Origin of the sequence: Roseomonas acroporae, from assembly GCF_023223525.1 — a bacterium.
GTDB classification, from domain to species: Bacteria; Pseudomonadota; Alphaproteobacteria; order Acetobacterales; family Acetobacteraceae; genus Roseomonas_E; species Roseomonas_E acroporae.
The window spans coordinates 1-44,900 of sequence record NZ_JALPRX010000010.1; the positions used below are offsets into that span (position 1 = coordinate 1).

41 protein-coding genes and 1 pseudogene are annotated in these 44,900 nt (G+C 74.1%); 12 read left to right on the forward strand and 30 right to left on the reverse strand.

Features of this window, described 5'->3' with window-relative positions:
- Nucleotides 1-74: 74 nt before the first annotated feature.
- The 5 genes from M0638_RS03570 to M0638_RS03590 all read right to left on the reverse strand — a co-directional run bounded on the left by M0638_RS03570 (nt 75) and on the right by M0638_RS03590 (nt 6,509).
- Nucleotides 75-1,484: an NAD(P)(+) transhydrogenase (Re/Si-specific) subunit beta gene (locus M0638_RS03570; protein WP_248665586.1), complete on the reverse strand. Its 1,410-nt coding sequence runs from the start codon at nt 1,482-1,484 to the stop codon at nt 75-77.
- Between the two features lie 7 nt (nt 1,485-1,491).
- Nucleotides 1,492-1,896 (reverse strand): NAD(P) transhydrogenase subunit alpha, encoded by a 405-nt coding sequence (locus M0638_RS03575; protein WP_248665587.1) that lies wholly within the window; start codon nt 1,894-1,896, stop codon nt 1,492-1,494.
- A gap of 22 nt (nt 1,897-1,918) precedes the next feature.
- Nucleotides 1,919-3,100, reverse strand: coding sequence for a Re/Si-specific NAD(P)(+) transhydrogenase subunit alpha (locus tag M0638_RS03580; protein WP_248665588.1), 1,182 nt, complete (start codon nt 3,098-3,100; stop codon nt 1,919-1,921).
- 167 nt (nt 3,101-3,267) lie between these two features.
- Nucleotides 3,268-4,626, reverse strand: a complete 1,359-nt coding sequence (locus M0638_RS03585; protein WP_248665589.1) for an ABC1 kinase family protein — start codon at nt 4,624-4,626, stop codon at nt 3,268-3,270.
- A 5-nt stretch (nt 4,627-4,631) separates the two neighbouring features.
- Nucleotides 4,632-6,509 carry a M3 family oligoendopeptidase gene (locus M0638_RS03590; protein ID WP_248665590.1) on the reverse strand — a complete coding sequence of 626 codons (1,878 nt, stop codon included), beginning with the start codon at nt 6,507-6,509 and terminating at the stop codon, nt 4,632-4,634.
- Nucleotides 6,510-6,847: 338 nt separating this feature from the next.
- On the opposite strand from M0638_RS03590, the gene M0638_RS03595 reads away from it, so the two are divergent.
- The 4 genes from M0638_RS03595 to M0638_RS03610 all read left to right on the forward strand — a co-directional run bounded on the left by M0638_RS03595 (nt 6,848) and on the right by M0638_RS03610 (nt 11,728).
- On the forward strand, nt 6,848-8,623 hold the full coding sequence (locus M0638_RS03595) for an AMP-dependent synthetase/ligase (protein WP_248665591.1): 1,776 nt from the start codon (nt 6,848-6,850) through the stop codon (nt 8,621-8,623).
- A gap of 241 nt (nt 8,624-8,864) precedes the next feature.
- Nucleotides 8,865-10,349 (forward strand): leucyl aminopeptidase, encoded by a 1,485-nt coding sequence (locus tag M0638_RS03600; protein ID WP_248665592.1) that lies wholly within the window; start codon nt 8,865-8,867, stop codon nt 10,347-10,349.
- Nucleotides 10,350-10,593: 244 nt separating this feature from the next.
- Nucleotides 10,594-11,277, forward strand: a complete 684-nt coding sequence (locus tag M0638_RS03605) for a trypsin-like serine peptidase (RefSeq protein ID WP_248665593.1) — start codon at nt 10,594-10,596, stop codon at nt 11,275-11,277.
- Nucleotides 11,278-11,281: 4 nt separating this feature from the next.
- Nucleotides 11,282-11,728, forward strand: a complete 447-nt coding sequence (locus tag M0638_RS03610) for a DNA polymerase III subunit chi (protein WP_248665594.1) — start codon at nt 11,282-11,284, stop codon at nt 11,726-11,728.
- Between the two features lie 120 nt (nt 11,729-11,848).
- Here M0638_RS03610 and M0638_RS03615 read toward each other — a convergent pair whose 3' ends face one another.
- From M0638_RS03615 to M0638_RS03650, 8 genes are all read right to left on the reverse strand, one after another.
- Nucleotides 11,849-12,718: an amidohydrolase family protein gene (locus M0638_RS03615; RefSeq protein WP_248665595.1), complete on the reverse strand. Its 870-nt coding sequence runs from the start codon at nt 12,716-12,718 to the stop codon at nt 11,849-11,851.
- A 212-nt stretch (nt 12,719-12,930) separates the two neighbouring features.
- Entirely contained in the window at nt 12,931-13,146 is a 216-nt protein-coding gene (locus tag M0638_RS03620; protein ID WP_248665596.1) for a hypothetical protein, read from the reverse strand.
- An 83-nt stretch (nt 13,147-13,229) separates the two neighbouring features.
- Nucleotides 13,230-13,649 carry a hypothetical protein gene (locus tag M0638_RS03625; protein WP_248665597.1) on the reverse strand — a complete coding sequence of 140 codons (420 nt, stop codon included), beginning with the start codon at nt 13,647-13,649 and terminating at the stop codon, nt 13,230-13,232.
- A gap of 213 nt (nt 13,650-13,862) precedes the next feature.
- Nucleotides 13,863-14,756 (reverse strand): CHAP domain-containing protein, encoded by an 894-nt coding sequence (locus M0638_RS03630; RefSeq protein ID WP_248665598.1) that lies wholly within the window; start codon nt 14,754-14,756, stop codon nt 13,863-13,865.
- A gap of 548 nt (nt 14,757-15,304) precedes the next feature.
- Nucleotides 15,305-15,655 carry a RidA family protein gene (locus tag M0638_RS03635; RefSeq protein WP_248665599.1) on the reverse strand — a complete coding sequence of 117 codons (351 nt, stop codon included), beginning with the start codon at nt 15,653-15,655 and terminating at the stop codon, nt 15,305-15,307.
- A gap of 182 nt (nt 15,656-15,837) precedes the next feature.
- The gene (locus tag M0638_RS03640; protein WP_248665600.1) at nt 15,838-17,088 is read right to left on the reverse strand and encodes an MFS transporter; all 1,251 of its coding nucleotides are present in this window, start codon (nt 17,086-17,088) and stop codon (nt 15,838-15,840) included.
- Nucleotides 17,089-17,611: 523 nt separating this feature from the next.
- Entirely contained in the window at nt 17,612-17,998 is a 387-nt protein-coding gene (locus tag M0638_RS03645; protein ID WP_248665601.1) for a hypothetical protein, read from the reverse strand.
- Nucleotides 17,995-18,510: a hypothetical protein gene (locus M0638_RS03650; RefSeq protein WP_248665602.1), complete on the reverse strand. Its 516-nt coding sequence runs from the start codon at nt 18,508-18,510 to the stop codon at nt 17,995-17,997. The genes M0638_RS03645 and M0638_RS03650 overlap by 4 nt, the downstream gene beginning before the upstream one ends.
- Nucleotides 18,511-19,013: 503 nt before the next feature.
- Here M0638_RS03650 and M0638_RS03655 point away from each other — a divergent pair.
- Entirely contained in the window at nt 19,014-19,595 is a 582-nt protein-coding gene (locus M0638_RS03655) for a hypothetical protein (protein ID WP_248665626.1), read from the forward strand.
- A 103-nt stretch (nt 19,596-19,698) separates the two neighbouring features.
- On the opposite strand, the gene M0638_RS03660 is transcribed toward M0638_RS03655, so the two are convergent.
- Nucleotides 19,699-21,543: an ABC transporter ATP-binding protein gene (locus tag M0638_RS03660; RefSeq protein ID WP_248665603.1), complete on the reverse strand. Its 1,845-nt coding sequence runs from the start codon at nt 21,541-21,543 to the stop codon at nt 19,699-19,701.
- Between the two features lie 274 nt (nt 21,544-21,817).
- Here M0638_RS03660 and M0638_RS03665 point away from each other — a divergent pair, with 274 nt between their 5' ends.
- Nucleotides 21,818-22,867, forward strand: coding sequence for a glycosyltransferase family 4 protein (locus M0638_RS03665; RefSeq protein ID WP_248665604.1), 1,050 nt, complete (start codon nt 21,818-21,820; stop codon nt 22,865-22,867).
- 250 nt (nt 22,868-23,117) lie between these two features.
- On the opposite strand, the gene obgE is transcribed toward M0638_RS03665, so the two are convergent.
- From obgE to M0638_RS03690, 5 genes are all read right to left on the reverse strand, one after another.
- Nucleotides 23,118-24,119 carry a GTPase ObgE gene (gene obgE, locus M0638_RS03670; RefSeq protein ID WP_248665605.1) on the reverse strand — a complete coding sequence of 334 codons (1,002 nt, stop codon included), beginning with the start codon at nt 24,117-24,119 and terminating at the stop codon, nt 23,118-23,120.
- Nucleotides 24,120-24,304: 185 nt separating this feature from the next.
- Nucleotides 24,305-24,574 carry a 50S ribosomal protein L27 gene (rpmA, locus tag M0638_RS03675; protein WP_248665606.1) on the reverse strand — a complete coding sequence of 90 codons (270 nt, stop codon included), beginning with the start codon at nt 24,572-24,574 and terminating at the stop codon, nt 24,305-24,307.
- Between the two features lie 30 nt (nt 24,575-24,604).
- A complete protein-coding gene (gene rplU, locus M0638_RS03680; RefSeq protein ID WP_248665607.1) occupies nt 24,605-24,922 on the reverse strand; it encodes a 50S ribosomal protein L21 in 318 nt (105 codons plus the stop codon).
- Nucleotides 24,923-25,215: 293 nt separating this feature from the next.
- A complete protein-coding gene (locus M0638_RS03685) occupies nt 25,216-25,947 on the reverse strand; it encodes a superoxide dismutase (protein ID WP_248665608.1) in 732 nt (243 codons plus the stop codon).
- A 257-nt stretch (nt 25,948-26,204) separates the two neighbouring features.
- Nucleotides 26,205-27,320, reverse strand: coding sequence for an ABC transporter ATP-binding protein (locus M0638_RS03690; protein WP_248665609.1), 1,116 nt, complete (start codon nt 27,318-27,320; stop codon nt 26,205-26,207).
- A 436-nt stretch (nt 27,321-27,756) separates the two neighbouring features.
- On the opposite strand from M0638_RS03690, the gene M0638_RS03695 reads away from it, so the two are divergent.
- From M0638_RS03695 to M0638_RS03705, 3 genes are read left to right on the forward strand one after another with little or no spacing between them, the layout of a single operon-like run.
- The gene (locus tag M0638_RS03695) at nt 27,757-28,116 is read left to right on the forward strand and encodes a DUF883 family protein (RefSeq protein ID WP_248665610.1); all 360 of its coding nucleotides are present in this window, start codon (nt 27,757-27,759) and stop codon (nt 28,114-28,116) included.
- 17 nt (nt 28,117-28,133) lie between these two features.
- Nucleotides 28,134-28,571 carry a hypothetical protein gene (locus M0638_RS03700; RefSeq protein ID WP_248665611.1) on the forward strand — a complete coding sequence of 146 codons (438 nt, stop codon included), beginning with the start codon at nt 28,134-28,136 and terminating at the stop codon, nt 28,569-28,571.
- 40 nt (nt 28,572-28,611) lie between these two features.
- Nucleotides 28,612-29,652 (forward strand): enoyl-CoA hydratase/isomerase family protein, encoded by a 1,041-nt coding sequence (locus tag M0638_RS03705; protein WP_248665612.1) that lies wholly within the window; start codon nt 28,612-28,614, stop codon nt 29,650-29,652.
- A 142-nt stretch (nt 29,653-29,794) separates the two neighbouring features.
- Here the strand turns inward: M0638_RS03705 and M0638_RS03710 are convergent, their stop codons facing one another.
- The 9 genes from M0638_RS03710 to M0638_RS03750 form a co-directional block, all read right to left on the reverse strand.
- Nucleotides 29,795-31,189, reverse strand: coding sequence for an AtzE family amidohydrolase (locus M0638_RS03710; protein WP_248665613.1), 1,395 nt, complete (start codon nt 31,187-31,189; stop codon nt 29,795-29,797).
- Nucleotides 31,186-31,380, reverse strand: coding sequence for a DUF4089 domain-containing protein (locus M0638_RS03715; RefSeq protein ID WP_248665614.1), 195 nt, complete (start codon nt 31,378-31,380; stop codon nt 31,186-31,188). The genes M0638_RS03710 and M0638_RS03715 overlap by 4 nt, the downstream gene beginning before the upstream one ends.
- Nucleotides 31,381-31,648: 268 nt before the next feature.
- Nucleotides 31,649-32,665: an oligopeptide/dipeptide ABC transporter ATP-binding protein gene (locus tag M0638_RS03720; protein WP_248665615.1), complete on the reverse strand. Its 1,017-nt coding sequence runs from the start codon at nt 32,663-32,665 to the stop codon at nt 31,649-31,651.
- Nucleotides 32,662-33,828, reverse strand: a complete 1,167-nt coding sequence (locus M0638_RS03725) for an ABC transporter ATP-binding protein (protein ID WP_248665616.1) — start codon at nt 33,826-33,828, stop codon at nt 32,662-32,664. The genes M0638_RS03720 and M0638_RS03725 overlap by 4 nt, the downstream gene beginning before the upstream one ends.
- A 10-nt stretch (nt 33,829-33,838) precedes the next feature.
- On the reverse strand, nt 33,839-34,729 hold the full coding sequence (locus M0638_RS03730; protein WP_248665617.1) for an ABC transporter permease: 891 nt from the start codon (nt 34,727-34,729) through the stop codon (nt 33,839-33,841).
- Between the two features lie 22 nt (nt 34,730-34,751).
- Nucleotides 34,752-35,765: an ABC transporter permease gene (locus M0638_RS03735; RefSeq protein ID WP_248665618.1), complete on the reverse strand. Its 1,014-nt coding sequence runs from the start codon at nt 35,763-35,765 to the stop codon at nt 34,752-34,754.
- 7 nt (nt 35,766-35,772) lie between these two features.
- Complete coding sequence (locus M0638_RS03740) at nt 35,773-37,398, reverse strand: ABC transporter substrate-binding protein (RefSeq protein WP_248665619.1); 1,626 nt, start codon at nt 37,396-37,398, stop codon at nt 35,773-35,775.
- Between the two features lie 473 nt (nt 37,399-37,871).
- Nucleotides 37,872-38,429, reverse strand: coding sequence for a DUF882 domain-containing protein (locus M0638_RS03745; RefSeq protein ID WP_248665620.1), 558 nt, complete (start codon nt 38,427-38,429; stop codon nt 37,872-37,874).
- A 2-nt stretch (nt 38,430-38,431) separates the two neighbouring features.
- Nucleotides 38,432-40,048, reverse strand: coding sequence for a L,D-transpeptidase family protein (locus M0638_RS03750; RefSeq protein WP_248665621.1), 1,617 nt, complete (start codon nt 40,046-40,048; stop codon nt 38,432-38,434).
- A 174-nt stretch (nt 40,049-40,222) separates the two neighbouring features.
- Here M0638_RS03750 and M0638_RS03755 point away from each other — a divergent pair.
- Nucleotides 40,223-40,438 (forward strand): annotated as a pseudogene (locus M0638_RS03755) (SMP-30/gluconolactonase/LRE family protein); the annotation flags it as partial.
- Nucleotides 40,439-40,460: 22 nt separating this feature from the next.
- On the opposite strand, the gene M0638_RS03760 reads toward M0638_RS03755, so the two are convergent.
- Both M0638_RS03760 and M0638_RS03765 read right to left on the reverse strand, forming a co-directional pair.
- Entirely contained in the window at nt 40,461-40,925 is a 465-nt protein-coding gene (locus tag M0638_RS03760; protein WP_248665622.1) for a septal ring lytic transglycosylase RlpA family protein, read from the reverse strand.
- 205 nt (nt 40,926-41,130) lie between these two features.
- Nucleotides 41,131-42,543 (reverse strand): serine hydrolase domain-containing protein, encoded by a 1,413-nt coding sequence (locus M0638_RS03765; RefSeq protein ID WP_248665623.1) that lies wholly within the window; start codon nt 42,541-42,543, stop codon nt 41,131-41,133.
- A gap of 220 nt (nt 42,544-42,763) precedes the next feature.
- Between M0638_RS03765 and hisD the strand changes: the two genes are divergently transcribed.
- Entirely contained in the window at nt 42,764-44,071 is a 1,308-nt protein-coding gene (hisD, locus tag M0638_RS03770; RefSeq protein ID WP_248665624.1) for a histidinol dehydrogenase, read from the forward strand.
- Nucleotides 44,072-44,081: 10 nt separating this feature from the next.
- Nucleotides 44,082-44,846, forward strand: coding sequence for an SDR family NAD(P)-dependent oxidoreductase (locus M0638_RS03775; RefSeq protein ID WP_248665625.1), 765 nt, complete (start codon nt 44,082-44,084; stop codon nt 44,844-44,846).
- Nucleotides 44,847-44,900 lie beyond the last annotated feature (54 nt).

Consider the following 44,900-nt stretch of genomic DNA (forward strand, 5'->3'; position numbering starts at 1 on the left):
GGCCGCCTCGGTGCGGCAGGGGGCACGGCAGGGGGGCGCGGCCCGGGTCGGGAAGGCCCGGGCCGCGCCGCGTCTCACCGCTGCAGCGCCTGGACGATCTCCTGCGTCACCTTCTTGGCGTCGCCGAAGAGCATCATGGTGTTGTCGCGGAAGAACAGCTCGTTCTCCACGCCGGCATAGCCGCTCGACATGCCGCGCTTGACGAAGAACACGGTCTTGGCCTTGTCCACGTCCAGGATCGGCATGCCGTAGATCGGGCTCGACTTGTCCGTCTTGGCCGCCGGGTTGGTGACGTCGTTGGCGCCGATCACGTAGGCGACGTCGGCCTCGGCGAATTCCGGGTTGATCTCCTCCAGCTCCTTCACGTCGTCGTAGGGCACGTTGGCCTCGGCCAGCAGCACGTTCATGTGGCCGGGCATGCGGCCGGCGACGGGGTGGATGGCGTACTCCACCGTCGCGCCCTCCTTCTTGAGCAGGTCGGCCATCTCGCGCACCACCTGCTGCGCCTGCGCGACCGCCATGCCGTAGCCGGGGACGATGATGATCTTGCCGGCGTTCTTCATGATGTAGGCGGCATCCTCGGGGCTGCCCGCCTTGACCGGCCGCTGCTCCTTGGCCGCCCCGCCCGAAGCCGACGCGCCGCCGGCATCGGTGCCGAAGCCGCCGAGCAGCACGTTCAGGATCGAGCGGTTCATGCCCTTGCACATGATGTAGGACAGGATCGCGCCCGAGGCGCCGACCAGCGCGCCGGTGATGATCAGCAGCAGGTTCTGCAGGGTGAAGCCGATGCCCGCCGCCGCCCAGCCCGAGTAGCTGTTCAGCATCGAGACGACGACCGGCATGTCGGCGCCGCCGATCGGGATGATCAGCAGGAAGCCCAGCGCGAAGGCCAGGATCGCGATCAGCCAGAACAGCCCGGCGCTGCCGGTCGCCACGAAGGCGATCACCAGCACCACCAGCAGGATGCCGAGCGCCGCGTTCAGCAGGTGCTGGCCCTTGAACAGGATCGGCGCGCCGCTCATCAGCGCCTGGAGCTTGGCGAAGGCGATCAGCGAGCCCGAGAAGGTGACGGCGCCGATGGCGAGGCCGAGCGACATCTCGACCAGCGAGCCGCCGTGGATGTGGCCCGGCGTGCCGATGCCGAAGCTCTCCGGGGCGTAGAAGGCCGCCGCCGCGACGCAGACCGCCGAGAGGCCGACCAGCGAGTGGAAGCCGGCGACGAGCTGCGGCAGCGCCGTCATCTGGATGCGCAGCGCCAGCATGGCGCCGATGCTGCCGCCGATGGCGATGGCCAGCAGCACCAGCCCGATGCCGGTGCCCGACATGCCCGGGCGCAGCAGCGTCGCGACCACCGCGATCGCCATGCCGACCATGCCGAACATGTTGCCGCGCCGGCTGGTCTCGGGATGCGAGAGGCCGCGCAGGGCGAAGATGAAGAGGACCGAGGCGACGAGGTAGGCCAGGGTCGAGAGGGTGGCGCTCATCGTCGGCTCAGCCCTTGCGCTTGAACATGGCGAGCATGCGCCGCGTGACGATGAAGCCGCCGAAGATGTTCACCGAGGCGAGGACGGCGGCGACGAAGCCGAAGGCCATGGCGATGCCGCTCTCGGCGATGCCGGTGGCGAGGATCGCGCCCACCACGATCACCGAGGAGATGGCGTTGGTCACGCCCATCAGCGGCGAGTGCAGCGCCGGCGTGACGTTCCAAACCACGTAGTAGCCGACGAAGCAGGCGAGCAGGAAGATCGTCAGCAGGAGCAGGAAGGGCTCGGCGGCGGCGGCGACGGGCGCGATGCCCGCGACATGCGCCTCGGCGGCCATGCGCGCCTGGGCGGCGAGGGCGAGGGCGCGCTCGGCCGTCGCCTGGGCCTGGTTGGCCAGATCGGTCGGGTTCATCGGACGTTTCCCAAGGGTCGGGTCAGGCGGCGGCGGCGGCCGGAGCGAGCTGCGGATGCACCACGGCGCCCCCGCGCGTGAGGGTTACGCCGCGCACGATCTCGTCCTCCGGCGGCAGCTTCGGCGCCCTGGCCTCCTTGTCCCAGAAGGTGGTCAGGAAGGTCAGCAGGTTGCGCGCGTAGAGGCTGCTCGCGGCGGCGGGGATGCGGCCGGGCCAGTTGCGCCAGCCGAGCACCTTCACCCCGTTCGCGGTGGTGATCGCCTCGCCCGGCACCGTCGCGGTGCAGTTGCCGCCGGCATCGGCGGCGATGTCGACGATCACGCTGCCCGGCTTCATCGAGGCGACCATGGCGTCGTTCACCAGGGTCGGCGCCTTGCGGCCCTGCACCAGCGCGGTGCAGACCACCACGTCGGCCTTGGCGATGGCGGCGGCGATCACCTCGGCCTGCCGGCGCTTGTAGTCCTCCGACATCTCCTTGGCGTAGCCGCCGGCGGTCTGGGCCGAGGCCATCTCGGCATCGTCCACGCCGACGAAGCTGGCGCCGAGGGACCTGATCTCCTCCTTGGCCGCCGCGCGCACGTCGGTCGCCGAGACGCGGCCGCCGAGGCGCCGCGCCGTCGCGATCGCCTGCAGGCCGGCGACGCCCGCGCCCATGACGAACACGTTGGCGGCCGGGATGGTGCCGGCCGCCGTCATCAGCATGGGGAAGCCCTTGTCGTAGGCCGTCGCCCCTTCCAGCACCGCGCGGTAGCCGGCGAGGTTGGCCTGGGAGGAGAGCACGTCCATGGACTGGGCGCGGGTGATGCGTGGCAGCAGTTCCATGGAGGCGGCGTCGATGCCGGCGGCGGCATAGGCGGCGGCGCGGCCCCCGGGGGCGTCGCTGGCGGCGAAGGGCTCCAGCGTGCCGATCAGCAGCGCGCCCTTCGGGATCAGCGACAGTTCGTCGAGCTCCCCCTCGCCGGCGGCCAGCGGCGCCCGGACCTTGAGGACGATGTTCGCCCCGGCCAGGGCGGCAGCGGCATCGGGGGCGATCTCGGCCCCGGCCTCCCTGTAGGCGGCATCGGGGATGCCCGATGCCATGCCGGCGCCCGTCTCGACCGCGACGGCGGTGACGCCGAGGGCGAGGAATTTCTTGACGGTCTCCGGCGTCGCCGCGACGCGGGTCTCGCCCGCGCGCCTTTCCTTCAGAACTGCCAGCCGCATGGCCCGATTTCCCCCGAAACAGGGGCGGAACATGCAAGAAGGGTCAGGGGAGGGCAAGCGGGCGCGTGACGGGGTGGCGGCCGGGCCGTACCGGTCCGGGAACGTCGGGGCGACCACCCGTGCCCGCTCCGCCGGCCGTCCCGGCGGGTTGTCGTAGGGGCCGCCGTCTAGGCCGCCCCCGGCACCCCCGCCTCGCGCAGCGCCGCCGCCTGCCGCGCCGCCACCTCGGCCTCGTCGAACTCCTCGATCAGCTCGTGCACCAGCCGGTACCAGTTCACCTCGGCCTTGAGGCGCAGGAACACGCTGCCGAGGCCGACCGCGGCGCGGTCCATCAGCACGAATTCCCGCGGCGGCCGCACCCCGCCGGTGCGCTTCAGCCCGGCATGCACCTGCTCGGCCACCTTGCGGCCATAGGCGGGGTCGTCGCTCTCCTGGATGCGGCGCGGGCGGTCCTGCAGCAGCGGCTCGTAGAGGAAGTGCGCCCAGAGGTTCAGCACCTCCATCTTCTCGCGCGAGAGCCCGGTGAAGCCCCAGGATTCGTAGGCCGCGTGCGCCTTGTCCTTGTCGCCGTCGCGCACCGCCTCGTAGAGCATGATGGTGCCGCGCACGAAGCGCGCCGGGAAGACGCGGATGGCGCCGTAGTCGAGCAGGTTCACGCCGTGCCCGGCATCGTCGGTGCGGATCTGGTAGTTGCCCATGTGCGGGTCGCCATGGATCACGCCGTAGCGGTAGAAGGGCACGTACCAGGCGCGGAACAGGGCGCGGGCGTAGTCGTTCCGCTCCTCCTGCGGCGGGTCCTCGTCGAGGCGGGCCTGCAGGGCGCGCCCGTCCAGCCACTGCATGGTCAGCAGCCGCCTCGTGCAGTAGCCCTCGACCGGCACCGGCACGCTGACGCTCGGCTCGCCCCGCAGCATGATGCCGTAGAGGCGCATCTGCGCGGCCTCGCGCAGGTAGTCCAGCTCCTCGCGCAGCCGCTCCGACAGCTCCTCGTACACGTCGTCGTGCTGGATGGCGCTGTCGATGCGGTGATAGAGGCTCATGGCGAGGCGGAGCTGCCGCAGGTCGGCCTCCACCACGCTCGGCATGTCCGGGTATTGCAGCTTGCAGGCGACGACGCGCCCGTCCGGCAGGGTCGCGCGGTGCACCTGCCCGAGGCTCGCCGCCGCCGCCGCCTCCTGCCCGAATTCGCGGAACTTCGACTGCCAGGCGGGGCCCATCTCGCTCTGCATGCGCCGGCGCACGAAGGCCCAGCCCATGGGCGGGGCGTTGGCCTGGAGCTGCGCCAGCTCGGCTGCGTACTCGGCCGGCAGCGCGTCCGGGATGGTGGTCAGGATCTGCGCCACCTTCATCAGCGGGCCCTTCAGCCCGCCCAGGATGGCCTTCAGGTCCTCGGCATGCGCCGCCTTGTCGGTCTTCAGCCCGAGGAAGCGCTGCCCGGCGACGCGGGCGGCGATGCCGCCGACCGCGCCGGAGGTGCGGGCCATGCGGCGGATCTCGCCGAACAGCGTGCTCTCGCGATCCGCCATGAAGTTCAGCCTTGCCCTTCTTCCAGCTCGTCGATGAAGCCCGCGATCACGTCGAGGCCCTTGTTCCAGAAGGCGGGATCGGAAGCGTCCAGCCCGAACGGGGCCAGCAATTCCCTGTGCCGCATCGTGCCGCCGGCGCGCAGCAGGTCGAGGTACTTCGCCTGGAAGCCGGCGTCGCCGCCCTCGCGGAACACGCCGTAGAGCGCGTTCACCAGGCAGTCCCCGAAGGCGTAGGCGTAGACGTAGAAGGGCGAGTGGACGAAGTGCGGGATGTAGGACCAGAACACGCCGTAGTCCGGCGTGAACTCGAAGGCCGGGCCGAGGCTTTCCGTCTGCACCTGCATCCAGATCTCGGCGAGGCGCTCGTGCGAGAGCTCGCCCTTGGCCCGCTCGCCGTGCAGGATCGTCTCGAAGCGGTAGAAGGCGATCTGGCGCACCACCGTGTTCAGCATGTCCTCGACCTTGGCCGCCAGCATGGCGCGGCGGCGGCGCGGATCGGTCTCGGCGTCGAGCACGGCGCGGAAGGTCAGCATCTCGCCGAACACGCTCGCCGTCTCGGCCAGCGTCAGCGGCGTGCCGGACATCAGGTAGCCCTGCTTCGCCGCCAGGATCTGGTGCACGCCGTGGCCCAGCTCGTGCGCCAGCGTCATCACGTCGCGCGACTTGCCGTGGTAGTTCAGCAGCAGGTAGGGGTGGACCGAGGGCACGGTCGGGTGCGCGAAGGCGCCCGAGGCCTTGCCGGGGCGCAGGCGGGCGTCGATCCAGGGGTTGTCGAAGAAGCGCCGGCCGATCGCGCCCAGCTCCGGCGAGAAGGCCGAATAGGCGGTCAGCACCCGGTCCACCGCCTCGGGCCAGGGGATGACGGCATCGTCCTGGTCCGGCAGCGGCGCGTTGCGGTCCCAGTGCTGGAGCTTCGGCAGGCCGAGCCACTTCGCCTTGAGCCCGTAGTAGCGGTGCGAGAGGCGCGGGTAGCTCGCCACCACCGCCTCGACCAGCGCGTCCACCACCTCGTCCTCGACCATGTTGGCGCGGTTGCGCGAACTGCCGGGGCGCGGGTAGCGGCGCCAGCCGTCGGTGATCTCCTTGTCCTTGGCCAGCGTGTTGGTGATGAGCGAGAACAGCCGCACCCGGCTGCCGAACGCCTCGGCGACGCCCTTCGCCGCCGCCTCGCGCACCGCGCGGTCGCGGTCCGACATGCGGTTCAGCGCGTCGGAGACGGTGAGGTCCTTGCGTCCCTCCGGCCCCGCCACCGGTACGGTCATGCCGGCGATGGTCTCGTCGAACAGGCGGCTCCAGGCGGCGCGGCCGGTCACCGACTTCTCGTGCAGCAGCCGCTCCGCCTCGTCCGAGAGCTGGTGCGGGCGGAAGACGCGCAGGTCGCGCAGCCAGGGGCGCCAGCGCGCCAGCGCGGGCGAGGCGAACTTCGCCTCCAGCTCCGCCTCCTCCAGCCGGTTCAGCTCCAGGGTGAAGAACAGCAGGTAGGAGGAGATGCCGGTGATGCGCTCGCGCACCGTCTGGTAGAAGCGCCCGTTCGCCGGGTCGCCGGCGTCGCCGGAGAAGGTGAGGTCGGCGAAGCTGTTCGCGCGGCCCAGCCGCTCCTCGATGCGCTCGTACTCGGCGATGGCGTGCGCCAGCGCGTCGCCCGAGAGCGCGGCGAGCTTGCCGGAATAGGTCGCGGCGAAGGTCCTGGCGGCCGCCTCGGCGCGGTCGAGATCGGCGGCGAGGTTCGGATCCTCCGTCCCGGCATAGAGGTCGGACAGGTCCCAGGCCGGCAGGGCGTCGGCCGCCCCGGCGGTGTCGGGGGCGCCGGCGTCGAGCGGCGGCGCGTGGTCCGGGCGGGGCAGGAGGGGAAGCGGGGCGTCGGTCGGGGCAATTCTGGACATCGTGCCTGTCCATATAAGTGGTGGCGGGTTGCGGCCAAGCCGCCGATCGCCCGGGACGTCGCGGGCGCGCCCATCCTACGCCGCTTCGGCGCCGGCGCGGAGCCGGGGGCGCCGTCGCGGTGCCGGAGCGCGGGAACGCGCCGCCCGGCAGGGCGCCGGACCGGCATGGCGGCTGCCGCCGCTCCCGTCCGGCCGCCACCTGCCCGCACGACGAACGGGGCTGCCGGCGAGTCTCCGCTCTTGGCCGGGCCGGGGCCGGGCGGGTAGTTGTGCCCCGCCGTCACGCCCGCCCCCGGGGCCGGGCGCGGCGGCGCCTGCCCCGGGAGCGGAACCAGAACATGGCGGATGCAGCGATCGCACGGGCGCCGGCCGGCAGGGTCCGGCCGGGGCAGCCGGTGCCCGTTTCGTACCCCAGCCTGCCGGCGCTGCTGTTCCAGCAGGCACGGCAGCGCGCCGACCGGCCGATGCTGCGCTACTGGCGCGACGGTGCCTGGCAGCGGCTGCGCTGGGCGGCGTTCGCCCATGGCGCGGCCGCGGTCGCCGCCTGGCTGCGCGCGCAGGGGGTCATGCCGGGCGACCGGGTGCTGATCGTCTCGGAGAGCCGGCCGGAATTCCCGATCGCCGACACCGCGATCATGGCGATCGGCGCCGTCACGGTGCCGACCTACACCACCAACACCGTCGCCGACCACGCGCACATCCTGCGTGATTCCGGCGCCCGGGTCGCGGTGGTCTCCACCCCGGCGCTCGCGCGGAAGGTGGCCGAGGCGGCGGCGCAGGCGGAAGGGCTGGACCTGCTGCTCGGCATGGATCCGCCGCCCGGGCTGCCGGGCATCCGCACCCATGGCTGGGCGGAGGCCGTCGCGACGCCCTGCGACGGCGCCGCGCTGGAGCAGGAGACGCACCGCATCGCGCCGGGGCAGCTCGCCTGCCTCGTCTACACCTCCGGCACGGGCGGGGCGCCGCGCGGGGTGATGCTGCCGCACCGGGCCATGCTGGCCAATCGCGAGGGCGTCGCCCGCATCACGGAACAGCTGCACCTGGAAGGCGAGGCGTACCTCTCCTTCCTGCCGCTCTCGCACGCCTACGAGCACACGGTCGGCTTCCTGCTGCCCACCCTCGGCGTCGAGGTGGTCTACAGCCGCGGCGCCGACCGCCTCGCCAGCGAGTTCCGCGAGATCCGACCCGCCATCGTCACCGCCGTGCCCCGCGTCTTCGAGCTGCTGCGCGGCCGGCTGCTGGCCCAGCGCGAGAAGCTTTCCCCCATCCGCCGCACCCTGTTCGACCGCGCCGTGACGCTCGGCCTGCGCCGGATGGACGGGCCGAAGCTCGGGCCGCTGGCCCGGATCGAGGACGCGGTGCTGGACCGGCTGGTCCGCCGCGCGGTGCGCGAGCGCTTCGGCGGCCGGCTCGTCGCCATGGTGTCCGGCGGGGCGCGGCTCGATCCCGACCTCGCCGGCTTCTTCCTCGCCCTCGGCCTGCCGGTGCTGCAGGGCTACGGCCAGACGGAGGCGGGGCCGGTGGTCAGCGTCAACCCGCCCTGGGACATCCGCCGCGAGACGGTCGGCCCGCCGCTGGAGGGCGTGACGGTCCGCATCGCCCCGGACGGCGAGCTGCTGCTGCGCGGCGACCTCGTGATGGACGGCTACTGGGGCCAGCCCGGGGCCACGGCCGCGGCGCTGCGCCCGTCCGAGGACGACCCGGACGGCCCCGTCTGGCTGCATACCGGCGACGTGGGCACGATCGAGGACGGCTACATCCGGATCACCGACCGCAAGCGCGACATCATCAAGACGCTGGGCGGCGACATGGTCTCGCCGGCCCGGCTCGAGGGGCTGCTGATGGCCGAGCCCGAGATCGCCCAGGCCGTGGTGGCGGGCGACGGGCAGGCCGGCATCTCCGCCCTGCTGGTGCCGGCCGAGGACATGGCGGAGAAGGTGGAGGCCACGGTGCAGCGGGTGAACCGCCGGCTTTCCGGCATCGAGCGCATCCGCCACTGGGCCGTCGTGCCGCCCTTCACGCTGGAGGAGGGGCTGCTGACCCCGACCCAGAAGGTCAAGCGACGGGCGGTGCTGGCGCATCACGCGGCGACGCTGGAGGCGCTGCGGCGCTGAGCCGCGCCTCCCGCCGCCGGGGGAGGGGGGAGGGGCGGCCGCCCGTCGCGGCCATGCCGCCGGACTCCCGCCCGCACCGCCCGCCCGCACCGCTCGCCTCCTGCGCCGCTCGCCCCGCCTCCCCGGTCCCGCGCCCCGGCCGCATCGCCGGTCCACGGCCCGTCGGCTGGCCCACGCCCCTGGCGCCCCGCGCCCCGGGTGGTAGTGTGGCCGGCCCCGACCATCACCGCGGATTGCCACCATGCTCGATGTCAGCTTCCTCGATCCCGCCCTGCCGCGCGCCGGCGCGCTGGTGCTGCCGGCGGCCGAGGACGCGGCGCCTTCCGAGTTGCACCGCGCCCTGGACGAGGCGAGCGGCGGCGCGGTGACGCGCGCCCTCCAGGCCGCCGGCTTCAGGGGGCGCAAGGGGCAGAGCGCCACCATCTGGGGCCCGGGCCTGCGCGAGGGCAGCCTGACCAAGGTGGTCGCGATCGGCCTCGGCAAGCCGGAGGCGATCGACGCCGTCGCGGCCGGCGGCATGCTGGTGCCGCACGTGGCGCAGGAGCGCGAGGTGCTGGTCGCCGCCGAGGCGCTCACCCCCGCCCAGGCCGCCGACCTCGCCCTCGGCGCCGCGCTGCGCGCCTACCGCTTCGACCGCTACCGCACGCGCGAGAAGGATGAGGACAAGCCCAAGCTCGTCCGCCTCGGCATCGCCGTCGCCGACCGCGCCGCTGCCGATTCCGCCTGGGGCACGCGCCGCCCCGTCGCCCACGGCGTGCACCTGACCCGCGACCTCGTCTCCGAGCCGCCCAACGTGCTCAACCCGGCCGAGCTGGCCGATCGCTGCCGGGCGCTGGAGAGGCTCGGCGTCGAGGTGGAGGTGCTGGGCCCCGAGGCGATGAAGCGCCTCGGCATGGGCGCGCTGCTCGGCGTGGCGCAGGGCTCGCTGAACGAGCCGCGCCTCGTCGTGATGCAGTGGAAGGGCGCCGGCGGCCAGGGCGGGAAGCCCGTGGCCTTCGTCGGCAAGGGCGTCACCTTCGACACGGGCGGCATCTCGATCAAGCCCGCCGCCGGCATGGAGGACATGAAGTACGACATGGCCGGCGCCGGCACGGTGATCGGCCTGATGGCGGCGCTGGCCGGGCGGCAGGCGAAGGTGGACGCGGTCGGCCTCGTCGGGCTGGTCGAGAACATGCCCTCCGGCAACGCGCAGCGCCCGGGCGACGTGGTGACCACCATGTCCGGCCAGACCGTCGAGGTCATCAACACCGACGCCGAGGGCCGCCTCGTCCTCGCCGACGTGATCTGGTACGGCGAGGAGCGCTTCCAGCCGCGCGCCATCGTCGACCTCGCGACGCTGACCGGCGCCATCATCATCGCGCTCGGCAACGAGCATGCCGGCCTGTTCTCCAACGACGACGCACTGGCCACCGAATTGCAGGCCGCCGGCCGCGCCACCGGCGAGACGCTGTGGCGCATGCCGCTCGGCGACGCCTACGACAAGCAGATCCGCTCCGAGATCGCCGACATGAAGAACGTCGGCGGCCGGCCGGGCGGCAGCATCAGCGCGGCGCAGTTCATCCAGCGCTTCGTCGGCGGCAAGGCCGGCGCGCGCACCCCCTGGGCGCATCTCGACATCGCCGGCACCGCCTGGGCCACCAAGGACCACCCGACCACGCCGAAGGGCGCCACGGCCTTCGGCGTGCGCCTGCTGAACCAGTGGGTGGCCGACCATCTGGAAGGCTGAGCCGCCGGTCCGCCGGTCGGCGCGGGCGCGGCGCCGGCCGGCGCCCCGCCGCGCCGACCGGCCCGCCATCCGGCCGGCGCTGCGCCTCGCCGGGCCCGTCCTGGCTGCCCCCGCCCTGGCTGTCCTCGCCCTGGTCGTCCTCGCCCTGGTCGTGCCCGCCCTGGCCGCTCCGGTCCCCGCCCCGGCCGCGCCGCCCGATGCGGCCGCGCTGCCCGGGCTCGGCGCGACCGAGGCCCGCCGCCCGGTGGATTCCACCGCGGCCCCCTGGCGGTCGCTGGCGCGGGTGCAGACCGGCCTCGGCGGCCGCTGCACCGGCGTGCTGCTGGCGCCGCGCCTGGTGCTGACCGCCGCGCACTGCCTGGTCGGCCGGACGACGCGGCGGCTGGTGCGGCCGGGCTCCGTCAACGTGCTGCTCGGCTATGCGCGCGGCGACTGGACGGCGCATGCCCGCGCGCGCGCCTTCGCCGTCTCGTCGCGCTTCGATCCGGAGGCCGGCGGCCCGCCGGCGGCGGACTGGGCGCTGCTGACGCTCGAATCGCCGCTCGGCGGCGAGGCGCTGGCGCTCCGCCCCGCCGCCTCGCCCGCTCCCGGCACCGCCGCCGCGCTGGGCGGCTACGAGCAGGACCGCAACGAGGTGCTGCTGGCCGATTCCGGCTGCCGCGTGCTCGGCCCGGTGCGCGGCGCGTCGCCGGGCGACACCATGCTGCGCCACGACTGCGCCGCGACGCGGGGCAGCAGCGGCGCGCCGCTGCTGGTGCGCGAGGACGGCGCCTGGCGCGTCGCCGGGTTGCAGGTGCGGGCCATGGCCGGCGGAGCGGGCGGGCTGGCGATCCCGGCAGACGCCATTCCCGGCCTCTCCTTGGGCCTTCCCGGGGGCCTTCCTGGGGGCCTCCCCCCGGCACCGCCGCCGGGCGGGCCGGGGCGCTGACGCCATGGCCGAGATCGGCTTCTACCACCTGACCCGCACGCCGCTGGAGCGGGCCCTGCCGCGCCTGCTCGGTCGGGTGCTCGACACGGGCGGCCGGGCGGTGGTGCTGTGCGGCTCGCCCGAGCGGGTCAAGGCGCTGGATGCCTCGCTGTGGCTCTCCACCGACCCCGACTGGCTGCCGCACGGCAGCCGTGCCATGGGCCACGCCGCGATGCAGCCGATCTGGCTGACCGACACGGACGAGAACCCGAACGGCGCCGGCTTCCTGTTCCTGGTGGACGGGGCGGAGAGCGCGGGGCTCGATGCCTATGGCCGCGTGCTGGACCTGTTCGACGGCGGCGACGAGCAGGCGGTGGCGGCGGCGCGGCGCCGCTGGCAGGCCGGCAAGGCGGCGGGGCACAGCCTGACCTACTGGCAGCAGGGGCCGCGGGGATGGGAGAAGAAGGCGTAGGCGCCTGGAGCCGTTCCGGCCTGACCGCATCAGGCCGGCGCGGCTCCCGCCTTCGATCCGGCGCATTTTCCGGGCCGCCGAGCGAATACGCTCCCGGACCCGCCCCGGACCTTCCCGGGCCTACGCGAAGCCGTAGAGCCGGGCCGGGTTCTCCACCAGGACCTGACGCCGCAGCGCCTCGGTCGGCGCCCATTCGCCGAGCCGGTCGAGCAGCTCGCCGTCATCGGGCATCGGCGTGTCTCCGTACAGGTTGGGGTGCGGCCAGTCCGTGCCCCAGACGCAGCGCTCCGGTGCCGCCGCCAGCAGCGCCCGCGCCATGGGGGCGACGTCGGTGTAGGGGTGGCCCTGCGAGGAGGAGCGGTAGCCGGAGAGCTTCACCCACGCCCTGCCGCTCTCCAGCAGCCCGAGCAGGGCGCGGAATTCCGGGCTCGCCACGCCGCGGCTGCTCTGCACCCCGCCCATGTGGTCCAGCACGACGGGCACCGGCAGCCGCTGCAGCGCCGGCGCCAGCCCGATGAGCTGCTCCCCTCGCGCGTAGATCTGGATGTGCCAGCCGAGCGGTGCCAGCCGGCGCGCCAGGGCGTCGAGCTGCGCGAGCGGCGTGCCGTTGCCGCTGACGGCGTTGAAGCGCACGCCGACCGCGCCGCGCCCGGCCATGTCGCGCAGCGCGGCGTCGTCGATGCCCTCGTCGATCACCACGATGGCGCGGCTGTCGGCGCGGCCGAGCAGGTCGAGCGAGTCGAGCGTGCAGCGGTTGTCGGTGCCGAAGACGCTGGGCTGCACCACGACGTGGCGATCGAGGCCGAGGATCTCCGCCATGCGCCGGTACTGCGGCACCAGCGCCTCGGGCGGGGTGTAGGAGCGGCCGGCGTCGAGCGGATAACGGTCGTAGGGGCCGTTGATGTGGAAATGGCAGTCGGTGCTGCCGGGCGGGGCGCGCCAGCCGGGCGTGGAGGGGAGGTCGCGGGGCGGCAGGCAGGGTCTGGTCATGGCGGCTTCTCCGTCACGGCGGGCCGGCGGCACCGCGACGACGGATCGGTCCGGACGCGCGCGCCGCAGCCTGGGCCCGACCCGTCCGGTTCCGCCGCGTGGGGCTGCACCCCCCCCCAGCGCCGGCGGGGTCGCGCCGCGCGGGGTCCTCGCCCCGCCGGAAACGCCCCGTCATCGTTCGGGGAGGATGGTTTCGCCCCGATGGCAGGCTGTCAATCGCGCGGGGCCTGCCGCGCGCCGGCCGCGAAGGGTGTTTCCGGCGCCAGCCCGTGGCCGGCCGGACGGGACATGTCGGCGTGGCGCCGCGCCGGGGCGCCGCGCCTCGGGCTGTCCGCCGCATCGGCGACGCGCCGGGCGCGCAGATCGCGGCGATGGGCTGCCATCAGCGCGACCAGGGTCGCGGTACCCACCGAGTGAAGCCTCTCCATGCGCTCGCTCCTGCCCTCGCCATCGGCCTGTGGCGGATCGGAGCTTATTAGATATTGCGAATCATTTGCAACTGAAGCGTCGTTCAACGTGGCGGTGGCGGCGACGGGGGCGGGATCGCAAGGCAGTCGTCGCCGCGTCGGCTGAAGCCGACCACGCGGTCGCCGCGCAGCTCGAAGGTCAGGTCGCAGCTGGCGACACGCGGCGGGAAGCCGCCCCAGCCCCAGCCCCAACCCGGCCCGAAGCCACGGCCGTAGAAGCCGACGGTGGAGAAGCCCGGATCGCCGGGGATGAAGCGGCGCCGCTCGTACTGCAGGAAGCGCCGGCCGTCGGCCTCGTGGACTCGGCTCGGCACGCCGTAGGCCGCCACCAGGTCGCCTTCGCGCTGGCCGATCCAGGAAGCGGCCTGGCGATCGAATTCCTGCGAGGTGGCGCAGGCGGCCAGCGCCAGCGGTGCGAGGAGGAGGAGGCACCGCAGCGCGCGGGCCGGCGAGGGAGTTGGCATGCCGATCGAGATGGCATGCGCCTCGTGAGGCCGCAATGGGGGCGGCCGGGAGGGGGTGCGCCGGGGCAAGGCGCTTCCGCGCGGCCGGTCGGCCGCCGCCGCGTCAGGATGGCTTGGTGGGCGGGAACGACCGGTTCCGCAGGGCGGCGCGGCCGGCCGCGTCCCGCGGGTCGGTTCCGGGATGCGTTCCGGGAACTTCCCCCGGGGAATCGCTCAGCGGCGGCTGCCGGCCTGCGACACGACGCTGACGCCGGTGTTGCGGAGCAGCAGCGGCGGGGCCTCGGCGACCTCCTCGAAGCGGGTCGCGTAGCGGCCGCGCGCCATCACCACCGGCGTCGCGGCGTGGGCCGAGGCCAGCGACATCCCGCCCGCGGCGGGGGTGTTGGCCAGCAGCACGCCGTTGTCGGGGCGGTTGTAGATGAAGCCGTTGGTCGGATAGACGCGGCCGAAATCGTCGCGGTTGCCGATCTGGACGCGCACCGCGGTCCAGTCGTTGCGCTCGGAGACGTCCACCACGCTGACGCCGCGCGAGATGGCGCCGCGGCTGGTCCAGTTGGCATGGTCGAGCAGGATCTCGCGCGGCCCGACCACCCGCTCCACCACGCCGACATGGCCGAGGCGCATGCCGCCCGAGGAACGGAAGGAAAGCACCGAGCCCGGCTCCGGTCGCTGGCCGCGCGCGTAGGTGCCGGCCGCGTTGCCCCACCAGGCGTGGGCGTTGCCGCTGATCGCCATGCCGGTGATCTGGCGGGCATAGGGCACGCAGGAGATGCCGCCGAAGCGGCTGTAGCGGCGGCCGGAATAGACGCTGCCGGCATCGTCGGCGGTGGTGGCGGTGCTGGCGAGCGCCGTGCTGCCGAAGGCCACGTAGCGGAAGCCCGGCATGAGCCCGGCCTGACGCGACTGGCCCGCCCCCTGGCCGAGCCCCCAGTTCACCCGGCCGGCGCGCGCGGCGCTGGCCTGCGGCGTGGCGTGCCGGGCGGCGCTGGCCTGCGGCGCGCCGTGGCGCGATGCGGTGCGGTCGCTTCGGGCCTCGGCGGGCAACGACGCCATCGCCATGCAGCCGCAGACCGTCGCCAGCATCGTCGTCCGGAGCGTAACCCGCATGCAATCCCCCGTTGCCCAACCAACACAGTCACGGGCCGGTGAACGACCGCGCTCGCATTTCCGTTAGCCGTGGGGCCGGCGACCGGCAACGCCGTCCGGCGTTTCGGCCCGAAACGAAGCGTGATTTGCCTGGAAGTCCTTCTGAAACACGCCGAAATAGGGAGCTTATTCCTAGAGTTCGGCGAGATCGTTGGCCGGGTCACACTGTTGCGGCGCTGGAGCCACAGGTCGCGGGGGGAGGACGGGACGCGGCACAATGGCGGGATTCGGCCGTTTTCCGCGCGTTGCGGCCACCCGGAACGGCGCCGCGCGGGATCGGGACGCGCCTCGATCGGTTCGCCGGCTCCGCATCGCGGGCGTTTGGATCGCCGTCCGGTCGTGCCCGGGGGCGTGACCGGAGGCGTGCCCGGGTGCGTGCCCGGGGGGGCGGGGCGGGCGCCATGCCGGCCGGCGGCAGGGCAGGGGCCGCGCGTCCGGCGCGAGGGCGTCGCGCCGGCCCCGCAGGCGATGCCTCTGTCCGCGGAAGCCTCGGCTTCCGCGGTGCGGCGTCAGCGGCAGGCGGTGATCATGATCTCCACGAGGTGCCGCGGGTCCGCCATGTTGGCCTGCACGCAGGCGCGGGCCGGGGCGCCGCCCGCCGGCAGCCACGCCGTCCACAGCTTGTTCATGGCGTCGCGGTCGCGGATGTCCTTCAGCCAGATCTGGGCGGAAAGCAGGCGGGTGTTGTCGGTGCCGTTCGCCTCCAGCGCGGCGTCGATCTTGTCGAGCACCTGCTTGGTCTGGCCGGACACGTCCTGCGACAGGTCGTCGGCGGTCATGCCGGCGAGGTAGACGAAATTGTGGTACTCCACCGAGTTGGACAGGATGGCGTTGGTGTTCTGACGGTTGATCTTGCTCATCGCGTCGATGCTCCTCTGCGCGGTGGCGCTTCTAGAGCATTTCCCGGCCGGGCGTACATGACCCAGGCCCCGCATGAACCGGGGCGCACGCCCCGCCGCGCGACGGGCGGGGCGTTCGCCCGGTGCCGATAGGCCTGTCGCGTCCAGCCCTTCGCGTCCGGCCCGTGGGCCGGTGGCGCCGCTCAGGCGGTGCTCGCCGCGCGCGGCGTCTCCAGAGTCGCCGCCACCGCCGGCAGCCGGCGCAGCCGCCAGGCGAAGACCAGCAGCGCCAGCAGCGCGAAGGCGATGGTCGGCACGCGCAGCCCGAAACGCTCGCCCAGCGCCCCGAGCACGATCGCCCCGAGCGCCGGGCAGCCGCGGATGATGATGCCCCAGAGGCTGAGGATGCGGCCGCGCATGGCCGGGTCCGAGGCGCTCTGCACCAGGGTCTGGGTGCAGATGCCGTGGATCGAGCCCATCGCGCCGTAGAGTGCCGCGCAGGCGAGGCCGAGCGGGAACCAGCCCGTGGCGGCGAAGCCCGCCGTCGCCACCGCCTGCACCGCCGCCGCGCCGACCGCGAGCCGGGTCGTGCCGGCGAGGCGCCCGCGCTGCGCCACCCAGAGCCCCGCCGCCAGCGCGCCGAGCCCGATGCAGCCGGTGAGCAGCGCCAGCGACTCGGCGCCGCGGCCGAACAGCCGCTCGACGAAGGGCGGCAGGATCTCCTGCACCCCGCGCAGCAGCGTGGCCATCAGCGCGGCGTAGAGCAGCAGCGGCCCGATGCCGGGATGGCGCGCCGTGTGCCGCAGCCCCTCCGCCACCTCGCCGAGCAGCGAGCCGTGCACCGGATGGCCGCGCCGCGCCGCCGGCTCCACCCGCATCAGCGGCATGCTGGCGGCCGCCAGCAGGTGCGCGGCGGCGTTGCAGGCGATGGCCGGCACCACGCCGTAGAAGGCGATCAGCGGTCCCGCCACGGCCGGGCCGACGAAGCGCGCCACGTTGAAGCAGAGGCTGTTGCAGGCGATCGCCGCCGGCAGGTCGGCGGGCGGCACGAGCCCCGGCAGCAGGCTCTGCCGCGCCGGCTGCGAGAAGCTCTGCGCCACGCCGCCGAGCAGTTGCAGCACGATCAGCCACTCGATCCGCATCAGCCCGGAAAGGGTGAGCCCGGCGACCAGCGTGGCCTGCAGCGCCGTGGCGCCCTGGGTGGACATGGTCAGGCGCACCCGGTCCACCCGGTCCGCGATGGCGCCGGCGAAGGGGCTCGCCACCACGGCGGGAAAGAGGTCGCTGAACGCCACCACGCCGACCCAGAAGGCGGAGCGCGTCAGCTCCCAGGCCAGCCAGGCGACGGCGATGTTGTGCATCCACAGCCCGGTCCAGGCGGTGAGCGAGGCACCGAAGAAGACGCGGGCGTTGCGATGGGAGAGGGCGCGGCCGAGCGCGCCGGGGACGGGCAAGGCCTGGCGCCGGTCAGCGTGCGGTGCCGTGGCGGCGGCATCCGGCCGGGCGCGGCCGCCGGGCGCGGCCGGCCGGGGTGGCGACGGGCGGCGGGACCGGAGCGCCCCGGCGGGTCCGCACGACTTCCCCGCCGCGATGCGGCGTGCCCGGTTGCTTTCTGGTCATGTTTCCCCCGCGCCTTCCCTGCGGCCACCGCCCTGCCCGGCGGCCGGCCCAACCCCCGGTTACCGCGCCCGCCGCCATCGCGGAAGCCGGGCGGAGGCGGGGGCGGGGTGGCGGCGCGTGCCGGCCCGCACGGCGGCGTACCGGACCGTTCGCGGGGAAGGGGGGATTCGCCCCGGAACCATCCTGTGGCGTGGAGGGGGGCCATGGTCCCGGCCGGATCGGCGGGACGCCGCCGCGACCCTCCTGCGGGGCCGCGCGGAGGCGGACCCGCAGGAGCCGCCGGTGCGGCGCGCGACCGCTCCACCAACCCCGCGCGCGATACCGGCCCGCACGGGTCGGGACCCGTGCGGGCCGGCATCAATTGCCGCCGGTGGTGGCGGGTGGCGGGGCGGGACGGGGAAGGGCCGATGCCGTGCCGGCGGCGCCGGCGCCCGGGGCGGCCGTGTTGGCCCGCACGCAGTCCGCCATCAGCTGGTCGCGCTGATGCAGCCGGCCGAGCCGGTCGGTCTCGGCGCGCAGGTTGGCACCCTGGTAGTTGAGCGTGCCGAGGCGGGCACCGGCCTCCTCCTCGCGCAGCAGCTCGCCGCGGTCGCGCCGCACCACGACCCGGGTGGCGGCGTCGCGGCAGGCGTCGGCGATGCTCTGGCGCGGTTCGCGCGACGTGGCGTCGATCGGCGGCGGCGGCGCGCAGGCCTGGATCAGCGGCAGCGCGATCAGGCTCGCCAGCAGCGCGGTGGGTCTCATGCGGAGGCTCCGGAGATCGGGGTGGGCCGCGCGGCAGCGGGCGCGGCCGAAGGCAGGCGGCGGGACAGGAGGTGGCGCAGCGCCGACTCGTCGAACCGGGCGGCCGGGTCGAGCGGCAGCTCGGCGGCGGCGCGCAGCAGGGCGGGGTGCAGCTCGATGCCGCCGCCCGCGGTCAGGTCGAACAGGCCGGCGAGCCAGGCGGCCCGACTCATCACCTCGACCAGCGCCAGCAGGCGCAGGCAGAGGGCGAGCCCGGCCGGGGTGTCCAGGCCGGCAAGGTCGTCCACCGCCTCGGCCCAGCAGCGCGCATCCTCGTCGACGATGGCGATCTCGGCGGCGTCGCCGTCGGGCAGGCGGAACACCAGCCGGCGCGGCGGTCCCCAGCGCTGCGCCGAGGCGGCGGCACGCGCCGCGTCCCAGGCGAGCAGCAGGTCGCGCGCCCGGACCGGCGGCATGGCGTCGGGAGGCAGGGGGATGGCGTAGGTCAGCGCGCCCTCGGCAGAGCGCGCCACGCGGATCGGCTCGCGCGCGGGCGCACCGGGTCGGACTGGCATGCCGGCAATGTGGCGTCGCCGGCCCCGGTACACCAGACGGGGCCAGCCCGGGCGCGCCGACGGGCTGTCCGGCGCAGGGCGCCGGACAGGGGACTGCCGGCCGGGTGGGGCCGATGGGTGGAGCCAGTGGGGGTGGGGCCAATGGATGGAGCGGCGGCTGGTGGTCGGAGACCAGGGGGAGAACGGGACGGCCCATCGGCCCCACCCGGCCCGCGGCGGCAGGGGCGGCGCGGCCGGGGCACGCGCCGCAGCCCCGGGGCGCCCGTCGCGCCGGGTGGCGGGAGGGGAACGGGCGATCAACGTCGCGTCACGTAACCCGGTTCTTTAGGGTGACGAGGTCGATACTTCCGGTCGGGCGGATGCCGCCCCGGCCGGCCCCGATCCGGATAGGGCGGCCGGCACGCGCGTGCAGGATCGCTGCCGGTCCGCGCGGTCGGGTCCGGGGGACAGGCGGAGGGAAGATGGACGCCTCGCTCGAGACCGACGATGCCGCCGCCGACCTGCCCGCCTGGATGCAGGCGGCGCTCGACCGGCTGCTCTGGCTCCTCGACGGAAGGCGGGCTCCCCTTCCCGGGCGGGAGGCGACCGCGCTCGCGGCGCTGCTGCTCGCCGATCTCCGGATGGGCGGGCCGCCCATCGACTGGAGCCTGATCCGGCAACGCTTCCTGATCGGCTGCGTCGCCGCGCTGGCACGGGCGATGGAGCTGCGGGAGGAGTTCCTGCCGGTCCGCGAAGCCCTGCGGCCGGCCTGCGAGGCGGCCGTCAGCGCCCTGGCGGCGGAAGCGGGGGCGGAGGAGGAGATGCGCATGGCGGCGCGCCTCGCCGTGCCGCTCGCCGGTCCGGCGGCCGGCGCGGTGGGACATGCGCCGCTGGTGCCGGGCAGGGCGGTCCAGGCGGACCTGCTGGCGCGCTCCGAGTCGGACGGGGCGGCCGGCGCCATGGTCATGCTCATCGACGACCTGGCCGCCGTCGATCTCGGCCTGCCGGTGATGGCGCTGGCCAACGCGATCAGGGACGAGAGGAGCGCATCCGGGGCGCGCTGAACGACGCCGGACCGCCGCCGACACGCCGGGGCCCGGCGCCGGCCTGACAGCCGGAAGCGGGCCGAACCCGCGCCGCCGCTCGGCCGGGCAGGAGGTCCCGGCCTCAGGCCGCCTCGGCGATCCGCTCCTCGGCCGCCGGCACGGCATGGGCCGGGCCGGACTGCTTCTGCAGCAGCTCGCGGAACGGGCCGGGGCGGGCGGCGAGCGCCGCCGGGGCGCCGTCGTCGATCACGCGGCCCTCGCGCATCACCACGATGCGGTCGAAGTTGCGCAGCGTGGCGAGTCGGTGCGCCACGGCGATCACGGTGCGGCCGCGCATCAGCCGGTCCAGCGCGCCCTGCACCAGCGCCTCGGATTCGCTGTCCAGCGCGCTGGTCGCCTCGTCCAGCAGCAGGATCGGCGCGTCGCGCAGCAGGGCGCGGGCGATGGCGATGCGCTGGCGCTGGCCGCCCGAGAGCTTCACGCCGCGCCCGCCCGCCTGGGTGGCGAAGCCTTCCGGCAGCTTCTCGATGAACTCGCGGCAATTCGCGGCCTCGGCGGCGGCGATCACCTCGGCGTCGGTGGCGTCGGGGCGGCCGTAGCGGATGTTCTCCAGGATCGAGCGCTGCAGCAGCGAGGTGTCCTGCGGCACCACGGCGATCGTCTCGGCCAGGGAACGCTGCGTCACCTCGTTGATGTCCTGCCCGTCCAGCAGCACGTCGCCCGATTGCGGCGCGGCGAAGCGCTGGAGCAGGGCCAGCACGGTGGACTTGCCGGCGCCGGACTGGCCGACCAGCCCGACCCGCTCGCCGGCGCGGATCTCGAGGTCGAGGCCGCGCAGCACCGGCGCGCCCTCGCCGTAGGAGAAGCGGACGCCGCGGAAGGCGACGGCGCCGCCGCCCTGGCGCAGCGGCTGGGCGCCCGGCGCGTCCGGCAGCTCGTGCGGCACCAGCAGGCTCTCCAGCCCCTCGGAGAGGCGGGCGAGGTGCTGGGTGATGTCGACCAGCGCCACGGCGAGGTCGCGCGTGCCGTGCAGGATGGTGAAGCCGAGCGCCACGATCATCACGATGTCGCCGGTGCTGGCGCGGCCGGCCTGCCAGAGCAGCAGCGCCCAGACCAGCAGTCCGGCGGTCAGCGCCGCCGTCACCACGGCGTGCAGCAGGCGCAGCTTCTCGAGGTAGCGAAGCGAGGCGCGGCGGCTGGCGGCCTCGCGCCCGGCCAGCCCGTCGAAGCGGCGCTGCTCGCGGAAGGTGGCGCCGAAGGCGCGGACCAGGCCGATGTTGGAGACCACGTCCACCATCTCGCCGTCCACCGAGGCGGCCTCGCGGGCGTAGTCCTGGTGCAGCGGCTTGCCCTTCGCGGCGAGGCGGGTGAGCAGCAGGGCGAGGCCGCCCGCGATCGCGATCAGGGTCAGCGCCATCCAGGCGTCCACCCCGGCCAGCAGGGCGATGGCGAAGGTCACGGCGACCGTCGGCGGCAGCGCGTTCCAGGTGAAGGTGGAGAGGATGGTCCAGCTGCCGTTCGCGGCGGCGCTGACCCGGCTGGCCAGCACGCCCGGCGAGCGGTCGGCGAAATAGGAGGGCAGGTGGCCCGAGAGGTGGCGGAACAGCACCGAGCGCACGTCCCGCGCCACCCCGGTGAAGGCGCCGGTGGCGACCCAGCCACCGACGCGCCAGAGCAGGTTGTCGGCCGCGATCACGAAGGCCAGCAGGCCCATCGCCCACCAGACGCCGGTGGCCGCCTCCGGCCCCGGGGCGAGCGTGTCGATCAGCGTCTTGACCGCGTACTGCGACCCCACCGAGCAGCCCACCGCCGCCAGCACCGAGAGCAGCACCACCGCGTGCGCCAGCCACCGGCTGCGCACCATGTGCAGCAGGAAGCCGAGCGGCCGGTGGGCGAAGCGCAGCAGATCCTCCGCCGGCTGGCGCGGGGCGATGACGTGAAGGACGCGAGCGCTGTCGAAGGGCATGCAGGACTCCTGCTTTTCCCGTTCAGGCGTTTCGTGTGCCGGCGATGTTCTGGATGCAGGCAGAAACCGATCCCGGCCCGGCGGTTCCCGCCTTTTTCCGGCCGCAATCGCCCGACCGCCGGCGGTGCCGGGCGACGGGCACGAAGGCGCCGCCGGCGACCGCCTGCGTCACGTATTAGCCAGCAGGAAACTGGCAGGACTAAGGCAGCGTCATCTCAACAAAGCCGCACGACCGGGAGAAAACCGCCTTCGCCCAGACAGGAGACGAGGACGCATGCGTATCGCGCAGATCGCGCCGCTGTTCGAGGCGGTCCCGCCACGCCAGTACGGCGGCACGGAGCGGATCGTCTCGTTCCTGACCGAGGCGCTGGTCGCGCTCGGGCACGACGTGACCCTGTTCGCCAGCGGCGACAGCGTCACCGACGCCACGCTGGAGCCGATGTGGCCGCGCTCGCTCCGTACCGACCCCACGGTCTGCGACCGGACCTCGCTGCACGTCGCCATGGTGGAGCGGGTGGCGCGGCGGGCGGGCGAGTTCGACCTGATCCACTGCCACCTCGACTACCTGCCTTTCTCCCTGCTCGGCCGCCAGCGCACCCCCTGGCTGACCACGCTGCACGGGCGGCTGGACCTGCCCGAATTGCAGCCGGTGTTCGACACCTTCTCCACGGCCCCGGTGGTCTCGATCTCGGACAGCCAGCGCGGCCCGCTGCCCCAGGCCAACTGGCTGGGCACGGTGCTGCACGGCATCCCGGAGAACCTGCTGACCCCGCGGCCGGTCGAGCCGGACTGCCTGGCCTTCATCGGCCGCATCGCCCCGGAGAAGCGCCTCGACCGCGCCATCCGCATCGCCCAGCAGGCCGGGATGAAGCTGCGCGTCGCGGCCAAGATCGACGCCGCCGACCGCGCCTACTACGAGGCCGAGATCGCGCCGCTGATGGGCCTGCCGCATGTCGAGTACATCGGCGAGATCTCGGACGCGGAGAAGCCCGACTTCCTCTCCCGCGCCCATGCCCTGCTGATGCCGATCGACTGGCCCGAGCCCTTCGGCCTGGTGATGATCGAGGCGATGGCCTGCGGCACGCCGGTGATCGCCTGGAACCACGGCTCGGTGCCCGAAGTGATCGAGGAGGGCCGCACCGGCTTCATCGTGGAGAGCGAGGCGGCGGCGGTGGCCGCCGTGCGCAAGGTGGGCGCCCTGTCACGCGAATCCGTGCGGCGCCGCTTCGAGGAACGCTTCACCGCCGAGCGCATGGCGCGCGACTACCTCGACCTGTACCGGACGCTCGGGGCGGTGTCGCGGCCGCGACTGCTGGCGGTCTGAGGGCGCCGGCCTTCCCCGGACCCCATCCGCCCCCCGGGGGAGGCCCTGCCTTCCCCGGACCCCATCAGCCAGGAGGGCGAGGCCCTCCTGGACCTCTCTTCGTTTGGTCCCGGGTGTCGAAACACCTCGGACGTCTCCATCGAAACGGGGGATCCAAGGGGGCTTCGCCCCTTGGCGGAGGGTGCAGGGAGGCAGCGCCTCCCTGCCGGGGTCCGGGGCAGCGCCCCGAAAATGCCCCGGCGCCCGGTAACTACGCCTCCCGGTTCGCCGCGATCGTATCGGCCAGCGCCCGCAGCACTTCCGGCACGCCCTCGCCGGTCGCCCCCGACAGCAGCATCACCCGCTTTCCGGAAGCGCGTTCCAGCGCCTTCAGCCGGCTCGCCTTCGCCTGCGGCGTCATCGCGTCCACCTTGTTGAGGCCGACGATCTCGGGCTTCTCCGCCAGCCCGTGGCCGTAGCCCTCCAGCTCGGCCCGCACGGTGCGGTAGGCGGCGGCCGGGTCCGCCTGCGAGCCGTCCACCAGGTGCAGCAGCACGGCGCAGCGCTCGACATGGCCGAGGAAGCGGTCGCCGAGGCCGGCGCCCTCGTGCGCGCCCTCGATCAGGCCGGGGATGTCGGCGATCACGAACTCCTCGCTGTGCGAGAGGCGCACCACGCCGAGCTGCGGGTGCAGCGTGGTGAAGGGGTAGTCCGCGATCTTCGGCCGCGCCGCGCTGACCACCGAGAGGAAGGTGGACTTGCCCGCGTTCGGCAGCCCGACCAGCCCGGCATCGGCGATCAGCTTCAGACGCAGCCAGATCCAGCGCTCCTCGCCCGGCCAGCCCTTGTCGGCGCGGCGCGGGGCGCGGTTGGTGCTGGTCTTGAAGGCGGCGTTGCCCCGGCCGCCGTCGCCGCCGCGGCAGATCACGGCGCGCGCCCCCGGCGTGTCGAGGTCGGCGAGCAGGGTCTCGCGGTCCTCGGCCAGGATCTGGGTGCCGATCGGCACCTTCAGCACCACGTCGTCGCTGGCGGCGCCGGTGCGGTCCGAGCCCGCGCCGTTGCCGCCCTTGCGGGCCTTGAAGTGCTGGGCGTAGCGGTAGTCGATCAGCGTGTTGAGGCCGTCCACCGCCTCCACGATCACGTCGCCGCCCTTGCCGCCGTTGCCGCCGTCGGGGCCGCCGAACTCGATGTACTTCTCGCGTCGGAAGGCGACCACGCCGTCGCCGCCGTCGCCGGCCTTCACCCAGATCTTGGCTTCGTCGAGGAACTTCATGGTGTCGCGGTCCAGGGGAGGGGCCCCGGCGCGGAAATCGGTCCCGGGGGCGGGACGGCCGGCAGCGGCGGCGCCCGAAAACGCGAAGGGGGCGGACCCGGCAGGGCGCCCCCGTTCAGCACGGCACGCCGGGTCGCCCCGGCGGCGTCAACCTGTCGCCCGCCGGTGGCTCGGCGGGGCTTGCGTCACTCGGCGGCGAGCGCCACCGGCTCCACGGAGACGTGCACCCGGCCCTCGGCCTTGCGCTCGAACTTCACGTGGCCGTCCACGGTCGCGTGCAGCGAGTGGTCGCGGCTGACGCTGACGTTGCGGCCCGCCATCATCTTGGTGCCGCGCTGGGTCACCAGGATGTTGCCGGCCCGGACCACCTCGCCACCGTACTTCTTCACGCCGAGGCGCTTGCCGGCGGAATCGCGGCCGTTCCGGGAGGAGCCGCCGGCTTTCTTGTGTGCCATCCTACTTGCTCCTTAGCTCTCGCGCGCCGCTCAGGCCGCCACGATCTCGGCCACGCGCAGCACGGTCAGGTGCTGGCGGTGGCCGTTCTTGCGGCGGCTGTTCTGCCGGCGGCGCTTCTTGAAGATGATGACCTTCTCGCCGCGCTTCTGCTCCAGCACCGTGGCGGTGACGGAGGCGCCGGGGACGGTCGGGGCGCCGACGGTCAGGCCGGCCTCGCCGCCGAGGGCCAGCACGTCGTGGAAGGTCACGGTGGACCCGGCCTCCGCCTCCAGCTTCTCGACCGTGAGCACGCCGTTCGGCGTCACGCGGTACTGCTTTCCGCCGGTGCGGATCACGGCAAAGGTCATGGCACTGCGCCCTGTGTATGCTCTTCTGGCGGGGCGCCGCGCCCCCGGAGGCCGCCTTGGCAGGCCGCCGGGCACCCGACCCCGATCGATTCCGGTGGTTCTCGCGGCCACGAAAGGCCGCCGGCGACACGGGGTGCCGCCAGGGAGGCGGGGTCTATACCGAGTGCGGCAGGCGCGGTCAACATCGAGCCACTAAGTGCCACACCGAGGCACGATGGCCCGCACCGGAGCCCAGGCCGGAGCGCCGGCGCGGGACCGGCAACGGTACCCGCCACACCCGTCGGCCCGGCCTCTCAGACCTTCAGCGTGCCCGCCTTCGCCTGGGCGTACCGCTCGGCCACCTTCTGCCAGTTCACCACGTTCCACCAGGCGGCGAGGTACTCCGGCCGGCGGTTCTGGTACTTCAGGTAGTAGGCGTGCTCCCAGACGTCGTTGCCGAACAGGACGCGGTGGCCCTCCATCAGCGGCGTGTCCTGGTTCGGCCGCGCGGTCAGCGCCAGCTTGCCCTCGCGGTCCACCGTCACGAACACCCAGCCCGAGCCGAACACGCCGGCGCCGGTGCGGTTGAAGTCGGCCTTGAACTTGTCGAGCCCGCCGAGGTCGCGGTCGATCGCCGCCGCCAGCTCGCCCGAGGGCGCGCCGCCGCGGCCGCCCATCACCGGCCAGAACATGCTGTGGTTGGCATGGCCGCCGGCGTTGTTGCGCACCGTGGTGCGGATCGAGTCCGGCACCTCGCGCAGCTTCGCCAGCAGCTCCTCCAGCGGCAGGGCGGCGAGCTGGCCGTGGTCCTTCAGCGCGTTGTTGAGGTTGGCGACATAGGCGGCGTGGTGCTTGCCGTGGTGCAGCTCCATGGTCTGCGCGTCGATATGCGGCTCGTTGGCATTCGCAGCGTAGGGCAGCGGCGGCAGGGTGAAGGGTCCGGCGGTTTGAGCCTGGGCCGCGGCACGGCGCGGCGCGGCGAACAGCGCGCCTGCGGCCAGGCCGGCGCCGCTCAGCAGCAGGGCGCGTCGTTGCAGCTTTTGCATGGCGGATCCTTCCTCGATCGTTCCGGCAATGGTCGGAGGATGTCAGGGCGGCCGCAAGGGAGAAGCGGGCCCGGCACGCCCATAACCCCGCGACGGGCATTGCCGTGCCATCACGGCGCCGCGAGTGACCGGCTGCGTTGCCGATGATCCTTCACCGCGTCAGCCACCGCCGCGGCCAATGCGGCCACCGCCGCGGCCACTGCGGCGGCCGGGTCGGCGTCCCGGATGCGGGCCTGGGCGAACCGCCGCCACGGGTATCAGGCCGCGTCGGGCGGGCGGCAGACGTGGCAGTGCGCCACGGGAAGCGCCACCGCGGCGGGGCCGCCGGGCTGCGGCAGGGCGCCGCCGGTCGCGGGGCGGGTGACCAGCAGCTCGCCCGCGCGTCGCGCGCCGCCCTCGCCCAGCGCGAGGCGAAGGCGGACGTGGTCGCCCAGGAACACCGTCTCCAGCAGCCGGGCGGGCAGGGCGCCCTCGCCCAGCATCTCCGCCTCCACCGGGGCGACCACCACGCGCTCCGGCCGCAGCGCCACGACGCAGCGCGTGCCGGCGCCGGCCACGTCGGCCTGGCGCGCCTCCACGGTCGGGCCGGCATCGAGCAGGACCCGGCACTCGCCGTCCTCGGCCGACAGCACCACGCCGGGCAGCAGGTTCACCTCGCCGAGCGCCCGCGCCGCGCGCGCCGTGGCCGGCCGTTCGTAGACCTGGCGCGGCGTGCCGACCTGCTGCAGCACCCCGCCATCCAGCACCGCGAGCCGGTCGGCCAGCAGCATCGCCTCGTAGGGATCGCGCGTCGCGTGCAGCAGGGTCAGGCCGAGCCGGCGCTGCACCGTGCGCAGCGAGAGGCGCAGGCCAAGGCGGGCAGCGGGGTCGAGCCCTTCGAAGGGTTCGTCGAGCAGCAGGACCGGGGGAACGCCGGCAGGGGCGGCGAGGCCGCGCGCCAGGAAGGCGAGGCCGTCCCGGTCCAGCCGGTCGAGCAGGGCCGTCAGCGTGGCCCCTTGGGCACCCCCCTGGGCACTCCCCTGACCGGGCCCGCCGCGCGGCCCCGGCCCGGTGCGGCGCCAGCGCCAGAGGCCGCCGCCGCGCTCCGGCACGAGGCCCGCCGGGAAGCGGTCCTGGGCGGGCGAGACCAGCACGGTGCCGCGCCGTTCCGGCGGCAGGCCGGCGAGGTCCCGGTCGCGCAGCAGGATGCGGCCGGAGTCGGGCGCGTGCAGCCCGGCCGCCAGGGCCAGTGCCATGGCCTTGCCGGAACCGCCCGGGCCGAGCAGCACCGTCGCCTCGCCTTCCGGCACCGCGAGATCGAGCCCCTGCAGGACCGGCGTACCGTCCGCCCAGGACTTGTCCACCCCCTCGAAGCGCAGCAGCGTCGCCGTCATCGACCCTCCTCGTCCTCCCCGTTCCCTGCCGCCCGTCTCGGATCGGCCGCACCCGGAGGCGCGGCGACCCGCCGGGGCCGGGCCGGCGCGGCGGTCGCCCTTCCGCCGGCGGCCCGACGCTGGTGCGGTTCCGACCCGATGGCGTCGGGCCGGAACCGCTCCGACCCTGTGACCCTGTCCTCACGCATTTTCCAGGGCCGCCGGGTGGGGACGCCCGGCTGGAAGATGCCCCGGCCATCCGCGCGCACCGTGGCGGCCGTGAAGCGGGCCTCCGTGCCGACCTCACGTCTTCGTGTGCTCCGCCCCGGGGCGGCTTCCCATGGGCGATGCCCCTGCCTCGCCAAAAGCCGATGAAACTGCGAAGGTCGCATCGAAACTTCCGACGGCCCGGCGACGTTCTCCCGCCAACGTTTCCGGGCAGCAAGGAGCGCAAGCCATGGCCGTCAACGATATCCAGAACGACGCCGACAACGCGAAGCAGGATCTGCGCAACCTCAAGGAGGACGCGAAGAGCGCCGCCTCGCATGTCCACGAGACCGCCCAGGACGAGCTGGCGCGCCTGCGCGCCCAGGTCGAGCGGCTGATGGACGAGCGGGTCACCCCGGCCCTGGCCGGCGCCGCCGACACCATGGAGGGCTACGGGCGCCGCGCCAAGGAAGCCGTCGAGGAACAGGCGGAAAGCCTTTCCGAGACGGTGCGGGAGCGGCCGCTGCTCGCCGTGGGCATCGCGGCGGCGGCGGGCTACCTGCTCGGCCGGCTGATGGGCGGCAACACCTACGTCTATCCGCGTAGCTGAACGAAGGCGGGCCCGGCATGTTCCGACCATTCCGCCTGGTCAGCCTCGCCGCGCAGGCGGAGACGCTGCGGCTGAAGCGGGTCGGCCGCGGCTATGCCTTCCAGGTTGGCTACGGCATCGGCGCCGTGGTCTTCGCGGTGCTGCTGCTGATCATGCTCCACCTCGCCGCCTTCGCGGCGCTGGCGCCGGGCCAGGGACCGGTGCTGTCGGCGATCATCATCGCCGCCGTGGACCTCGTGCTGGCCGGCCTGCTCGGCTGGCTGGCGAGCCGCGAGCGGCACGATCCGGTGGAGCATGAGGCGCAGCTGGTGCGCGACAACGCGGTGCGGCAGCTCACCGACACGGCCGGTCGCGCGCTGATGGTGGCGCCTCTGCTGCGCAGCCAGAGTGCCAAGAAGGGCCTGCTCGGCGCCGCCCTCACCGCCGCCGTGGTCGGGTTGCTCGCGCGCCGCTGAACCGGCAGGGTGCCCCCTCCGACGAGGGGGGACGAGCCGGATGAGCGAGACCGAGACGACGTTGCAGGCCAGCCGCGAGGGTGCGGCCGGCCTGCTGCTCATGAACCGCCCCCGCGCGCTGAACGCGCTCGACCAGTCGATGATCGACGCCTTCGCGGCGGCGATCGCGGCGTGGCGGGACGATCCCTCGATACGCTTCGTGCTGCTGGAGGGCGCCGGCGGACGCGCCTTCTGCGCCGGCGGCGACGTGCGCCGCATCCGCCAGCTCTCGCTGGACGGCGACACGGCCGGGATCGAGGCCTTCTTCGCCGGCGAGTACGGCGTGAATGCCGGCATCGCGGATTTCGGCAAGCCCTGGATCTCCCTGATCGACGGCGTCTGCATGGGCGGCGGCATCGGCGTCTCCGTGCATGGCAGCCACCGCGTCGTCACCGAGCACGCGCTGCTCGCCATGCCCGAGACGGCGATCGCGCTGTTCCCCGATGTCGGCACCAGCCACGTGCTGCCGCGCCTGCGCGCGACGCCGGAGGGCGCGCCCGGCGCGCTGGGCAACTGGCTGGCGATGACCGGTGCGCGGCTGGCGGGGGCGGAGGCGGTGTCGGCCGGCCTCGCCACCCACTACGTGCCGCGCGGGAAGCTGCCGGCGCTGCGCGAGGCGCTGCTGCGCGAAGGCCCCGATGCGATCGGGGCCTTCGCCGAGTCCCCGCCGCCGCCGAGCTTCGCCGACGCGCTGCCGGCGATCGACCGCTGCTTCGGGGCCCCCACCGTGCCCGCCATCCTCGACGCGCTGGAGCACGAGGACAGCGAGTGGGCGCGGGCGCAGATCGACATCCTGCGCCGCATGTCGCCCACCTCGCTGTTCGTGACCCGGGAGCTGCTGCGCCGGGGCGCCGGGATGGACCTCGCCGGCTGCCTCGCCATGGAGCTCGCGCTGACCCGCACGGTGACGCGCACCCCGGACTTCATCGAGGGCGTGCGGGCGGTGCTGGTGGACAAGGACAACCGGCCGCAATGGACCCCGCCCACGATCGAGGCGATGGACCGGGCCTCGGTGCTGGAGCTGTTCCCGCCCGAGGCGTAGAGGCGGGGCCGGCGGTCGCGCCGGCCCTGGCGTCCCGGCTGGCGCCGTTCCGGCCTGACCGTATCAGGCCGGAACGGCGCCAGCCTTTTGATTTTTCGCATTTTCCGAGGCGCTGGGTGAGTATACCCAGCCTGAAAATGCGCTACAGGGCCGCCACCGGCGCCTTCGCCACCCCCTCGCGCTCCAGCCGGCGCGCCACGCGCAGCGCCAGATCCTCGCGCCAGGGCGGGGCGATCACCTGCACGCCGAGCGGCAGGCCGTCATCCAGCCAGACCGGCACCGCCGCCACCGGCAGGCCGACGAAGGAGATGGGCTGGGTGAAGACGCCGAGATTGGCGCGCACCGGCAGCGTCGCCCCGTCCAGCACGAAGGTCGCCTGCCCCTCGCGCGGGGCGCGGCAGGGGGTGGCCGGGGCGAGGATGACGTCCACCGACTCGAACAGCGCCAGCACCTGCTCCCGGTACCAGCGGCGGAAGCGCTGCGCCCGAGTCACCCAGGCGGCCGGGATCATCGCGCCGGCAAGCAGCCGGTCGCGCGTCGCCGGGTCGAAATCCTGCGGCCGCGCGCGCAGCCGTTCGAGGTGCAGCGAGGCGCCCTCCGTCGCGCTGATGACGTAGGCGGCGGCGCGGGCACGGGCGGCCTCGGGGAACTCCACGCGCCGTTCCGCGCCCAGCGCCCGGGCCACGCGCGCGACCGCCGCGAAACAGTCGGCATCGCCGTGGCGCGCGAAATGGCCGCCGGCGACGGCGATTCGCAGGTCGTCCGTGCCGAGGTCGAGGTCCTGCGCCACCGGTTCCACCGGCCGCGGCGCCTGCACCGGGTCGTCCGGGTCCTCGCCCTGCATCGCGTCGTAGGACAGGGCGAGGTCCGACACGCCGCGCGCCATCGGCCCGAGATGGTCGAGCGAACCCACGAAGGGGAAGGAGCCGGCGCGGGACAGCCGCCCGTAGGTCGGCTTCAGCCCGAACAGCCCGCACAGCGCCGAGGGCACGCGGATCGAGCCGTTGGTGTCCGAGCCCAGCGCGATCGGCACCAGCCCCGCCGCCACCGCCGCGCCGGAACCGCCGGAGGAGCCGCCGGTCATGTGCCCCAGGGCGTGCGGGTTGTGCGAATTGCCGTCGTGGACGTTCTCGCCGGTGAAGTCGTAGGCGTACTCGCCCATGTTGAGCGCGCCGACCAGGATGGCGCCGGCCGCCTCCAGCCGCCGGACCAGCGTGGCGTCCTGCTCCGCCGGCGGATTTTCACGGTTGATGAGCGAGCCCGCCCGCGTCGGCAGGCCGGCGACGTCGATCAGGTTCTTCACCGCGAAGGGCACGCCGGCGAGCGGGCCGGCCGGTTCGCCGCGCGCCAGGGCGGCGTCGAGCCGGTCGGCGTTGCGGCGGGCGCGCTCGGCGGTGACGTCGGTGAAGGCGTTCACGCGCGGGCCGATGGCGGCGATGCGGGCCAGGGCGGCATCCACCGACTCGCGCGCGGTCAGGCGGCCGGCGCAGACGGCGGCGGCGATCTCCGTCGCCGTGGCGGTGGCGGGATCGGTCATGCGCGGAACACCGGGGCGGCGTCCAGCTCGTCGGGGAGCGGGAATTCCAGCATCAGCCGGGCGGCGGCGGCGGTGGCCTGGAGGTTGGCGACGACGCCCTCGCGCCACTCGGGCCGGACTTCCAGGCCGAGCAGGGCGGCGGCGGCATCGACATAGGCGGCGGGGTCGAAAGGAGGCGGGTCGGCGGGCATGGGCGGACTCCTGGGTGGTCGGTTTCCCGCTGCGCGGGAACGGGGCTTCGCCCCGCCTGGGGAGGCGCTGCCTCCCCTGGACCCCTCCGCCAAGGGGCGAAGCCCCCTTGGATCCCCCGTTCGATTCCCGGCCTCGCGCGCTGCAACTGCGGGGCCCAACGCCAGCGGAGGTCCAGGAACCTGAGGTTCCTGGTGGATGGGTCCAGGGAAGGCAAAGCCTTCCCTGGCGGGGTCCGGGGCGGAGCCCCGAAATCGGATGGTGCCGCCGCTACCCGCCTTCCACGAGATGGCACGCCGCGCGGTGGCGTGGCCCCACCTCGTGCAGCGGCGGCATCTGCTCGGCGCAGCGCGCGAAGCCCCGCGGGCAGCGGCCGTAGAAGCGGCAGACATTCGGGTCCGGGTCGATGGGCGAGCGCGGCTCGCCGCCGAGCCGGATGCGTTCGGGGGCGCCCTCCGCGCCGATCTGCGGGATCGCCTCCACCAGCGCGCGCGTGTAGGGGTGGCGCGGGTTGGCGAACACCGCTCCGGCCGGGCCTTCCTCGACGATGCGGCCGAGATACATCACCAGCACGCGGTCGCAGAGCAGGCGCACCACGTTGAGGTCGTGGCTGACGAACAGGTAGCTCATGCCGAGCTCCTGCTTCAGCCGCGCCAGCAGGTGCAGCACCACCACCTGCACCGAGACGTCGAGCGCGGCCGTGGGCTCGTCCAGCACCAGCAGCTCGGGTTCCACCGCGATGGCGCGGGCGATGCCGACGCGGGCGCGCTGGCCGCCGGAGAGCTGGTGCGGGAAGCGCGGCAGCAGGGCGAGCGGCAGGCCGCACTGCGTGGCGACCGTCTCGACGCGGGAGCGCAGCGCGGCGCCGCGCAGGCGGCGGAGGCGTCGCAGCGGGTCGGCGATGGCGTCGAAGGCGGTGTAGCGCGGGTTCACGCTCTCGCCCGCATCCTGGAACACCATCTGGATGCGGGCGCGTTCGGGGCGGCGGGCGAAGCGGCGGGCGGGCAGGTGGGTGAGGTCCTGCGAACCGAGGCGGATCGAGCCGGAGGTCGGGTCGAGCAGCCGGGTCAGGACGCGCACCAGCGTCGACTTGCCGCAGCCGGATTCGCCGACCAGGCCGACCGTCTCGCCGCGCCCGATGGTGAAGCTGACATCGTCCACCGCGTGCAGCTTCGGCGCCGCCGCGGCGCCGCCGCGCAGCCGCGCGAGCAGCCCGCCGGTGGTGCCGCGCACGGTGAACTGGCGGGAAAGCTCGGCCACGTCGAGCAAGGGAAGGGTTTCGCTCATAGCGGGTTGTTGCAGGCCACGAGGTGGGAGGGGGCGATCTCGCGGCGCTGGAGCGAGACCTGGCAGGAATCCAGCGCGCGGTCGCAGCGGCCGATGTAGCGGCAGGCGGGCAGGTCCGGCCGGCGCAGGTCCGGCAGGCTGCCGGGGATGGAGGCAAGGTCGGCCAGGGAGGCGTGGCCGGTGGGGGTCGCGGCGAGCAGGCGCGCCGTATAGGGGTGGCGGGGATGCGCGAAGAGGTCGCGCACCGGCGCGTCCTCGACGACGTGCCCGGCATGCATCACCACCACGCGGTCGCAGTATTCCGAGGCGAGGGCGAGGTCGTGCGTGATGACCAGCGCCGAGACGCCGGATTCGCGCGCGAGGCCAGTCAGCAGGTCCATGATGACGGCCTGGGTGGTGACGTCGATGCCGGTGGTGGGCTCGTCGGCGATCAGCAGCTTCGGCCGGCAGGCCAGCGCGATCGCGATCATCACGCGCTGGCACATGCCGCCCGACATCTCGTAGGGATAGGCGCGGGCACGCCGCTCCGGGTCGGTGATGCGGACGCGGCGCAGCATCTCGATGGCGGCGGCGGGGGCCTCGCGCCGGCCGGCGCCGCCGTGGCGGATCAGCACGTCGGCGATCTGCTTGCCCACCGGGCGGATCGGGTTCAGCGCCGTGCGGGGGTTCTGGAAGATCATCGAGATGTCACGGCCGCGTATGCCGCGCAGCGTGCGCTCGGGGGCGTGCAGCAGGTCGGTGCCGCCGAATTGCGCGGTGCCGGCGGTGACCTCGCCGGCCGCATCGAGGATGCCCATCAGCGCGTAGGCGGTGACGGATTTCCCCGAGCCGGACTCGCCCACCAGCGCCACGATCTCGCCGCGCCCGACGGTGAAGCCGACCTGCTCCAGCGCCTTCACCGTGCCGCCACGCGTGCGGAAGGAGACGGCGAGGTCGCGCACCGCGAGGCAGGGCTCGGCCTGCGCGGCGCTGAAGGCGGCGGCGGGCGGGATCGGGCCGGGGGGGAGGGAATCGAGCAGGTTGGGCGCGGTGCCGGGCGGCGTGGGGGCCGTGTCGAGCGGCGGCGCCTCGCCGGGTTCCACCGCCAGGTCGGCGGCGGGGCCGCCGGCGGGGGTGAGCTGCGGCGGCACGGCGGGATCGGCGCGGGGCGGGCGTTCGCTCATGTCCGCTTCCTCATGTGCGCTTCCGGGGGTCGATCACGTCGCGCAGCCCGTCGCCGAGCAGGTTGAAGCAGAACACGGCGAACATCAGCGCGAGGCCGGGGAACAGCGCGATCCACCATTCGCCCGAGACGATGAAGGAGGCGCCTTCCGCCACCATGATCCCCCATTCCGGCGTCGGCGGCCGCACGCCGAGGCCGATGAAGGAGAGTCCGGCGGCGTTGAGGATGGCGTAGCCCATGGTGAGCGACATCTGCACCACCATGATCGGCATGATGTTGGGCAGGAGCTGAGTCAGCAGGATCGAGAGGTTGCCGTGGCCGCAGAGCCGCGCCGCCTCGACGAATCCCGCCTCGGCGCGCTGGCGCGTCTCGGCGCGGGCGATGCGCGCGTAGAGCGGGAAGTTGATGATCGCCGTCGCGATGACGATGTTGGTGACGGTGTTGCCGAGCGCCGCCACGATGCCCATCGCCAGCACGAAGAGCGGGAAGGCCATGATGACGTCGGCAAGCCTGCCCACCACCATGTCCACCCAGCCGCCGAAATAGCCGGCGGCGAGGCCGGCCAGCCCGCCCAGCGCGAAGACCAGCGCCACCGAGAACACGGCGATGCGCAGGTCCAGCGAGGTGGCGACCAGCACGCGGCTGAGGATGTCGCGGCCGAGCTGGTCGGTGCCGAACCAGTGCGCGGCGGAAGGCCCCTGAAGTGCTGCGGCGGTGTCGCTGGCCAGCGGGTCGTAGGGCGCGATCCACTGGCCGAACAGCGCGGCGACCACGAGCAGGATCGCCATGCCGAAGGCGAGGCCGGTGACGGGATTCTCCGCCACCACGTAGCGGGCGTGCCCGAGCAGCGTGCTGCCCGGGGGAGAGGCGGGCGCGGGGGCGGGTGCCGTGCTCGCGCTCATGTCGCACCTCCGGTGCGCGGGCTCACGTCGCGGTCCTCGCGCGCGGGTCGATCAGGCCCTGGAGCACGTCGATCAGCAGGTTCAGCAGCACGTACATCACCGCCATGGCCAGAACGAAGCCCTGCACCGGGGCGAAGTCCGAGGCGATCAGCGCCTCGATGGCGTAGGAGCCGATGCCCGGCCAGGCGAACACCTTCTCCACCAGCACGTTGGCGCCGAGCAGGAAGGAGAACACCATGCCGAGCGTGGTGACCACCGGCAGCAGCGCGTTGCGGAAGGCGTAGGTGATCAGCACCGACCAGGGCGTGAGGCCGCTCGCCCGCGCGGTGCGCACGAAGTCCGAGGTCAGCACGGCGAGCATGGCGGCGCGCGTCATGCGCGCGATCGGGGCGAGGGCGAAGATCGCCAGCGTCAGCACCGGCAGGACGAGCTGCGAGAGGGCGCCGCGGAAGGTCTCCCAGTCGCCGGCCAGCGCGCTGTCGATCAGGAAGAAGCCGGTGACGGTGGGCGGCGCCGAGAGGAACACGTCGAGCCGTCCGAGCGGCGCCGGCGCCCAGCCCAGGATGAAGTAGAACACGTAGACCAGCAGCAGCCCGGTGAAGAACACCGGCAGCGAGACGCCGGCCGTGGTGACGAGGCGGCAGGCATGGTCGACGAACGATCCCGGCTTCACCGCCGCCAGGATGCCGAAGGGGATGGCGATGGCGAGCGAGACCAGCAGGCCGAGCAGCGTCAGCTCGGCCGAGGCGGGCAGGCGCGAGAGCAGGTCGCTCAGCACCGGCTGGCCGGTGGTCAGCGAATTGCCGAGATCGCCCCGCGCCAGCGCCGCCACGTAGTCGGCGAACTGCTCGGCCGCCGGCTTGTCGAGGCCGAGCGAGTGGCGGAGCTGCTCGATCGCCTCGCGGCTCGCGGCGGGACCGGCGAAGTAGGCGGCGGTGTCGCCCGGCAGCACCCGCGTCAGGGCGAAGGTGATGACCACGACGCCGATCAGGCTGAACACGGCGACGGCGAGGCGCCGCAGGATCATCGCGCCCATGGTGGCGTCAGGCCTTGCTGAAGGCGCGGTAGTCGAGGCGGCGGTGGAACCAGTACTGGTAGCCGGAGATGTTCTTCTGCATCGCGACGTTGCTGTAGGGCTGGTAGAGCGGGATGCGGGGAATGTCGGAGAAGGCGAGATCGACGAAGCCGCGCACGTCCCGGTCGTAGCTCTCCGTGTCGCCGGCCGCCGCGGCGGCGCGGGCGCCGTCGATCAGCCGGTCCATCCCGGGCGACTGGTAGCTCATCGTGTTGAACACGGAATTCTGCCCGTGGTAGCACCAGAAGAAGAAGTACTCCGGATAGTCGAGCCAGCCGGAGAAGACGTTGGTGAAGAGCGGCATCTCCTTCTTGTTCAGCTCGGTGCGCCAGTTGGCGCCGGGGATCTTGTTCAGCGTGGTGCGGATGCCGATCTGCGCCAGGTTCTCCTGCACCAGCGTGCAGAGCGGCTCGTTCACCTGGGAGAATCCGAGGTCGAAGGACATCGGCACCTCGAACCCGTCCGGATAGCCGGCCTCGGTCAGGAGCTGCTTCGCGCGGGCGAGGTCGGTGACGTACTTCGTCGGCTGCGGCCAGGAGACGGTGGTGGGCGCGTCGGCCGGGGCGCCGAACATCGGCTTGCCGAGTCCGTACAGCACCGCGTCCATGATCTTCTGGTACGGAACGGCGTAGGCGACGGCCTGGCGCACCTTGAGGTTGTCGAACGGCGCCTTCTTCACGTTCATGCCGAGATACTGGAGGCCGTTGCTGTAGGGCACCGAGGTGATCGTCAGCTTCCCCGCGCCGCGCATCTCGGAGAAATCCTTGTTGGGCAGGTCGTAGGAGATGTCGGCGTCGCCCCGCTCCAGCAGCGCGCGGCGGTTGCCGGAGGAGGGGACCATGCGCCAGATCACGCGCCGCACCTTGGGCAGCGGGCCGCTCTTCCAGTTGTCGAAGCGCTCGAACACCACCTCGCTGCCCGGCGTCCAGCGGGTGACGCGGTAGGCGCCGCCGCCGGCCGTGTTCTGCTTGGCGTAGTCGAGCGCCCAGGGGTCGGCCGGCGTCGCGCGCTTCTTCAGCAGCTCGGAATTCATCACGCAGGGCACCACCACGGCGAGGTCCGGGATGGTCAGCCGGTCCTTGCGGATGAAGTCCACGCGGAAGGTGTGGTCGTCCACCACCACGAACTGCTCGGGCTTCTCCAGGCTGCCCGCCTTCATCTGGAAGGTCGGGAAGCCGCCCACCGTCACGGCGCGGTCGAAGCTCCACTTCACGTCGCGCGCGGTGACGGGGGCGCCGTCGTGGAAGGTGGCGTCGCGGCGCAGCCTGAACGTCACGGACATGTCGCCCACCGACATGTCCTCGGCCAATTCGGGCCTGAAGCGGTCGCGGTCGTAGTAGGGCGTGCCGTCCGGCAGCGTCTTCATCTCGTGGCTGATCAGCCGGTCGTAGCAGTTCCAGGAGACCTCGTAGCCCGGCACGGTGGTGCCGACGCCCATCACGTCGAGGTTGTTCGGTCCGCTCTCCGAGACGATCAGCAGCGTCTCCTGCCGCGACTGCGCGCGGGCGGGCGACCAGATGGCGGGCATGGCGAGACCGGCGCCGGCGGCGGCGAGGCCGGCGGGGAGGGTGGTCAGGAAATCCCGGCGCTGCATGGGTGCTCCTCGGGCCTGCGGCGCGAGCCGGATGGCAGGTCGGCACGCTCGCGCGGGGCTACGGTCAGCAAGCGGTGTGCCATCTCCCCAGCAGACGGGATGCCGACCGCGGCCGGGAGGCGGCGGGAAGGGGCGCCTCCCCCGTCCAGCGCATCCTGCATGCAATCTGACCATATGGCGTGCAATCGTGCGACGCTCCCTCGTTCCACCCCAGGGGCCGGGCGGGCCTCCCGCCGACCGCCGGCGGGAAGGCGGGCGCGCCCGTCATCGGCGCGGCGGTGCGCGCCCGGCCCGCCCGGACCGTCGGCAGGGTGCCGCGGCAGGGGCCAGGCGGTGCGGCTCGGCGGCGAGGGTCGGCAGGGGCGGCCGCGCCGGTGGCAGACCGGTCCGGGGCAGGCGACAGGCCGGCAGGAGCGGTGCCCGGCGGGAGTGCCCGGCAGGTGGTGTCCGAGGGGGCGGAGCGGCGGGCGGCGCTACCAGCGCCGGGCCGGGCCGCAGTCCAGATGCACGAAGCCCTCGCGGTACAGGCCGACCCCGCCCACCTGCATCGCGGCGGCGACCCGCGCCACCGCCACCGGGTCGCGTCCTGGCAGGCTCAGATCGGCCGCCATGCCGGACATGTGCAGGCTGATCTGCGAGACGCGGGAGGAACGCCGGGCGTACAGCGCGTTGGTGGCGGGGGCGCGGTAGCCGCTGTTGATGTGGAACGGACCGCCGGCGTCCAGCCGCAGCGCCACGGCGTTCAGCACGTCGAACAGGCGCGGATCCATCGGCGTCGCCTCGGCCTGCCGCGGATCGCGCATCACCCAGTCCAGCCGGCGCAGCGCGTCGCGGTCGTAGCAGCCGTCGCGCCAGTAGACGCCGCCGAAGCGGTCGCCGGTCTGCACCCGCAGGATGTGCAGACGCCGCTCCGGCTGCGCCGCCGCCTGGGCCGCGACGCCGGGGAAGGCGACGCAGGCGAGCGCGCCGAGCAACAGGCGGCGACGGCCCGGCAGGGCCTCGCCGGCGCAGCAGGGGCAGTCGGCCGGCACCTTCAGCGCCCCGCGCCCTGCGCCACCGCGGCGGTGCGCAGCGGCGGGGTTGCCGTGGCCGGCGGCGGGCCGGCCATCGGCCGGGAGCGCGACCCGTCGCGCGGCGCGTCGAGCAGCCGGGCATAGGCCTCGTCCAGCCCGTAGAGGTCCGGCCGGATGCGCGCGACGCGGCCCCCCTCGACCACCACCGTCGTGTAGTGCAGCCGCACCGGCATGGCGTAGGCGGCGCTGATCGAGGTGGTGGCGCGCGAGGCCAGCACCTGCTGGCCCCGTTGCGCCGACCAGCCCGGCGTGCCCGCGAGCACGAAGTTCAGCATCTCGAAGGGCTGCTCCATGCGGATGCAGCCGGAGGAGAAGGCGCGGTCCGCCCGCGCGAACAGGGCGCGCTCGGGCGTGTCGTGCATGTAGATGTCCTGGTTGTTCGGCATCACGAGCTTGAGCCGCCCCAGCGCGTTGTCGTCGCCCGCCGCTTGGCGGATCGTGTAGGGGAAGCTCGCCGGATCGACGCGGCCCCAGTTGATCGTGGTGGCGTCGACCTGCCGCGCCTCGCCGTCGACGTTGGCGTAGACGCGGAAGCCGCGCTCCTGCATGCCGCGCGGGTCGCGCCGGAAGCGCGGCAGCAGGTCCTCGCGCGCGAGCCGCACCGGCACGCCCCATTGCGGGTTGAACACCGCCGCCGTCAGCGTGGTGCGCATGGTGGGCGTCTGCCGGGTGGGCCGGCCGACGATCACCGCCATGTCGAACAGCACGCGGCCGTTCTCGATCACCTGCGCGCGGAAGTCGGGGATGTTGACCTCGACGCGGCGGCCGGCCGGCGGCGCGGCCGCGTTGCGCCGCATGTCGAGCGCCACGCGCAATTGGCGGATCCGCGCGCCGTAGGAGCGGTTCAGCGCCGCCACGGTGATGGCGCCGACTCGGCCATCCGCCTCCAGCCCCTCGGTCGCCTGGAAGCGCCGCACCGACTCCTCCAGCGCCGCGTCGTAAAGCGGGCCCCCATCGGGGGCGGCGGCGAGCACCGGGTCCTCGGCGGCGAGCCGGGCGCGCAGGGCGGGGATGCGGACCGGCTCCTCGGTGCCGGGCTCCAGGGTCGGGCCGGTGGGCACGGTCGGCAGCGTGGCGGCGGCGGCGGCGCGGGCGCGCAGCCGCGCCATCTCGTTGCGGATCGCCGCGGCGCCCGGCGGCAGCAGCGCGGCGCGGTCGATCACGGCGGCCGGGTCGGCGGCCGCGTTCAGCTCGGCGAGCCAGGGCGCGAGCGGCAGGGCGCCGGCGCTGCGGGCCAGGTCGGCGCGGCCGGGCGGCGCCTCGCGCACCCGGCCGTGCAGCAGGTCGTCCAGCGCGGCGGCCGCGGCGGCGCGCAGGCGCTGGCGGAACGCCTCCGGGCTGGCGTGCTGGAGGCTGGGCGGCGGCAGGTCGTAGGCGAGCGGGTCGAGCCCGTCCTCCTCCAGCCGTTGCAGCCGCGCGAGCAGGCGCTGCGCCGCCTCCGGCGTGGCGGCGGGGCCCGCGGCACGGCCATCGGCGGCGGGCACGGCGCGCGGCTCGGCCACGGCTTGGCTGGCGGGAAGGCCGAGGCCGGCGGCCAGCCCGAGGAAGCGGCGACGGGAGGAGAGGAGCGGGCGCACGGCCGGTTTCTTAACCAATCACTCTGGGCGCTGCCAGGGGCGCTGCCAGACGAAGCGCGCCGATGCGGGCGGAACGATGGGGGGTGGGGCATCCGGGTGACGGCGGCTTCGGCGCCGGCGCGGGGAGCAGGCGGGCCCCGCGGGGAATGACGCACCGCGACCCGGAGCGGATCGCCCAACGGGCTGGCCTTCTCGCCCGACGAGAAGCTGCCCTACGTGGTCGAGGCGGCGGCCGACCCGCGCGTCATCCGCGCCTTCGACGTGGTGGAGGACGGCACGAGGCTCGCCAACCTCTGCTTCGGCGGCCGCCACCGCAACCGGCTGTTCATGGCGGCGAGCAGGTCGCTCTACGCGGTGTACGTGAACACGCGGGGCGTGGCCGGCGGCTGACGCCGCGCGGGCCGGCTTCCGCCTACTCGCTGCTGCCGAGCACGATCACCTCCACCGGGGCCAGCCCGTTGCGGGACATGCCGAGCCGGCTGGCCATGCCGGGGCTGATGTCCACCACCCGGCCGCCATGGCCGAACGGGCCGCGATCCGTCACCGTGGCGGCGACGGCGCGCCCGTTCGAGCGGTTGCGGACGAGGATGCGGGTGCCGAGCGGCAGGGTGCGGCTGGCGACGGTCGGCGCCCACTGGTCGAAGGGTCGCCCGTTCGCCATCCGGCGCCCGTGCAGGCGCGCGCTGTACACGCTCGCCGTGCCCTGCTGCACATGGGCGCCGTGATGGCCGGCCCCGTGGTGGGCGGCGGGCTGGGCGGGCCCGTGATGGGCGCGGCCACGATGCTGCGGCGGTCTGGCCGAGGCGGTGGCGGCGCCGAGAAGCAGGGTGGCCGCGGTGAGGGTGCCGAGGTATCGGCGGGTGCGGGGCGACTGCATCCCCGTCATCTGGGAAGCGGGCCGGACCGGCTCATCCCCTGTCGGCAGCCTGCAAGGGGGCGTCCCCGATGAACAGGCGGTGAGCGGGCGAGGCCCGCCCCGCCGGCGGGTTCCTCGCCGGCCAGCGGAGTCCGCCCCCGCCACGCGGCCACGCCGCCGGCTCCGCGCGGCGCCGGCCCGGGCGGGCCGGGACCGGCGGACGGTCTCAGCTCTCCAGGGCGCCGTAGGCGAGCTGCATCATCAGCCGGCGGTTCGCCGCGCTCCCGACGCTGGGGGCCGCGGTCATCATCACGGCGACCAGCTCCGCCCGCGGGTCCACCCAGAAGTAGGTGCCGCTCCAGCCCGCCCACATGAACTGCCCCTGGTAGCCCGGCACCAGCGCGCCGCCATCGGCCAGCCGGACCGAGACGCCGAAGCCGAAGCCGAAGCCCGGCGAGCCGAGCAGCAGCGCGCCGGGCGAGAGAGGCTGCGCCAGGCCGGCGATCTGGTCCGAGGCCATCAGCCGCACCGTCGCCGGCGACAGGATGCGGGTGCCGTCGAGCTGGCCGCCATTGGCCAGCATCTGCGCGAAGCGCAGGTAGTCGCCCGCGGTGGCGAGCCCGCCCGCGCCGCCCGAGGCGTTGCCGGGCGGGCGGGAGACGTCGATCATCGTCACCGGCTGGTTGTTCAGCATGGGGTCGACGCCGCTGTGCAGCGCCAGCCGCTCGCCCTGGTTGCCGCGCAGCGAGAAGCCGGCATCGGTCATGCGCAGCGGGCGGAACAGGCGCTGCTCCAGGAAGTCCTCCAGCCGCGTGCCGGAGGCCGCCTCCACGACGCGGCCGAGCACGTCGATCGACAGGCTGTACTCCCAGGTGGTGCCCGGCTGGCGCGCGAGCGGCGCCGCGGCCATGGCCTGGACGAATTCCTGCGGGCTCAGATTGCGGCTGTCGTAGTCGCGCTCGCCGGGCAGGAAGAGCCGGCCGCGCGTGTAGGCCTCGCGCACCGGGGCGTTCTGCGTCAGCTCGCCGTAGACGAGGCCCGATGTGTGCCGGAACAGGTCGTAGACCAGCATCGGCCGGCCGGGCGTCACCGGCACCATGTCGTAGCCCGTCCCGGGGCCCGCCCCGGGGCCCGCCCCAGGGGCCGCTCCGGCGCCCGCGTCGCCGCCGCCGCGCGGCACGCTGACCTGCAGCCGGTCGAAGCCGGGCAGGTAGCGGGCGACCGGATCCCCGATGCCGATCCGGCCTTCCTCCACCAGGATCAGCGCCGCCACCACGGCGAGCGGCTTGGTCATGGAGTAGAGGCGGAACACCGTGTCCGGCGTCATCGGCGCCTCGTTCCGCCGGTCGCGGAAGCCGATCGTCTCGGAATAGGCCAGCCGGCCCTTGCGCGCGATCTGGATCACCGCGCCGGGCAGCCGGCCGGCCGCCACCTCGGCCTCGAAGACCGGGCGGATGCGGGCCAGCCGCTCGGCGCTGAGCCCGACCTCCCCGGGCTGCGCGACCGGCAGCGGCGGGCCGGCCGGCAGCGGCGTGACGCCGGGCGTGGCCGGCCGCGGCTGCTGCGCCAGGGTCGGGCGCGGCGGCGACAGGCCTGCGGCGAGCGAGGCGGACAGGGCGAGCAGGCTGCGTCGGTCCATGAGAGTCGGCGTTCCCCGGTGGCCGGCCGCGGGTTCGGCCGTGCCGTCGCGGGAAGGGTGCCATGCCGGCATGGACGCCGCCATGCCCGCGCCCCGCCCGCGGGAAGCGTGGGCGGGCATTGGCCGTCGTTGACAGGCACCGAGGCCGCGGCCAGTCTTGCATACGAATGCAACCGCCGCCGGGCCGCTGCCGGCCGGCGGCGCGAACGGGGAGGACCGCATGGCCCGCTACCTCAAGACCGGCCGCGACGCCGACGCCGCGGCGGCCGACGATGCCAGGGTGCGCGCCACGGTCGAGGGCATCCTGGCCGACATCGCCGCGCGCGGCGACGCGGCGGTGCGCGAGCTTTCCGTCCGCTTCGACAAGTGGGACCGCGCCGACTACCGCCTCACCGACCGCGAGATCCGCGACTGCCTCGCCGAGCTGCCCGCCCGCGCCCTCGACGACATCCGCTTCGCGCAGGAGCAGGTGCGCAACTTCGCCCAGGCGCAGCGCGAAGCGATCCGCGACATCGAGGTGGAGACGCTGCCGGGCGTGGTGCTCGGGCACCGCAACATCCCGGTCGACGCCGTCGGCTGCTACGTGCCGGGCGGCAAGTACCCGCTGCTCGCCTCGGCGCACATGTCGGTCATCACGGCGAAGGTCGCGGGCTGCCGGCGCATCGTCACCTGCGCCCCGCCCTTCGAGGGAAGGCCGGCGCCGGCCATCGTCGCCGCCCAGCACCTCGCCGGCGCCGACGAGATCTACTGCCTCGGCGGCATCCAGGCGGTCGGCGCCATGGCGCTCGGCACGGAGAGCCTGCTGCCGGTGGACATGCTGGTCGGTCCCGGCAACGCCTACGTCGCCGAGGCCAAGCGCCAGCTCTTCGGGCGCGTCGGCATCGACCTCTTCGCCGGCCCCACCGAGACGCTGGTGATCGCCGACGACAGCGTGGACGCCGAGATCTGCGCGACCGACCTGCTCGGCCAGGCCGAGCACGGGCCGAACTCCCCCGCCATCCTGCTCACCACCTCGGAGAAGCTCGCGCGCGAGACCATGGCCGAGGTGGAGCGCCTGCTCGGCATCCTCCCCACCGCCGCCATCGCGCGGCAGGCCTGGGCGGAGTACGGCGCGGTGATCCTCTGCGATTCCGACGAGGAGATGGTGCGCGAGGCCGACGCCATCGCCTCCGAGCACGTCCAGGTGATGACGCGCGACCCCGACTGGTTCCTGAACCACATGACCAATTACGGCGCGCTGTTCCTCGGCCCGCGCACCAACGTCTCCTACGGCGACAAGGTGATCGGCACCAACCACACCCTGCCGACCAGGAAGGCGGCGCGCTACACGGGCGGGCTCTGGGTCGGCAAGTTCCTCAAGACCTGCACCTACCAGCGCGTGCTGACCGACGCGGCCTCGGCCATGATCGGCGAGTACTGCTCGCGGCTCTGCATGCTGGAGGGCTTCGTCGGCCACGCCGAGCAGGCGAACCTGCGCGTCCGCCGCTACGGCGGCCGCAACGTTCCCTACGGCCAGGCGGCGGAATGAGTCCCGCCGGATGAACCTGCCCCGCACCCCGTCCTTCCGGCTCGACGGGCGCCGCGCGCTCGTCACCGGCGCCGGGCGCGGCATCGGCCTCGCCGCCGCGGCGGCGCTGGCCGAGGCCGGCGCCCACGTCACCCTCGCCGCGCGCAGCGGCGGGGAGGTCGCTTCCGCCGCCGAGGCGATCCGCGCCGCCGGCGGCCGCGCCGAGCCGCTCGCCCTCGACGTGACGGACACGCACGCCGCACGCGCCGCGATCGACGCCGCCGAGCCCTTCCACATCCTCGTCAACAACGCCGGCACCAACCGCCCGAAGCCCTTCCTCGACGTGCCGGAGGCGGACTACGACGCGATCATGGGGCTGAACCTGCGCGCCGCCTTCTTCGTCGCGCAGGCGGTCGCGCGGCGCATGGCGGCGGCGGGAATCGCCGGCTCCATCATCAACGTCTCCTCGCAGATGGGGCATGTCGGCGCCGCCAACCGCACCGTCTACTGCGCCTCCAAGGCGGCGATGGAGGGGCTGACCAAGGCGATGGCGGTGGAACTCGGCCCGCGCGGCATCCGCGTCAACACGCTCTGCCCCACCTTCGTCGAGACGCCACTGACGAAGCCCTTCTTCGAGAACGAGGCCTTCCTGCGCGACGTGCTCGGCATGATCCGCCTCGGCCGGCTCGGCCAGGTGGAGGACCTGATGGGCGCCGTGGTGTTCCTGGCCGGCGACGCGGCCGCGCTGACCACCGGCGCCGCCCTGATGGCCGATGGCGGCTGGACCGCCGGCTGAGCCCCGGGGCGGCCCGGAAGCGGGAGGGCGGGCGGGAGGGCCGGACGCGCCGGG

Excerpts from the sequence above, each read along its gene's own strand:
- M0638_RS03625 (WP_248665597.1), bottom strand. The coding sequence starts at position 13,649 with ATGCCAACTCCCTCGCCGGCCCGCGCGCTGCGGTGCCTCCTCCTCCTC.
- M0638_RS03595 (WP_248665591.1), top strand. The coding sequence starts at position 6,848 with ATGGCGGATGCAGCGATCGCACGGGCGCCGGCCGGCAGGGTCCGGCCG.
- M0638_RS03775 (WP_248665625.1), top strand. The coding sequence starts at position 44,082 with ATGAACCTGCCCCGCACCCCGTCCTTCCGGCTCGACGGGCGCCGCGCG.
- M0638_RS03710 (WP_248665613.1), bottom strand. The coding sequence starts at position 31,189 with ATGACCGATCCCGCCACCGCCACGGCGACGGAGATCGCCGCCGCCGTC.
- M0638_RS03765 (WP_248665623.1), bottom strand. The coding sequence starts at position 42,543 with ATGGACCGACGCAGCCTGCTCGCCCTGTCCGCCTCGCTCGCCGCAGGC.
- obgE (WP_248665605.1), bottom strand. The coding sequence starts at position 24,119 with ATGAAGTTCCTCGACGAAGCCAAGATCTGGGTGAAGGCCGGCGACGGC.
- M0638_RS03655 (WP_248665626.1), top strand. The coding sequence starts at position 19,014 with ATGGACGCCTCGCTCGAGACCGACGATGCCGCCGCCGACCTGCCCGCC.
- M0638_RS03720 (WP_248665615.1), bottom strand. The coding sequence starts at position 32,665 with ATGAGCGAAACCCTTCCCTTGCTCGACGTGGCCGAGCTTTCCCGCCAG.
- M0638_RS03610 (WP_248665594.1), top strand. The coding sequence starts at position 11,282 with ATGGCCGAGATCGGCTTCTACCACCTGACCCGCACGCCGCTGGAGCGG.
- M0638_RS03740 (WP_248665619.1), bottom strand. The coding sequence starts at position 37,398 with ATGCAGCGCCGGGATTTCCTGACCACCCTCCCCGCCGGCCTCGCCGCC.
- M0638_RS03705 (WP_248665612.1), top strand. The coding sequence starts at position 28,612 with ATGAGCGAGACCGAGACGACGTTGCAGGCCAGCCGCGAGGGTGCGGCC.
- M0638_RS03635 (WP_248665599.1), bottom strand. The coding sequence starts at position 15,655 with ATGAGCAAGATCAACCGTCAGAACACCAACGCCATCCTGTCCAACTCG.
- M0638_RS03690 (WP_248665609.1), bottom strand. The coding sequence starts at position 27,320 with ATGACGGCGACGCTGCTGCGCTTCGAGGGGGTGGACAAGTCCTGGGCG.
- M0638_RS03730 (WP_248665617.1), bottom strand. The coding sequence starts at position 34,729 with ATGAGCGCGAGCACGGCACCCGCCCCCGCGCCCGCCTCTCCCCCGGGC.
- M0638_RS03645 (WP_248665601.1), bottom strand. The coding sequence starts at position 17,998 with ATGAGACCCACCGCGCTGCTGGCGAGCCTGATCGCGCTGCCGCTGATC.
- M0638_RS03630 (WP_248665598.1), bottom strand. The coding sequence starts at position 14,756 with ATGCGGGTTACGCTCCGGACGACGATGCTGGCGACGGTCTGCGGCTGC.
- M0638_RS03570 (WP_248665586.1), bottom strand. The coding sequence starts at position 1,484 with ATGAGCGCCACCCTCTCGACCCTGGCCTACCTCGTCGCCTCGGTCCTC.
- M0638_RS03660 (WP_248665603.1), bottom strand. The coding sequence starts at position 21,543 with ATGCCCTTCGACAGCGCTCGCGTCCTTCACGTCATCGCCCCGCGCCAG.
- M0638_RS03760 (WP_248665622.1), bottom strand. The coding sequence starts at position 40,925 with ATGCAGTCGCCCCGCACCCGCCGATACCTCGGCACCCTCACCGCGGCC.
- M0638_RS03600 (WP_248665592.1), top strand. The coding sequence starts at position 8,865 with ATGCTCGATGTCAGCTTCCTCGATCCCGCCCTGCCGCGCGCCGGCGCG.
- M0638_RS03575 (WP_248665587.1), bottom strand. The coding sequence starts at position 1,896 with ATGAACCCGACCGATCTGGCCAACCAGGCCCAGGCGACGGCCGAGCGC.
- rpmA (WP_248665606.1), bottom strand. The coding sequence starts at position 24,574 with ATGGCACACAAGAAAGCCGGCGGCTCCTCCCGGAACGGCCGCGATTCC.
- M0638_RS03685 (WP_248665608.1), bottom strand. The coding sequence starts at position 25,947 with ATGCAAAAGCTGCAACGACGCGCCCTGCTGCTGAGCGGCGCCGGCCTG.
- M0638_RS03715 (WP_248665614.1), bottom strand. The coding sequence starts at position 31,380 with ATGCCCGCCGACCCGCCTCCTTTCGACCCCGCCGCCTATGTCGATGCC.
- M0638_RS03580 (WP_248665588.1), bottom strand. The coding sequence starts at position 3,100 with ATGCGGCTGGCAGTTCTGAAGGAAAGGCGCGCGGGCGAGACCCGCGTC.
- M0638_RS03665 (WP_248665604.1), top strand. The coding sequence starts at position 21,818 with ATGCGTATCGCGCAGATCGCGCCGCTGTTCGAGGCGGTCCCGCCACGC.
- M0638_RS03620 (WP_248665596.1), bottom strand. The coding sequence starts at position 13,146 with ATGGAGAGGCTTCACTCGGTGGGTACCGCGACCCTGGTCGCGCTGATG.
- M0638_RS03615 (WP_248665595.1), bottom strand. The coding sequence starts at position 12,718 with ATGACCAGACCCTGCCTGCCGCCCCGCGACCTCCCCTCCACGCCCGGC.
- rplU (WP_248665607.1), bottom strand. The coding sequence starts at position 24,922 with ATGACCTTTGCCGTGATCCGCACCGGCGGAAAGCAGTACCGCGTGACG.
- M0638_RS03585 (WP_248665589.1), bottom strand. The coding sequence starts at position 4,626 with ATGGCGGATCGCGAGAGCACGCTGTTCGGCGAGATCCGCCGCATGGCC.
- M0638_RS03725 (WP_248665616.1), bottom strand. The coding sequence starts at position 33,828 with ATGAGCGAACGCCCGCCCCGCGCCGATCCCGCCGTGCCGCCGCAGCTC.
- M0638_RS03735 (WP_248665618.1), bottom strand. The coding sequence starts at position 35,765 with ATGGGCGCGATGATCCTGCGGCGCCTCGCCGTCGCCGTGTTCAGCCTG.
- hisD (WP_248665624.1), top strand. The coding sequence starts at position 42,764 with ATGGCCCGCTACCTCAAGACCGGCCGCGACGCCGACGCCGCGGCGGCC.
- M0638_RS03695 (WP_248665610.1), top strand. The coding sequence starts at position 27,757 with ATGGCCGTCAACGATATCCAGAACGACGCCGACAACGCGAAGCAGGAT.
- M0638_RS03700 (WP_248665611.1), top strand. The coding sequence starts at position 28,134 with ATGTTCCGACCATTCCGCCTGGTCAGCCTCGCCGCGCAGGCGGAGACG.
- M0638_RS03590 (WP_248665590.1), bottom strand. The coding sequence starts at position 6,509 with ATGTCCAGAATTGCCCCGACCGACGCCCCGCTTCCCCTCCTGCCCCGC.